Source organism: Sediminibacterium sp. KACHI17 (assembly GCF_040362915.1).
Taxonomy (GTDB): Bacteria; Bacteroidota; Bacteroidia; order Chitinophagales; family Chitinophagaceae; genus Sediminibacterium.
This window is the reverse complement of sequence record NZ_AP029612.1, coordinates 461,371-519,041: the sequence shown is the minus strand read 5'-3', so window position 1 is coordinate 519,041 and position 57,671 is coordinate 461,371. Positions and strand designations below refer to the sequence as shown.

At 40.3% G+C, this 57,671-nt stretch carries 44 protein-coding genes and 3 tRNA genes (2 of these 47 only partly in view); 26 read left to right on the top strand and 21 right to left on the bottom strand.

Annotation, left to right across the window (positions count from 1 at the left end):
- Window positions 1-743 carry the 5' portion of a putative sugar nucleotidyl transferase gene (locus ABXG83_RS02150; protein WP_353549852.1) on the bottom strand. It extends 415 nt beyond the left edge of the window, so 743 of the gene's 1,158 nt are visible here — the first part of the coding sequence; its start codon is at window positions 741-743; the stop codon falls past the left edge of the window.
- A 125-nt stretch (window positions 744-868) separates the two neighbouring features.
- Here ABXG83_RS02150 and ABXG83_RS02145 point away from each other — a divergent pair, with 125 nt between their 5' ends.
- Window positions 869-1,300 carry an acetyltransferase gene (locus ABXG83_RS02145; protein WP_353549851.1) on the top strand — a complete coding sequence of 144 codons (432 nt, stop codon included), beginning with the start codon at window positions 869-871 and terminating at the stop codon, window positions 1,298-1,300.
- A gap of 1 nt (window position 1,301) precedes the next feature.
- Here ABXG83_RS02145 and ABXG83_RS02140 read toward each other — a convergent pair whose 3' ends face one another.
- The 6 genes from ABXG83_RS02140 to ABXG83_RS02115 form a co-directional block, all read right to left on the bottom strand.
- The gene (locus ABXG83_RS02140; RefSeq protein WP_353549850.1) at window positions 1,302-1,889 is read right to left on the bottom strand and encodes a DUF1287 domain-containing protein; all 588 of its coding nucleotides are present in this window, start codon (window positions 1,887-1,889) and stop codon (window positions 1,302-1,304) included.
- 111 nt (window positions 1,890-2,000) lie between these two features.
- Window positions 2,001-2,087: transfer RNA gene (locus ABXG83_RS02135), tRNA-Leu, on the bottom strand.
- Between the two features lie 45 nt (window positions 2,088-2,132).
- Window positions 2,133-2,205 (bottom strand) — tRNA-Gly (locus tag ABXG83_RS02130).
- 74 nt (window positions 2,206-2,279) lie between these two features.
- On the bottom strand, window positions 2,280-2,483 hold the full coding sequence (locus tag ABXG83_RS02125; protein ID WP_178889509.1) for a hypothetical protein: 204 nt from the start codon (window positions 2,481-2,483) through the stop codon (window positions 2,280-2,282).
- Window positions 2,484-2,523: 40 nt separating this feature from the next.
- The gene (locus ABXG83_RS02120; protein ID WP_353549849.1) at window positions 2,524-3,555 is read right to left on the bottom strand and encodes a glycosyltransferase family 2 protein; all 1,032 of its coding nucleotides are present in this window, start codon (window positions 3,553-3,555) and stop codon (window positions 2,524-2,526) included.
- Window positions 3,556-3,741: 186 nt separating this feature from the next.
- Complete coding sequence (locus ABXG83_RS02115; RefSeq protein ID WP_353549848.1) at window positions 3,742-4,875, bottom strand: serine hydrolase; 1,134 nt, start codon at window positions 4,873-4,875, stop codon at window positions 3,742-3,744.
- A gap of 260 nt (window positions 4,876-5,135) precedes the next feature.
- Between ABXG83_RS02115 and rocD the strand changes: the two genes are divergently transcribed.
- On the top strand, window positions 5,136-6,368 hold the full coding sequence (gene rocD / locus ABXG83_RS02110; protein ID WP_353549847.1) for an ornithine--oxo-acid transaminase: 1,233 nt from the start codon (window positions 5,136-5,138) through the stop codon (window positions 6,366-6,368).
- Window positions 6,369-6,498: 130 nt separating this feature from the next.
- Here rocD and ABXG83_RS02105 read toward each other — a convergent pair whose 3' ends face one another.
- The 4 genes from ABXG83_RS02105 to ABXG83_RS02090 form a co-directional block, all read right to left on the bottom strand.
- Window positions 6,499-6,900 (bottom strand): hypothetical protein, encoded by a 402-nt coding sequence (locus ABXG83_RS02105; protein ID WP_353549846.1) that lies wholly within the window; start codon window positions 6,898-6,900, stop codon window positions 6,499-6,501.
- 87 nt (window positions 6,901-6,987) lie between these two features.
- On the bottom strand, window positions 6,988-9,552 hold the full coding sequence (locus ABXG83_RS02100) for an Ig-like domain-containing protein (protein WP_353549845.1): 2,565 nt from the start codon (window positions 9,550-9,552) through the stop codon (window positions 6,988-6,990).
- A gap of 401 nt (window positions 9,553-9,953) precedes the next feature.
- Window positions 9,954-17,423, bottom strand: a complete 7,470-nt coding sequence (locus ABXG83_RS02095) for a LamG-like jellyroll fold domain-containing protein (protein ID WP_353549844.1) — start codon at window positions 17,421-17,423, stop codon at window positions 9,954-9,956.
- 585 nt (window positions 17,424-18,008) lie between these two features.
- Window positions 18,009-18,079 (bottom strand) — tRNA-Cys (locus tag ABXG83_RS02090).
- Window positions 18,080-18,173: 94 nt separating this feature from the next.
- On the opposite strand from ABXG83_RS02090, the gene ABXG83_RS02085 reads away from it, so the two are divergent.
- From ABXG83_RS02085 to ABXG83_RS02070, 4 genes are read left to right on the top strand one after another with little or no spacing between them, the layout of a single operon-like run.
- Window positions 18,174-19,046: a nucleoside phosphorylase gene (locus tag ABXG83_RS02085; RefSeq protein WP_353549843.1), complete on the top strand. Its 873-nt coding sequence runs from the start codon at window positions 18,174-18,176 to the stop codon at window positions 19,044-19,046.
- The gene (gene dapF / locus ABXG83_RS02080) at window positions 19,043-19,831 is read left to right on the top strand and encodes a diaminopimelate epimerase (RefSeq protein ID WP_353549842.1); all 789 of its coding nucleotides are present in this window, start codon (window positions 19,043-19,045) and stop codon (window positions 19,829-19,831) included. Before ABXG83_RS02085 ends, dapF begins: the two co-directional genes overlap by 4 nt.
- Before the next feature lie 57 nt (window positions 19,832-19,888).
- On the top strand, window positions 19,889-20,830 hold the full coding sequence (locus ABXG83_RS02075; RefSeq protein WP_178889500.1) for a magnesium transporter CorA family protein: 942 nt from the start codon (window positions 19,889-19,891) through the stop codon (window positions 20,828-20,830).
- A gap of 1 nt (window position 20,831) precedes the next feature.
- The gene (locus tag ABXG83_RS02070; protein ID WP_353549841.1) at window positions 20,832-21,287 is read left to right on the top strand and encodes an NUDIX domain-containing protein; all 456 of its coding nucleotides are present in this window, start codon (window positions 20,832-20,834) and stop codon (window positions 21,285-21,287) included.
- Between the two features lie 92 nt (window positions 21,288-21,379).
- Here the strand turns inward: ABXG83_RS02070 and ABXG83_RS02065 are convergent, their stop codons facing one another.
- Complete coding sequence (locus ABXG83_RS02065; protein WP_353549840.1) at window positions 21,380-22,162, bottom strand: queuosine precursor transporter; 783 nt, start codon at window positions 22,160-22,162, stop codon at window positions 21,380-21,382.
- Between the two features lie 5 nt (window positions 22,163-22,167).
- Window positions 22,168-22,455 (bottom strand): hypothetical protein, encoded by a 288-nt coding sequence (locus ABXG83_RS02060; RefSeq protein WP_353549839.1) that lies wholly within the window; start codon window positions 22,453-22,455, stop codon window positions 22,168-22,170.
- A 129-nt stretch (window positions 22,456-22,584) separates the two neighbouring features.
- Here ABXG83_RS02060 and ABXG83_RS02055 point away from each other — a divergent pair, with 129 nt between their 5' ends.
- The 6 genes from ABXG83_RS02055 (at window position 22,585) to ABXG83_RS02030 (ending at window position 29,617) form a co-directional block, all read left to right on the top strand.
- Complete coding sequence (locus tag ABXG83_RS02055) at window positions 22,585-25,062, top strand: YfhO family protein (protein ID WP_353549838.1); 2,478 nt, start codon at window positions 22,585-22,587, stop codon at window positions 25,060-25,062.
- The gene (locus ABXG83_RS02050) at window positions 25,062-26,186 is read left to right on the top strand and encodes a glycosyltransferase (protein ID WP_353549837.1); all 1,125 of its coding nucleotides are present in this window, start codon (window positions 25,062-25,064) and stop codon (window positions 26,184-26,186) included. Before ABXG83_RS02055 ends, ABXG83_RS02050 begins: the two co-directional genes overlap by 1 nt.
- A complete protein-coding gene (locus ABXG83_RS02045; protein WP_353549836.1) occupies window positions 26,183-27,103 on the top strand; it encodes a glycosyltransferase in 921 nt (306 codons plus the stop codon). The genes ABXG83_RS02050 and ABXG83_RS02045 overlap by 4 nt, the downstream gene beginning before the upstream one ends.
- A gap of 73 nt (window positions 27,104-27,176) precedes the next feature.
- A complete protein-coding gene (locus ABXG83_RS02040; RefSeq protein ID WP_353549835.1) occupies window positions 27,177-27,767 on the top strand; it encodes a methyltransferase domain-containing protein in 591 nt (196 codons plus the stop codon).
- 8 nt (window positions 27,768-27,775) lie between these two features.
- On the top strand, window positions 27,776-28,669 hold the full coding sequence (locus ABXG83_RS02035; RefSeq protein ID WP_353549834.1) for a hypothetical protein: 894 nt from the start codon (window positions 27,776-27,778) through the stop codon (window positions 28,667-28,669).
- A 39-nt stretch (window positions 28,670-28,708) separates the two neighbouring features.
- Window positions 28,709-29,617 (top strand): FkbM family methyltransferase, encoded by a 909-nt coding sequence (locus ABXG83_RS02030; protein WP_353549833.1) that lies wholly within the window; start codon window positions 28,709-28,711, stop codon window positions 29,615-29,617.
- Here ABXG83_RS02030 and ABXG83_RS02025 read toward each other — a convergent pair.
- Window positions 29,614-30,474 carry a hypothetical protein gene (locus tag ABXG83_RS02025; protein WP_353549832.1) on the bottom strand — a complete coding sequence of 287 codons (861 nt, stop codon included), beginning with the start codon at window positions 30,472-30,474 and terminating at the stop codon, window positions 29,614-29,616. The genes ABXG83_RS02030 and ABXG83_RS02025 overlap by 4 nt on opposite strands.
- Window positions 30,475-30,614: 140 nt before the next feature.
- Here ABXG83_RS02025 and ABXG83_RS02020 point away from each other — a divergent pair, with 140 nt between their 5' ends.
- Window positions 30,615-31,754, top strand: coding sequence for a glycosyltransferase family 9 protein (locus ABXG83_RS02020; RefSeq protein WP_353549831.1), 1,140 nt, complete (start codon window positions 30,615-30,617; stop codon window positions 31,752-31,754).
- Window positions 31,755-31,758: 4 nt separating this feature from the next.
- On the opposite strand, the gene ABXG83_RS02015 is transcribed toward ABXG83_RS02020, so the two are convergent.
- The gene (locus ABXG83_RS02015) at window positions 31,759-32,541 is read right to left on the bottom strand and encodes a glycosyltransferase (RefSeq protein WP_353549830.1); all 783 of its coding nucleotides are present in this window, start codon (window positions 32,539-32,541) and stop codon (window positions 31,759-31,761) included.
- Between the two features lie 10 nt (window positions 32,542-32,551).
- The gene (locus ABXG83_RS02010) at window positions 32,552-33,307 is read right to left on the bottom strand and encodes a menaquinone biosynthesis protein (protein WP_353549829.1); all 756 of its coding nucleotides are present in this window, start codon (window positions 33,305-33,307) and stop codon (window positions 32,552-32,554) included.
- 59 nt (window positions 33,308-33,366) lie between these two features.
- Between ABXG83_RS02010 and purB the strand changes: the two genes are divergently transcribed.
- Complete coding sequence (purB, locus tag ABXG83_RS02005; protein ID WP_353549828.1) at window positions 33,367-34,713, top strand: adenylosuccinate lyase; 1,347 nt, start codon at window positions 33,367-33,369, stop codon at window positions 34,711-34,713.
- A 112-nt stretch (window positions 34,714-34,825) separates the two neighbouring features.
- Complete coding sequence (locus tag ABXG83_RS02000; RefSeq protein ID WP_353549827.1) at window positions 34,826-36,100, top strand: TlpA family protein disulfide reductase; 1,275 nt, start codon at window positions 34,826-34,828, stop codon at window positions 36,098-36,100.
- Window positions 36,101-36,189: 89 nt separating this feature from the next.
- Here ABXG83_RS02000 and ABXG83_RS01995 read toward each other — a convergent pair whose 3' ends face one another.
- Window positions 36,190-39,795 (bottom strand): amidohydrolase family protein, encoded by a 3,606-nt coding sequence (locus ABXG83_RS01995; RefSeq protein WP_353549826.1) that lies wholly within the window; start codon window positions 39,793-39,795, stop codon window positions 36,190-36,192.
- Window positions 39,796-39,918: 123 nt separating this feature from the next.
- Between ABXG83_RS01995 and ABXG83_RS01990 the strand changes: the two genes are divergently transcribed.
- A complete protein-coding gene (locus tag ABXG83_RS01990) occupies window positions 39,919-40,815 on the top strand; it encodes a transglutaminase-like domain-containing protein (RefSeq protein WP_353549825.1) in 897 nt (298 codons plus the stop codon).
- Here the strand turns inward: ABXG83_RS01990 and ABXG83_RS01985 are convergent.
- The 3 genes from ABXG83_RS01985 to ABXG83_RS01975 all read right to left on the bottom strand — a co-directional run bounded on the left by ABXG83_RS01985 (window position 40,786) and on the right by ABXG83_RS01975 (window position 45,109).
- Entirely contained in the window at window positions 40,786-41,319 is a 534-nt protein-coding gene (locus ABXG83_RS01985; RefSeq protein ID WP_353549824.1) for a DsrE family protein, read from the bottom strand. The two genes, ABXG83_RS01990 and ABXG83_RS01985, sit on opposite strands and share 30 nt — an antisense overlap.
- An 83-nt stretch (window positions 41,320-41,402) precedes the next feature.
- The gene (locus ABXG83_RS01980; protein ID WP_353549823.1) at window positions 41,403-43,643 is read right to left on the bottom strand and encodes a Tex family protein; all 2,241 of its coding nucleotides are present in this window, start codon (window positions 43,641-43,643) and stop codon (window positions 41,403-41,405) included.
- A 152-nt stretch (window positions 43,644-43,795) separates the two neighbouring features.
- Window positions 43,796-45,109, bottom strand: coding sequence for an exonuclease domain-containing protein (locus ABXG83_RS01975; RefSeq protein ID WP_353549822.1), 1,314 nt, complete (start codon window positions 45,107-45,109; stop codon window positions 43,796-43,798).
- 509 nt (window positions 45,110-45,618) lie between these two features.
- Here ABXG83_RS01975 and ABXG83_RS01970 point away from each other — a divergent pair.
- The 4 genes from ABXG83_RS01970 (at window position 45,619) to ABXG83_RS01955 (ending at window position 49,799) form a co-directional block, all read left to right on the top strand.
- Complete coding sequence (locus tag ABXG83_RS01970) at window positions 45,619-45,858, top strand: hypothetical protein (RefSeq protein ID WP_353549821.1); 240 nt, start codon at window positions 45,619-45,621, stop codon at window positions 45,856-45,858.
- Window positions 45,859-45,943: 85 nt separating this feature from the next.
- Entirely contained in the window at window positions 45,944-48,631 is a 2,688-nt protein-coding gene (locus tag ABXG83_RS01965) for a valine--tRNA ligase (protein WP_353549820.1), read from the top strand.
- A gap of 6 nt (window positions 48,632-48,637) precedes the next feature.
- Window positions 48,638-49,294: a phosphatase PAP2 family protein gene (locus ABXG83_RS01960; RefSeq protein WP_353549819.1), complete on the top strand. Its 657-nt coding sequence runs from the start codon at window positions 48,638-48,640 to the stop codon at window positions 49,292-49,294.
- 1 nt (window position 49,295) lies between these two features.
- Entirely contained in the window at window positions 49,296-49,799 is a 504-nt protein-coding gene (locus ABXG83_RS01955; RefSeq protein ID WP_353549818.1) for a GNAT family N-acetyltransferase, read from the top strand.
- Window positions 49,800-49,928: 129 nt separating this feature from the next.
- Here the strand turns inward: ABXG83_RS01955 and ABXG83_RS01950 are convergent, their stop codons facing one another.
- A complete protein-coding gene (locus ABXG83_RS01950) occupies window positions 49,929-50,429 on the bottom strand; it encodes an Lrp/AsnC family transcriptional regulator (RefSeq protein WP_353549817.1) in 501 nt (166 codons plus the stop codon).
- A 117-nt stretch (window positions 50,430-50,546) separates the two neighbouring features.
- On the opposite strand from ABXG83_RS01950, the gene ahcY reads away from it, so the two are divergent.
- The 6 genes from ahcY to ABXG83_RS01920 form a co-directional block, all read left to right on the top strand.
- The gene (gene ahcY / locus ABXG83_RS01945; protein ID WP_353549816.1) at window positions 50,547-51,872 is read left to right on the top strand and encodes an adenosylhomocysteinase; all 1,326 of its coding nucleotides are present in this window, start codon (window positions 50,547-50,549) and stop codon (window positions 51,870-51,872) included.
- Window positions 51,873-52,039: 167 nt separating this feature from the next.
- A complete protein-coding gene (locus tag ABXG83_RS01940; protein ID WP_353549815.1) occupies window positions 52,040-53,944 on the top strand; it encodes a beta-N-acetylhexosaminidase in 1,905 nt (634 codons plus the stop codon).
- A gap of 384 nt (window positions 53,945-54,328) precedes the next feature.
- Window positions 54,329-54,778, top strand: coding sequence for a hypothetical protein (locus ABXG83_RS01935; protein ID WP_353549814.1), 450 nt, complete (start codon window positions 54,329-54,331; stop codon window positions 54,776-54,778).
- 285 nt (window positions 54,779-55,063) lie between these two features.
- Window positions 55,064-56,791 carry a hypothetical protein gene (locus ABXG83_RS01930; protein ID WP_353549813.1) on the top strand — a complete coding sequence of 576 codons (1,728 nt, stop codon included), beginning with the start codon at window positions 55,064-55,066 and terminating at the stop codon, window positions 56,789-56,791.
- Window positions 56,792-56,878: 87 nt separating this feature from the next.
- On the top strand, window positions 56,879-57,397 hold the full coding sequence (locus tag ABXG83_RS01925; RefSeq protein ID WP_353549812.1) for a DUF2911 domain-containing protein: 519 nt from the start codon (window positions 56,879-56,881) through the stop codon (window positions 57,395-57,397).
- A 107-nt stretch (window positions 57,398-57,504) separates the two neighbouring features.
- On the top strand, window positions 57,505-57,671 hold the beginning of the coding sequence (locus ABXG83_RS01920) for a DUF2452 domain-containing protein (protein WP_353549811.1). 625 nt of this gene lie beyond the right edge of the window; the window shows 167 of its 792 coding nt (coding positions 1-167); it begins with the start codon at window positions 57,505-57,507; the stop codon falls past the right edge of the window.

Here is a 57,671-nt window from a genome sequence, read left to right as displayed (position 1 = left end):
TAGCCGCTCATGATACTATTCTTGATCTCTCCTCCCCCCATACAATAGGGTCCAAGCGTTGTAGCACCATAAATGCGACTGTTCATTTTCAATACGGAATGATTACCCAAAGCAAAAGGTCCGCGTATTGAAGTTCCTTCCATGATGGTGGCATGTTTACCAATATAGATCGGGCCTGTTGATGCATTCAAGATAGCATATTCCACTACTGCACCCGATTCTATAAAAATATGTTCAGGATGTATACATCGATTGGTTGATGAAATAGCAGCGGATGTTTTACCATGCGTCAATACATCAAAATCAAAACGTAACATCCGATCATTCCAATGGATCATCTCCCATGGATAACGTATACGATCTGCAGTTGCATGATCATGTATGTTCTCAAAATATTGTAATGATTGGGCTGCATCAAACTCTTCAAAAGAAAGAGCTGTTTTACCAATGATCAATCCGTTTTCATCTGCCCAACAATCGTTCCGATCTAAGCTTTTTACTACATCTACCAATGCCCTATCGGGAATTACTGATGCATCTATCCAGATATGTTCACCTGCATCCGGATAACCATACAGATTTTGTAAATAATCTTCAGTATGCACAAAGACCTGCATACCCGTCAATAGTTCCCATCTCTCCACCATGGTCAGAATACCCATACGCAAAGCAGCCACAGCCTTGGTTTGCGTCAATGGCCATAAACGGTTTCTTTGGATATTATCAAATAGAATAATCGACATGTTACAAACTTAAAGCATTTGGAGGGAAAGAAGGTTGATAGATAACAGTTGATAGTTGACAGAAAGGCATAGACCTTTTTCACTAGCGCCTTGTTTAAAAGTTACCCATTACTTAATTTCATTGCATGATAATTGTTCCTGCTAAACCGTCGGACTATAAAGAGGTCACAGATGTATGGCAAGCATCAGTAAAAGCAACCCATCATTTTTTGCCTTCTGATTTTACAGAAAACTTAAGAGAACAAGTAGAGACTGTTTACCTCCCCATGGTGCAACTGTATTGCGCCAAAAATGAGGAAGACAAAATTCTTGGATTTCTGGGTGTTGCTGATCAAAAGATAGAAATGTTATTCTTAGATCCCAATATTCGTGGCAAAGGTCTTGGAAAACAATTAACTGAATTTGCTATTCAAACACTAAAAGTCAATGCAGTGGATGTCAACGAACAAAATGAGCAGGCGGTTGGATTTTATCTGAAAATGGGTTTCAAGCAAATAGGTAGAAGTGAGAAAGATGGACAAGGAAATGATTATCCGATCCTTCATTTGTCCTTATGATCTATCGTGCATATCGATAATGTCCGATCACCGGAAAATTGAATAATGCATCTTCAATCACTTGTCCATCTCCGATATTATGAATCACCAATGGTCTTTGTTGATCTTTTGATTTCTGATGTACTACCATCCCAATATGTTTTAATCCTCTTGGCAATTGCCAGCAGACAATATCTCCTGCATGGTAATCAGCCGCATTTCTTGAAATCGGCAATACAATTCCTTTACGTGAAAAGAAATACATAAGATTGGGCACTCTTCTGTGATCGATGTTACGATCTGTTGTTTTCAATCCCCAGTATTTTGGATAAAGATGAAAATTTCGACGCATGTCTTCATGTACCTCTTGCTGAAGATCGATACCCAATTTACGATAGGCCCGAATGATCACATCTGTGCAAACACCTTTATGGGAAGGTATATCTCCCATAGGATAAGGGATTTTGTAATAAGTCAGATCATATTGAACAAGGTATCCGGACAAAGTACTTGCAGAATCTGCCAACTTTTTGAAAAAGGGTATCTGCGTTTTTGCAGATGAACCAATCAAGAAAAAAATTAACAACAAAAGAATGGTTATTGCCCTCATGTTGTGTAGTTTCTCTTGAAATGCAGATCACTGAATTTTACATACCAGAGAATTGTTAAAAGTTGGGATATAGAGCGGAAATAAAAAAGCCACTCAAGTTGAGTGGCTTTGTGCCCCAGGCGGGAATCGAACCCGCACTCGCTTTTTCGGCGAACAGGATTTTAAGTCCTGCGTGTCTACCAGTTCCACCACCAGGGCAGGTGGTAAAAAAAATCCCGTCACGCATGACGGACGGGATTGCTGAGCGGAAGACCGGGCTCGAACCGGCCACCCCGACCTTGGCAAGGTCGTGCTCTACCAAATGAGCTACTTCCGCAATCGATATAAGAACTAAATCGGGAGTGCAAAAATAGGATTCTACAACTCCTGACAAAATTTTTTGTTGATTTTTTATTTGTATTCAGGCGTATACTTACTGCTGCTCTGTACTTCAACATCAGGTTTCCCTTTATAGCGTTGATTGTACAGACGATAACATCCACCCAATACAAAAGCAAGGATACAAAACACTTGCAGATAGAAAAGAAAACGTGATGAATTTACCCAGTTTCTGGTAAAGTCTTTTTCTTGTGCGGCTTGTTGTTCGTTCGACATAATTTTGAATTGCTGTGCAAAAATAAGGCAGTACAACTTATTATAAAATCTTTCTGCGAATAATTTCCTGAAAACGGGTGCGTTTGTTGATAAAATACTCCCAAACGATCGTTCCGGAATACACACCCTGTAAGCTTTTCATCGGTTTTTTGACATGTGTATTTTTTTCTGCTTTCCCCGTTAACCAGATCTTTATCACAGCCATATGTGCTTTCATGATCGCGGTAAAAAAAGACCGATCGCCCGTTAGGAGCCCCTTCCATGCCGAGATCGCATCCAATCCAAATCGTACCGGCAATTTCCAGAGTTTCTCACCAACAGGAAGATTCTTATTCAGCATCAGCAGGTTATTCCTGAAATTCAGAAAAACTTTTCTTCCCCCTCTCGGTAAAGTTCCCCCACCTACATGGTATACGACAGATTCGGGACAGCTCATAATGGTATACCCTGCCAGCTGCATTCGCCAGCACAGATCGATCTCTTCCTGATGGGCAAAAAAGCTACCGTCTAACCCTCCCATTTCATGATATACAGAAGCTCTAACAAACATAGCTGCTCCGGAAGCCCAAAACACAGGTTCGGGCTGGTTGTATTGCCCCTGATCGGGTTCGCAAACGTCAAATATCCTGCCTCTGGAAAAAGGATACCCTAAACTATCGATCCATCCACCTGATGCACCGGCATACTCAAAGAGATTGGGTTGATGGTAAGAAAGCAATTTTGGCTGACAAGCCGCGATCTTGACATCTGTTTCCATCAGTGCAATGATGGGTTCGATCCAACCCGGCGTGACGGCCACATCGGAATTAAGCAGTACATAGTAATCGGCTTTTACATGCTTCAAAGCCCAATTATAACCTCCCGCAAAACCTTCATTGGTAAGATTATATAAGCATTCGACTGAAGGAAATAAGTTTTTGACTAAATCCATCGATCCATCTGTAGAAGCATTGTCTGCGACGACCACGGATCGATTGGTATAGGTAGATGCGATCACCGTCGGAAGAAAAGTTTCTAAATGCTTTTTTCCATTGTAATTCAAAATAACGATCGCAACGTGAGGAAGTGCCAAGTATTGATGTTTGGATGCGAAAATAGAGTGAAATGGTGAATCGTCAATTGTCAATTGTCAATGGGTATATTCGAGTGAGGAGTCAGTAGTGAATGGTGAGTACAAATTATAAGGGTGCTAAAAACCATGCTGATAGCTGACTAAGTACCATTCTCAATTGACAATTGACAATTCACAATTGACGATTCACCCCTTCCCCCAATCAATCAACCCTCTCACCTCTTTCGGTACCGTTCTTTCGCGGATCTTAGAGGTCTTTTCGCCTAGGCGTACGATGATGGTTTGTTTGGATGGGATCACAATGATGTATTGTCCGAGAATACCTCTGGCATAGAATATTTCAGGATTTACCGGATCGATCCACCATTGGTATCCATAATAATCACATGCTGCGCCTTTCAGGTCTGTGATGCCACAGGGTTTAATGGAATTGGCCCAATAAGTACTATCGATCACTGTCGTTCCATTCCATTTTCCACTATCCAACATAAGCTTACCAATACGGGCAAAATCACGTGTATTGGAATTAAAACAGCAATAGGCTTTTATGTGTCCGTTTTCTTGATCCGTACTCCACAATGCCGGGTGCTCCGCTCCCAGGGGTTTCCATAATTTTTCAGCTGCATAATCACTTAGACTTTGACCGGTGGCTTTTTCCAATATCAATCCCAACAATTGCGTATCTCCACTTTTATAGGAATGAAGTGTACCTGGTTTGTCTTTCATTTTCACACCTGTTGCTGTTGCATATACATCGGTTCCGTAATAAGCTTCAGAAGTGACCGAAAATAAATTCCAGTATGATTCATTCCAATCCGTTCCACTGCTCATGGTCAACAGATCAATGATACGTACTGCGGATTTTTCGCCTTCTTTGAATTCGGGAAGATAAGTGCCCACTGTTTCTTCCAATGATTTGATCTTTCCTTCTTTCAGGGCTACGCCGATCAATAGACTAGTGATACTTTTTGCCATGGAGAATGATCCCGATCTGGAACTATCATTATATCCTTTCCAATACTTTTCAAAGACCACTTCATTGTTTCGGATCATGAGCAATCCTACAGTACTCAATTCTTCCAATAAAGTATTCAGTGAATCAGGGTATGGGATCTGATTGTAATTAGCGGCATTTTTCCAGGGCTGAGGCGTAGAAACGGCTACCGTATTATTGGTAAACTTCTCGTAATCATCAATATTGGCAAAATTGTAGCGAACGGCGGTAAAGAGATAGGTCTTACCGGAAATGAACGCATAAGCACTGAAACTCAGGATGATCAATACTATCGTCCAGAGTAAGCCGCGGAAGAATTTTTTCATAGCGAATTAGTTATCCCATGAAATTAAGTTTTTTGCCACAGAGGACACTGATAGGCACTGAAATATTTTGACCTACTATGAAAGAAGGGAGCTTGACAGAATCGCAGAAATAACTGTATCTTGCACCTAGAAAACAATTTATGCACTTCCTGCACCTTAATTTAGACTTCCTCGATCATCCTTGTTGCTAAGGATTTTTCTGCTTTGTTTTCATGCCTTCCATTGAAGGTGGTCTATTTATTTTATTTCAAATAATCGTCATGCTTACACAATCAGTATCAGCGAATACAGCTGCGTATTTGCAGTTGGAAGAACAATATGGTGCACATAATTATCATCCTTTACCCGTAGTACTTGAAAAGGGCGCCGGAGTTTTTTTATGGGATGTTGATGGAAAGAGATATTATGATTTTCTAAGTGGCTACTCGGCCGTGAACCAGGGTCATTGTCATCCAAAGATCATTGCCAGTCTTATTGAACAGGCGCAAAAACTTACCCTCACTTCCCGTGCTTTTCATAACAATCTGTTAGGTGAATATGCAAAGTTCATCACAGCATATTTTGGATATGAGAAAGTACTTCCTATGAATACCGGTGTAGAAGGTGGAGAAACTGCTATCAAACTCGCACGCAGATGGGCCTATACAAAAAAAGGCGTCGCTGAAAATAAAGCGAAGATCATTTTTGCAGAAGGCAATTTCTGGGGAAGAACATTGGCTGCTATTTCGTCTTCAAACGACCCTAGTAGTTACAAAGGTTTTGGTCCGTATATGCCCGGATTTGAATTAGTACCTTACAATAACATCATTGCACTTGAACAGGCATTCCAAGATAAAAATGTGGCAGCCTTTATGGTAGAGCCCATTCAGGGGGAAGCTGGTGTGGTAGTACCAGATGAAGGTTACCTTACAAAAGTTAGAGAGCTTTGTACTGCCTATAATGTATTATTTATAGCAGATGAAATTCAAACCGGATTAGCCCGTACCGGTAAAATGCTTGCGTGTGATCATGAAAATGTAAAGCCTGATATTCTGATATTAGGAAAAGCACTTAGTGGTGGTGTATTACCTGTTTCTGCCGTGCTAGCGAATGATGATGTGATGATGAATATCAAACCAGGAGAACATGGATCGACCTATGGAGGAAATCCACTGGCTTGTGCAGTTGCCACTACTGCACTAACAGTACTCAAGGACGAGCGAATGGCCGAAAATGCAGCAGATATGGGTGCATTATTGAGAACAGAACTTGCAGCGCTTCAATCGCCATTTATTGAAACCATTCGTGGTAAAGGATTATTGAATGCGATTGTGATCAAACATAGCAATCCGGAAGCGGCCTGGGATCTTTGTATCGAGCTAAAAGAAAACGGACTCTTAGCCAAACCAACCCATGGCGATAAAATTCGTTTCGCCCCACCCCTGCTGATCACGAAAGATCAGATCATAGAATGTGTAGACATCATTGACAGATCATTGAGAAAACTAGGATGATAACATAAAGAAATAAGAAACAAGAAACAAGAAATAAGAAACTGATCTTCATTACTTCCTTATTTCTTGTTTCTTGTTTCTTATTTCTTATTTCTTATTTCTTATTTCTTATTTCTTATTTCTCAATTTCTTATTCCCCTTCTTCTCTCTTCACCACCGGCATCTTTGGGAACAGTACCATGATTTGAATGATAATGGCACAAGCAAGTATACCATACAATGCCGGTTGTTTTACCGGACATTCTCCGAACATACAACTTGAAACCAGTACATAGTTACGAATAGCCCAGGCCAGATTAATAGCTCCTATAAAAACATTGGTTCGTTTGGTCCAGATACGCGGTATCGCAAAGAACAAGATGGCGGCTGTACAAAAGAAAACATGAAATAGTCCGGGTCTTCCAAAGCTTGTACCCTCTGCGGCAAATCCGGAAATCGTCAACCCCTTACTTTCAATGATTGTCCAGGGTAAAAAACAAAGTCCCAACAATACTAATGCCGCTGCAATGCCTATCTGCTGTGAATATTTCATGATCAATGATTATGCTGCGAAGCTAAAGAATTTTGAGAACCTGTAGAGAAAGAAGACATAACTCCCAAAAACACCTGTTTGTTGAAATCAATACACTGCAGCGGTATGAGAATTTGTGCGGACAGGTACACCTAATTTCAGCAGTGATACCACCATTCTTTGAGCACCCTGTGTATATTCAACGAAGTATTGTCCTGCGGTATAGGTTTGCCCGAATTGAATAGTGCTATTCGCTTGTAGTTGATTTTTCTGCTCGATCAATCTGCCCTGCACATCTACCACTTTCATGGTAATAGGTAATTGTGAGGTTTTGCTGTTCAGTTGAACAGTAAAAAATTGTGTAGCAGGATTTCCGATCACTTTGATATTGAACTGCTGATCATTGGTAATTACTGAAGTAGTGTTAAGAATCATTACTTTGAAAGGAACACGTTGACTGGCAACCCCGTTTACAACCTGCGCCACCCAAATAGTTTGAGTACCGATTTTATTGAGCACTGCAGGCTGAATAGGCAATTGATTTGCTTCTGCAGAAGCATAAAATTGAAGAGCAGCACCCGGTAAGGCTGTCACTTGCTGTTCAACATTGATAGTGTTTCCATATTTTCTCAGATCATATGATGCATCTTTCACAATAGGTACTTGCGGTTGAACCAAGATGGCCGCAGTACCTTTAGCTACACAACCCGAAGCTTGCATCTTCTGATACTGTACTTCCGCAACGCCTGGTTGCAACCCTTTGATATATCCTGCTGCATCAATATCCAGATAATTATTCTGTTCTGATCTCCATACTCCACCTACTGTCTCTGGAATTAAACGGATCGTTTGTCCTGTCACCACTTTTTTATACCCATGAATCTCAATAGGCGCAGGTGCTGCCGCTACTTCGAACTGTGTTTGTGCAGTTGCTATACATCCATTTTCCTGTAACGTATATTGAACTGTTACGACACCGGCATTTTTTCCATACAGTGTATGTTGACGAATGGTCGCGATTGAGCTATCATTTACCGACCAAAAACCATTTCCCATCATCGGTCTGAGATCAATGCTACTGCCTTCACAAAGTTGTGAACTTTGTGCAAACGCCGCAGAAGACTGTTGTACCAATAATGGGGCCATTTCAATTTTAGGCAACTGAGGTATTGGCGTAATCTGTATGTCAGTATGAACTATTGCTTCACAGCCTTCATTAGATTTTACCTGATACGCAACCGTAAGTTTTCCGGCAGCCAATGTTTTCAATGTTCCTTGTTGATCAATCGTTGCAATTGTCGGATCACTTACAGACCAGTGACCTCCTGAATAGCTGTTTTTTAATTGATATTCACTACCGCTACAAAAATTTGAAGCAGTTTCAATAGGGGCTACAACAGGACTTTCATGGATATTCAGTTCATTCAGTTTTTCTGAATGTCCGTCTCTGTAAAACAATTCAACTTCATAAATACCGGGGCGTGTAGCTTTAAAGGAAAACTGATAACTGATCGGTGCTTCAGGATTACGAAAAAGTTGAACGCGATGATTGTATTGATCTGCTACATAGATATTTTCATCTCTGTCAATAAATAATCCATAAGGATATGAGAACTGATTCATCCCCTTTCCTAATCCATTACCTCCTGCAACTGTTACTCCTTGTTTCGCACCTTTATTCCAACGTTGGATGCGCTGATTGGTTTCATCAGCTATAAAAAGGTCACCATTTTCATTGATGGCAATATCGGTTGGAAAGTATAACTGATCAGCTGCTGATCCTCGCTTGCCTCCTGCTACAGTGATCCCTTCCACTGCACCTTTCATCCATAGTTGAATACGATCATTTGCTGCATCAGCGATATACAGATTACCTGCTACATCTGCTTTCACACTGCTTGGATACCTGAGTTGATCAGCCTTGCTACCTGCTTGCTTTCCACCTGCAACAGTAATCCCCTCAGCAGCTCCGGGCGCCCATTTTTGTATACGATGATTATAATTATCGGCTACATAGATATTACCATCAGCATCTAAACAAATACCGAAAGGCATATTGAATTGATTGGCTTTATTACCTCTGCCATTACCCCCGGCAACAGTAATACCATAGGCATTAGAAGGTGTAAACTTCTGGATACGCTGATTCGCAGCATCAGAGACATATAGATTCCCTTCTTTATCAACTGCTACTCCCATTGGATAATCCAATTGATCAGGAGCATCCCCTTGTCCACGACCACCCGCAACAGTAATTCCCTGTTTCGCACCGGGCATCCATTTTTGAACACGATGATTGAACTGATCAGCGATATAAATATTTCCGGCAGCATCTACAGCAATGCCGCTTGGATAACGAAATTCATCATCATTGGTTCCTTCTACGGCAGTTCCTGCAACAGTTTGTATCAACGAAGGGGTGTAACTGTTTTTAAGTGATTGACCATTATACTTCCATAATAGTTTCTCTACTTTAGGAGAAACGCCACTGATTTCAATATCTGCATTTTGACAAAAAGAAGAAGCGGTAAAACTGAGACTTTTTTTTGCGTTGATAATGGTCAGTGTAGAGTCAGCAGAAGCGCCATTCGAAATCAGCAACAACAGCAAAATGAACAGGCTTTTGCTGACCTGAGTTGCGATTTGATAGATGATTTGGCGCTGCAGTTGCATGGAGTGAAATCACTTTGATTTGATGGTACAAAGTGACTCCAATGCAGCCCCGTGGCAAATAACGGTAATGATGAAAATAAGGTAGTGTCGGTTGTCTGAATGGTAGCAACGCAACTACAAACGCAGATATATAATCTGTTATATGAACCTCTTCATTTATATCAACAAAAAAAAGGCGGATGGACTTTGTAGAAACCTACCTAATAAAATAAGGGGTTTGAGCAATCACTACAAAGGGCTTGTACAGATTTCACTACAAAGCTCAACCGATTCCCCGGATTCACTTGTAGTACCAATGCTACTGTCTGAAAAAGAAAAAGAGCCATTCCATTGGAACTGCTCTTCTCTTTTGGGTTTTCCCGGATAAGGGGTTTTCTATAGGTTGGGGTTACGAAAACGTTTTATCTGACCTTGATCAACTGAATTACTTTTCTTCTGGTGCCTTGCTGGAATTCTGCATAGTAAGTACCTGATCCCAAATTATGTCCGATCTGAATGGTACTATTAGGCAACTGATTTGCCTTTGACTCTAATGGACGACCATTGATATCAAATACACGAACCTGAACAGGCAACTCATACTTGCTTTCCATTTTGATGGTAAAGAAGGTACGACTTGGATTACCCATTACTTTAATCTCTAGGTCTGATTCACTACTGATCTGTGGTACCAGTTTTTTCACAACAGGACTTGCTGATTCTTCAGTAGTAGCAGTTGCAGTAGATACATTTGGATTTGTGCTTACCACAATGGTTTCTGTACAACCTTGTTGATCACATGATCCTAGCTTATCACCCGGATGGTTTCTCAAATGAGACTCAACCGCATTGATACTGATTCTGAGCGTTTGAGGATTATTTGAATTTCCAGGAGGCACATGACAGAGATACACTTTTGGACTATCATCATCTTCATCATCATCGTCGTCATCATGATCATGCTTGTAAGATTTGTTCTTACAATCCTTGCTGTTATGCGACTTATGATCGCAGTCAGCATGATACTTATGATCTTTATGCTTACAGTCTTTGCTGCTATGTGATTTATGATCACAATCATCATCGTCATCGTCGTCATCATATTTATCATATTTATCACGACTGTATTTGGAAGATTTGTTTTTACAATCTTTACTGCTATGCGACTTATGATCACAGTCAGAATGATACTTATGATCCTTATGTTTACAATCTTTGCTACTATGTGATTTGTGATCACAGTCATCATCATCATCGTCATCATCACCACCTTTCACTCTGATATCTTTCACACAAATGGTCACTCTGCTGATAGATACACAACCTGCCTGAGTTCTGACACGAACTTCAAACGTGTAAGTACCGGCTTGGGTTGGAGCAAATACAGGCTGACTGCTTGTTGTGCTGCTTAAAGAACCATTACCTGAAACAACTGTCCAGTTATAAGTATATGAAGTACCACCTGTAGCATTCACTCGCAGTGTTACTCTTTGTGGTCCATAACCCAGATAGATATTCGTTGGTATACCACCGGTATATGTATTATTCTCAGGGATCGCGGTGATACTGCTTGAGCAATTTGTCAAGGCAACAACAGTTACAGTTTGAGTTGCAGTATTTCTATTTCCGGCAGCGTCTACAGCTGTCCAGGTAACTATCGTTACACCTAATGGGAATGTTGTTGGCGCGTTATTGGTTACCGTTGGAACACCACAATTATCAGAAGCGATTGGTGTACCTAAGTTAACAGCCGTTCCAAATGTTACACTGATATTGGCAGGTGCAGTAATAGATGGAATTTGGTTATCAGTTACTGTTACAGTGAAGCTGCGTGATGAACTGTTTCCACTCGCATCCGTTGCAGTAACGGTAACAGTGGTTATTCCTACTGAGAATACAGTTCCGGAAGCTTTACTATATGTGTATGTGATCGGGCTACCACAGTTATCAGTTGCTGTCACAGTGTAGTTAACAATAGCTCCACAAGTTCCCGCTGCACTGTTGGTTGCAATGTTTATAGGTTGAGTTATTTGCGGTGCCTGTGTATCTACTACAGTAATAGCTTGGCTAGCTGATACCTGATTACCCGAAGCATCTCTTGCAGACCATGTTCTGGTAATTACATAATTATAGAAAGAAGCCTGTGCAGGATTGCTTCCTTTGGTTGATGTTTCAGTGAAAATCACTGTAACAGATGGATCATAATTGTCGGATGCTGTTACGTTGGCAACTGCAGGAATAGATCCGCAACTTACTGTCACGTTTGCAGGAACACCACTGAGTACAGGAGCAATGCCATCACGAACTGTTACAGACTGATTCACTTTATTTGTGTTTCCTGCCGCATCTGTTGCAGTCCAGGTAACCACTGTGATACCAATTGGGAAGCTAGATGGTGCATTGTTGGTAATACTGATCACCCCGCAATTATCAGTTGCTGTTGCATTGCCCAAATTAATGGCTGCTCCAAATACAACATCAATATTAGCTGGTGCGGTGATCACCGGCGCTTGGTTATCACGAACTGTTACAGTAAAGCTTGAAGAAGAACTATTACCACTTGCATCTGTTGCAGTTACTTCCACAGTGGTCACACCAACAGGGAATACAGTACCAGATGCTTTACTGTATGTATATGTGATCGGACTACCACAAAGATCAGAAGCAGTAACCGTGAAGTTGACAGTAGCTCCACAAATTCCTGAAGCACTGTTCGCCTCTATATTTACCGGCTGATTGATCACCGGTCCTTGGTTATCTACTACAGTGATCACCTGAGATGCAGATACTTGGTTCAGACCTGCATCAGTTGCTGTCCAGGTTCTAGTTATGGTATAGTTATAGAATGAAGCTTGTGTTGGATCAGTGCCTTTAGTTGATGATTCAGTAAATGACACTGAGATATTCTGATCGTAGTTATCTGAAGCGGTCACTGTTGCAACAGCTGGAATTGAACCACAGGTTACGGTTGTATTTGCCGGAACCTCACTTAATACAGGAGCTGTTTTATCACGAACGATAACAAGCTGTACAGTGGTATTCTCATTTCCAGCAGCATCAATAGCTGTCCAAACAATTGTTGTAGTACCGATCGGATAAATAGTGCTACTTGAGTTATTAGTCAAAGAAACTACCTGAACATTGTCTGTTGCACTTGGTGTACCTAAAGAAGATACAATAGCTGTATTAGAACCACTTGGAGCATCTACTACGATATTAGCCACTCCTGAGATCAAAGGCTTCTCAGTATCTTTTACAGTAATGATCTGAATTGCACTAGCAGTATTTCCAAAAGCATCTGTGATGGTCCAAAGAACCTGGTTCTGACCTAATTGATATACTGACGGAGCATTGTTCGTTATTTGTACCGCCATTCCACTGTTATCGGATCCACTTGCATTACCAAGATCTACTCCGGTAGCAAAGTTTGCACCTGTATTGGTACTTACAATTTTATTGCTTGGCGCGATCAGGACTGGCGCTTCTTTATCTTGTACAATAACCTGTTGTGTTGCCGTTGTTTTATTTCCTGCAGCATCAATAGCTGTCCATGTAACCGTTGTAGAACCGATCGGGAATTGACCAGGTGCATCATTAGAGATGTTTGCGAAACCGCTGTTATCGGTTGCACTAGCATTTCCTAAAGCAACATTTGTAGCATAAGCCTGACTATTATTTGTAACGGTAGTTACAGATGACGGAACAACCAACACCGGCGGTTCAACATCTTTTACAGTCACAACTTGTGTAGCAGTAGTAGCGTTACCGGCTGCATCAGTTGCTGTCCAGGTAACCGTTGTATTACCGATCGGGAATTGAGCTGGTGCATTATTGGTAATCGAAACACCTGATGCAGAATTATCACTCACAGTTGCGTTACCCAAATTCACGTTTGTAGCGAATGCGCTACCCGCATCTGTATTTACAGTAATATTTGCCGGAGCAGTGATAGCAGGCGCCTGATTATCAAATACGCTAACAGTAAAGCTGGTATTCGCCGTATTACCGATCACATCTCTTGCTGTCACCTGTACAGTCGTTACACCGATCTGGAAGAATGAACCCGATAAGATATTATAGGTATATGTAACCGGACTTCCACATGCATCGATCGCAGACACATTATAAGTTACATTGGCGCCAGCTGCATTATTAGCTGCTGCAATATTGATATTATTGATAGTTCCGAATACCGGAGCCTGATTATCTACTACGGTAATCGTTCTTGAAACAGTAGATGTATTGTTTGAACCATCTGTCGCAGACCAAGTTCTTGTAATGGTATAATTGTAATAGGCTGCATTATAAATATCAGCGCTACGTGTACTGCTTTCTGTAAATGTTACAGAACCAGTTCCATCTACATCATCTGTTGCTGTAACAACTGGTACCGCAGGAACTGCAGAACAATTAACGGTAACATTAGAAGGTAAATTATTTAAAACCGGTGGAGTTACATCATTTCTAACGACAACAACTTGCTGTGTTTGAGTAGCAGTATTGCCATTACCATCATTGTACGTCCATACGATCGTATAAGTACCACTTTGCGTGAAGGTAAGCGGACTATTTGTGGTAGCCGTAACCGTACCTCTACAGTTATCCGAAGCAGTTGGATAATTAGTGATAGTAACCGGTGCCGACAAATTCAATGTTGGTAATGAAACAACATTTGGAGATGGAGGCACATTATCAACAACAGTTACAGAAATAGGCGCTGAAATTTGAACATTACCATCAACAGTTACACCCACTGAATATGCACCAGTAGCACCAGCCTGATAAGTAGATGAATTCGCACCTGTGATAGGCTCATCATTCAAATACCACTGATATGCTGTTCCTACAGAGGCAATCGATAATGTAACTTTTGAAGAAGGACAAATCGTTGTATTACCACTGGCTTGAATAGCAGGCAATGGTGTAACAGTTAATCTAACACTCTTATAGATCTTACAATTCACAAATGGAACACCTACAGTATAGATACCGGTATTTACAGATTGTGCATTATAAACAATCGGACTTGGAGAATTGGATTCAAATGAACTTGGACCGGTCCACTCGTAAGCTGTACCGCCATTCGCAAATAAACGAATCGTGCTACCGATTCCGAAAACACTACCGTTTGCCTGAGCAGTTACCGGTGGTTCCGCATAAGTGCTGCAAGTACCGTTCACTTTAAAATCACTCCAGTTGGATGCAGTTCCATCTTGTGCAACATTCACCAGTGATAAATGACGATTATTACCACCCGCATCGATCACAGATGTTTCAGCGTTAGCAACATTAGCCCAACCCTGATTGAATTTGTAGTAAGCAACCAATCCGCTTTGTGAAGGTTGTAACTCACAGTTCATATTATTAATGATCTCACACTGATTCAATGCTCTGTTCCAAACTTTAGCTTCTTCTAATTTACCACGATAGAACTCAGTAAATCCAGGCTGGTTTCCGATCACAAATAAATTAGGATTGATGGTTGTGTTTAAGTCGGCCGGAGGAATTGTGGTAATGGTACCTGTAGCTTCCTGAGTAGCTTTCAATACTCCATCCACATAAATACGCATATTAAACCCATCATAGGTTGCAGCTACATGGTGCCATTGGTTTAGACCATTGAACTCAGGAGCTGTCAATTTCTTCCACTCACCATTGATATGCAGATAGAAGATCACTGATTTCCAACCATCATCAGTTCTTGGGAAAATATATCCGTAGTTATGAGCACGAGAAGAATTACCCATTACACTTTGGATATTTCTTTGACCATCGGTTGGATATACCCAACTTTCAAGTGTGATCTGATTCTGTATTTTAAATGCATCATTGCTTGGATGCGTAAGCATATCATCCACCCCATCTAATGTAATGGATCCTCCTTTATTAGCTATGACAACTTTAACGCTAGCAAGTGGATTACATCCATTGACTTCTGCAGTAACAACATAAGTTCCTCCATTAACAATCTGAGCATTGGTCAATGTAGGATTTTGTTGATTCGAAGTAAAATTATTTGGACCAGTCCATGAGTATGAAGAAGCACCATCTGTGTTTGCTGTCAGCTGTATTGTACTGCCTACTTCTAAAACAGATCCATTAGCAGCGGCTGTGATCGTAGGCGCTGTGAATGGCGCACAGGTATTATCATTGGTTAATTTACCTGCTGTGAAATTTGAAGTATTGCTAAGCAGCGTGAAATTAGTCAATGATCCATTGTTATTGTTACCACTCGCATCAGTAACCTGAGTAATAGCGGTATTATTAACAGACTCAAGTCCTTGGTCGAACTGATAATACACCTGAAGCCCTGTTTGTGGCATCGGTAATTCACAGTTCATATTATTGGTGATCTCACAAAGATCAAGCGCACGGTTCCAGATACGAACCTCATCCAAATTACCCTGATAAAATTCTGTATAACCAGATTGGTTACCAATAGAGATCGGATTTGTATTGCGAGACAACTGACCAACAAATTCTTCTGTTGCAGACAATACACCATTCACATAAATACGCAACTTGAATCCATCATATGTTGCTGCCACATGATGCCATGTATTGATCTGAGGTTGTCCATTCACTAATGGATAAGGAGCTCTTGCGATCTTCCACCCTTGCCCCTCTAAGTGAACATAAAAAGAGATCGATCTCCATCCATCATCTGTACGAGGGAATACATAACCCTGTGTAGCAAAAGATGATTTATTAACAACGGTTTGAATCGGCGTGTTACGGTCAGTTGGACGAATCCATGCTTCAATGGTTAATCCTGTACCAGTATTCAGTGAAGGATTATCCGCAATTGTGACAACATCATTGATACCATCAAAATGTAATCCACGTCCGGTTCTTGTACTTACTTGAATCGTTACATTTTGTTTCACCACACAACCGTTCGCTGTTGTAATCGCAACTGTATAAGTACCGGCATTACCACTCGCAGATCTAGTCGGTGAAGCCAAGGTAGAAGTGAATCCATTTGGTCCGGTCCAGCTGTAGGAAACACCACCCGTTGCATTGAATTGGATGGTCTCAGTATTCAGATAAGACAATTTATCACTGCTGGCTGATGTTACCGGAGGTGTAAATACAGAACAGGTACCTGTTGCGATACCTTCAATCCAGTTGGAAGTCAATCCTAATAATCCAAAATTATTTAAAGTAGCATTCGCTCTTCCTGCAATTGAGTTGGTTACGCTTGTAAGCAGAGAATTCAATAACCCTGCTGAACCCTGGTTCAGCTTAAAATAAGAAACCAGCCCAGTTTGTCCACCGGCTGCTACTTCACAAGTCAAGTTATTTTGAATCTCACACTGAACCAGTGCTCTTCTCCAGATTCTGATCTCATCGATACTTCCTGCGAAGTATTCAGATGAAGTGCCTTCAAATCCATTGTGGTATCCTACTGTTAATGGATTGGTGTTAACCGTAATCGTTCCTGTAACTGCCAACTCCCCTGCCGGACTTCCATTAATATAGATTCTCATGAATGCACCATCATAGGTTGCAGCTACATGTGTCCATGAACTTTTATAAGCTGTATAAGGAACTTCTAATTTTCTCCAACCTAGCGCATTGAAGTTGATGTAAAAAACAAGCTTATTCCAATTGTCATCGGTTCTTGGAAAAATATACCCTGTATTCTGACTGATAGAAGATTTTGAGATAACCGATTGAACGTTTCGAGTATTGGTAAGATCAGGCTTGATCCAAGATTCAATAGTGATCTGGGTGTTTAGATTCAATGCTGTATCAGTGCCTACGACCATCTGATCATTGACGCCATCAAAACTTAAAGCATTGGTTTGCGCTTTAGTTGCTGAAATAATAAACAGCAAAAGCACACTCAGTACTGAAGACAATAACAATTTTCTCGTAGAAAAAGCCATGATTCTAGTTGTTGCAATGATGCTAATCCAAACATTTGTTTGGGGCACATAGGAAAGGATTCAAATAGGATGCAGTACTACTGCGTGGATATGAACTTTAAAAAGTTTCGATAGGATGTTGAAGGTTTTGCGCTTAACAGATCGCCTGGGGGAAACAAAATAATCTGTTAATGATTCATCAAAACTAAATGATGAATGCTAAACATCAAAGGAAAAATGCGGATTTTATTATACACAAATGCTTTTTTTATTATATAAGTGATCCGATATGATAGATCACTACCGCATAGAGATAAACATATATATAATAAACACATTCGTAATAATATGATATAAAGCTTTTTATTAAAAATAAAACGAAATCATCAGCATGACGATTTACTATCATTTTTGAGAGATTATAAAACGATTAAAATTTAAATTTGATGCAAAAAGAGATCTCGAAGGAGTTAAAAATTTATTCTGACTCACGTGTTTTTCACGGACGCCAACGGGAAAAAAAACGAAAGCAAAGTGGAAGATCACTACAATTGATTATCAATAACTTATAAAAAAAGGGATCAGGTGACACCTGATCCCTTCCAGAGGTCCCGAGCGGATTCGAACCGCTGTAGAAGCTTTTGCAGAGCTCTGCCTAGCCACTCGGCCACAGGACCTTTTCCGTAGCAGGGTGCGAAAATAAAGCAATCGAAGGAATTTCAAAATTCTAAATGCGAAAACCCGAAATTTGTCGGCGATAACCCATTCAGTATGAACCGTATTGCAGAAAGTGAATTTATCCTTAATCAACGTGGTGCCGTATACCACCTGAATCTGAGACCCGAAGAACTCGCTCCAACCATCATAACCGTGGGCGACCCCGATCGTGTTGGTGAAGTGAGTAAACATTTCGATCAGGTCGAAGGTAAATTCCAGCACCGCGAATTTGTAACACATACAGGTCGCATCGGTCAAAAAAGAATAAGTGTGGTATCTACAGGAATCGGTACCGATAATATCGACATCGTCTTAAATGAATTGGACGCATTGGTCAATATTGATTTTGATACTAGAACCGTGAAGTCTACCCATACTCCCCTCACCATTGTTAGAGTTGGCACATCCGGATCTCTTCAAGCCGATATTCCTGCAGATAGTTTTGTGGCCAGTACCCATGGATTAGGCATCGATAACCTGCTGAATTTTTATCAACAAAAAAACAATCCGGAAGAAAGTGAAATTGTTGGTGCTTTTATCAATCACACCAAATTGGGTAACAATATCGCTTCTCCTTATATAGCATCTGCTGGTCCTTCTGTATTAAAGCATTTTGTTGAAGGATTTCATCACGGCATTACAGTTACATGTCCCGGATTTTATGGTCCGCAAGGAAGAGTACTTCGACTTGGCCTATTTAATACAGACTGGGTTGATCAGCTCACCAGCTTTCAATATGGCAATCATCGCATTACCAACTTCGAAATGGAAACAAGTGGTATTTATGGTTTGGGAAAATTATTAGGACATCATTGTTTGAGCTTAAGCGCGATCGTGGCTAATCGTGTCAATAAACAATTCAGCAAAGATGGAGCTGCCGCTGTTGAAAAACTAATCATTAAAACTTTGGAAATATTATCTGCATGATCACTGGTATGACACTCACATTTTATAAATATCAAGGTACCGGAAATGATTTTGTGATCATGGATAATCGCAATGGTCATATCCATTTATCCACTGCACAAATCCATCATTTATGTGACAGAAGATTTGGCATTGGTGCTGATGGACTCATGCTACTCAATACTTTATCTGGGTATGATTTTGAAATGAAATACTACAACGCAGATGGTAATGAAAGCAGCATGTGTGGCAATGGTGGCAGGTGTTTGACGAAATTTGCTTATGACATGGGAATTCATAAAACCACTTATCGTTTTCTTGCGTCAGATGGAGAACATGAAGCTGAACTGGATGAAAAAAATTGGATCCGCCTAAAAATGAAAGATGTTGATACCATCACTCAACATAATGGAGATGCTATACTGGATACAGGTTCACCACACTATATCAAAACGGTTCAGGATATCATGAAACTGGATGTATTCAATGAAGGGAGAAGTATCCGCAACAGTAAAGACTTCGCAGAAAAAGGTATCAATGTAAACTTTGTGGAACAGGAATCTAAAAATATTGTGGTAAGAACATATGAGAGAGGTGTGGAAGATGAAACATTCAGTTGTGGAACCGGTGTAACCGCCGCCGCGCTTGTGTTTGCACATAATGACAAAGGCTTCAACCGTGTAGACATCAAAACAAAAGGTGGAAAACTCGCTGTTGAATTCGACAAGATCAATGACCAACAGTTCAGAAATATTTGGCTTTGCGGACCTGCAGATTTTGTATTTAAAGGAGAAATAACAATTTGACCCTGTCAGATATCTGATCTTTAATACATCTGATATCTGACATCTAACAATCGCCCTATGATTCAGTACTTCAAAAATATAAACGGACAAACAGTTGAGATCGATAAAGGTGATAGAGATGTTTGGGTAAATCTTGTCCCCCCTTTTAAAGAAGAAGAATTCATTGAACTTTCGGAAGGTCTGGATATTCCGATTGAATTCCTGCGCGACTCATTGGATATTGACGAACGTCCGCGCTATGAAATAGAAGACAATGTCAGATTTGTTGTTATTAAAACCCCCACAGAAAATAACTCTTTCAACGACAGTGATGCTTTTTATATCACAATACCGATTTGCATTATCCTCACGCATACGCAAATTGTAACTGTAAACTCTTTTGATAACGGAGCTATCAAGAAATTCCTGAACTCTTTTCAGAAAAGACATCCGGATAAAAAGAACATGATGATTTTAAAGGTCTTTGAAAAAGTAGTACAGAATTTCATGGAATTCCTGAAGGAGATCAATCATCGAAGAAATCAGTATGAAACCAGTTTATATGAAAGCAATAGTAATGTAGACCTTTTGAATCTGATGCGTATACAAAAAAGTCTGGTCTATTTCGTGACAGCCTTACGCAGTAATGAAATGCTGATGATGAAACTGGAACGAACAAATTTCTTAGGACTCAATGAAGAAGAGAGAGAATTTCTGAATGACTTGATCGTTGATACCAGCCAGGCGCTGGAGATGGCGAATATCTATACGAATATCCTCACCAGTACATTGGATGCATTCGCGAGTATCATCAGTAACAACCTGAACAATGTGATGAAACGTCTGACGTCAATTACCATCATTCTTTCTTTACCGGTGATGGTTGCCAGCTTGTATGGCATGAACGTTGACAATATCCCATGGGCACATTCACCGTATGCATTCTATGTCCCGATTGGTTTATCGATTGCAATAGCTGTAGTCATCAGCTGGTACTTCATGAAAAAGAAATGGTTCTGATATGCCTTTATTCAATATTCGTGTGTATGGAATTTTGTTAGACAGTCAACAACGGCTTCTGGTTAGTGATGAATTTATTCGCGGTGCTTATATCACAAAACTTCCAGGCGGCGGATTAGAATTTGGCGAAGGCACAAGAGACTGTTTAAAAAGAGAATTCAAAGAAGAGACCGGATTAGATGTCACGATCGGGGAACATTTTTATACTACTGATTTTTTTCAGATCTCTGCATTCAATCAAAAAGACCAGATCATTTCTATTTATTACAGAGTTCATGCAGAAGAACCCATCCCACTCGAAACCAAAACAAAAGCTTTTGACCTAAGCCCGGAACAAACCAGCAACCCAAATGGTGAAAGTGAAGTCTTCCGATGGGTCCACTGGAATGAACTCAATGCAGATGCTGTTACACTACCAATTGATAAAGTTGTGATCGAGCTGTTGAAGAAAAGATAATCAGGTTATTGGGTATTGAGTACTTGTGTTTAAAATACCATGCAACATAAAACCATACTCACTAATCACTATTGACTACTCACTATTCACACTCACTCCTCCTCCTTTCCCATCGCCGCCAATTTCATTTTACGTGCGGTTTCCGGACCAAGGTATTGATCAATTCTATTTTCGGCGAAATAGATCAATGGTGTTAGAATGATCGCCATGGTGAATTTATAGAGATAGTTCACGAGACAAATTGCCAGCACCAATTTCCAGCTCCATCCATTCCCGATCTTAAAGGCGATGAATAAAACAATAAAACTATCCACCAATTGCGATACCAATGTAGACCCTGTTGCACGCAACCAAACCCATTTTTGTCCGGTTCTTTTTTTGATCTTATGGAATACGGTCACATCTACAATTTGACTCACCAGAAATGCGATCAGACTTCCTGCTATGATCCACATCCCTTGTCCAAATATGCCCCCAAATGCATCCTGCATATTGGCAATACCTTCTGTTTGTTTGGACGTGATCCAGAAATCAGCTGGAGGAATATTCATAGCTGCATAAAACATGATAAACGCATAGGTGATCAAAACCACAGCCGTATAGCTGATCCTTCTCACTGCACGTGGACCATAATACTCATTCACAATATCAGTGATCACAAATTCAAGAGGCCAAAGCAACACACCACAAGTAAGATTAAATGACAATCCGGTTTGTCCGAATAAAGTAAGGTTAACAGGATCAACTCCAAATACTTTCTCCAGTGAAAAGATCTTCCCTCCTATACATTCAGCGATCAATGCATTGGCTACAAAAAAAGCAGCGATACTGATGAATAATTTTGTAGGCTTGTCACGTAAAATATGTGTGATCATAAATATTAATTCAGAAAATAAATGATTTGAATTACCAGGATCAAGAAGTTAAAAGCCGTCAACCATTTAGCCACTGTGATCTGTTTTTTACCAAGCAACAAAAGGATGAACCATAAGTTCACTCCCATATTCAAAACAGGAGACAATACCATTCCCATGGCAATGGCGGTATCTGCCAGAAAGCCTAGTTTTTCGGCCTGCTCTACGACCACAAATAGATTCACCAATAAACAAATCAGAAAAAAGATATTACAGATAAATGCGAATCTGGAAAAGAAAGAAAATCCTGCCATAACTGTTTCGTTGAAATTCGGGTATCAGATTTTACACAAAATACTATCAAACTGTTTGTAAATGGCTGCCTTCGCACGAAAAAATCAAACATTTTTCCTGTAGGTTTGCTGATAGCTCAAAAAAGTATCATGAAGCAGTTTCAATGGAAATCTTTGTTACCGCATGTAATAGCGGCGGGTATTTTTCTTCTGGTAGCCATTATCTTTTGCAAACCTGCACTAGAAGGCAAAGTCATCGACCAATCAGACGTATCTCATTGGAAAGGTATGGCCCAAGATCTGTTCAAGTACAAAGAGACCCACGGGCACTATCCGCTTTGGAATAATAATCTTTTTGGTGGTATGCCGGCTTACCAGATCGCAATGGAAGCTGCCAATCCCATCACCCCTATTTACTTTCACCAATTGTTCATGCTCTTTATGGGCAAACCAATTGGCTTCTTTTTCCTGCTGTGTATCAGCTTTTATTTTTTGTCACAGGTCATAGGTGCAAAACCATGGATCGGTATCCTTGGCGGTATCGCGTATGCTTATGCCACATACGATCCCGTGATCATTGCGGTTGGACATGATACCAAAATGCAAGCCATGGGATACATGCCTGCATTGTTGGGTGCTCTTTGGTTGATATATAAAAAAGAATATTGGTGGGGTGCTGCATTAACGGCCCTCTTCAGTTTTCTATTGATCGCTATGAACCACTTACAAGTAACCTATTACTTTTTATTTGTAGGAGGAGGTATGACCATCGGATTCATCATTCAATGGATCAAACAGAAAGATTATAAACATTTAGGTATTTCATTGGCACTGGCATTATCAATGGGCGCTTTGGGTGTGGGTCCTAATATTGTTACACTTGCTACCACCAGCGATTATGCGAAAGCTACGATGCGTGGAGGTTCTGTAAAATTGGACTCTACCGGACAAGCAAAGAAGAGTAAAGGACTGGATATTGATTATGCTTTTTATTATGGCAGTTATGGCATTGCTGAGACTTATACGTTTTTAGTACCCGGAATTTATGGCGGTAGTACCAATGGTGAACTTGACAAAAATTCCAACCTTGCTAAAAAAGCCATAGAAAAAGGAATTCCGGAAGATCAGGCCGCTCAGTTTGCCGGTTCTATGCCAACCTATTGGGGACCTCAACCCATGACATCAGGACCTGTTTACCTGGGTGCGATCATTTGCTTTTTATTTATCCTAGGATTGGTATACCTAAAAACATGGCACCGCTGGTGGATACTCGCGGTATGTATAATTGCTGTTATCATGAGTTGGGGTAGTAATTTCATGGCATTGAATAGTTTCTTATTCAATAATCTTCCTCTCTATAATAAATTCCGTGCCCCCAGCATTATTCTGATTCTTCCACAATTACTATTCCCTTTACTGGCCATCATGGCATTGCAGCAATTTCTGTTTGAAGAGAAAAACAAAGCAACTGCTTTGGCTGCTCTTAAAAAATCAGTGTATGTAACAGGAGGACTTTTACTGGGCGCTGTTTTGCTCTATTTGACTTTTGATTATATAGGTAAAGACGATCAGATCAAAAATTATCTGACCCAATCACTCGGTGGCAATCAAGAGGAAGCGAATGCTTTTTATAATGCACTAAAAGAAGACAGACGATCGCTTTTCGGATCAGACCTTATCAGATCCATTTTATTCATTGCTGCTGCAGCCGGATTGTTATGGCTCGCTATAAAAGACAAACTCAAAACAGCGTATGTATTGATCGCTATCGTAGCACTGAGCTCAATCGATCTATTTACAATTGGAAAAAGATACCTGAGTGATAGAAATTTCCAAGATGCAGAAGTGGTGAATGAAAATCAGTTTGCGCCCACTCCTATTGATCAGGAAATATTGAAAGATACTACTCGTCCACGTGTGCTCAACTTGACCGTTGATCCATACACAGATGCATTTACTGCTTATCATCACCGTTCTGTTGGTGGCTATCATCCGGCTAAACTTAGCATATACAATGACCTGATCAGTTTTCAGCTCAATAAACAGCCAATGAATATGTCTGTGCTCAATATGCTGAACACTAAATATTTTATCGTACCCAATCAACAAACAGGACAACCCGGATTACAGGTAAATCCGCAAGCATTGGGACATGCATGGTTTGTGAAAGGAATCCGTTATGAAAATGACGCAGCTGCCGTGATGAAAGCCATGAATCAATTTTCACCTGCAGACACTGCAATTGTAGAAAACAGTGCCAAAAAAGATATTCCATTTGAACCGGTTGCTGACTCAACAGCAAGTATCGTTCAAGTATTGAATGATAACGATCTTGTACGATATCGCTCAAACAGCAGCAGTAATCAGTTTGCAGTATTCAGCGAAATATTTTATGATCGTGGCTGGACAGCTACCATCGACGGAAAAGAAGCACCGATCGTGAAAGTCAATTATGCTTTACGCGGATTGGCTATTCCTGCGGGTAATCATGAAATTGTGTTTGAATTCAAACCTGCTTCGTATTACAACAGTGCAAAAATTGCGGTCATAACATCTGCGCCGATCTGGATACTACTGATCCTTGCCAGTTTCTTTTCCTTTAGAAGAAAAAGAGAAGAAAAAGCCTGATGAATAACCCCGTTGTTTTAGGTATTGTCTCCTATGCTGTATTTCCTGCAAGGATGGGTGGACAAAAATGTGTGCAAGGATTTTATGAGCATTTGGCGAAAGAAACCAAGCTCATATTGGCTGTTGCTAAAAAAAATCAAACAGACACTGTACCCGGTGCTCAGGTAGAGAATTTTCTTTTCGATCACTGGAAAGGACCATTCAACATCTTTTACACCTTTCATTTAACAAAGCTCATCCGCAGGCACAAAGTGAATGTGATCATCATAGAGCATTCTTATTTCGGATGGCTGGGATTATTACTCAGATGGCTTACAGGCGTACCCTTTGTGATTCGCTCACACAATATTGAAGCACATCGCTTCAGGGATATGCAACGCCTGTTTTGGAAAAGCTATCACAACTATGAAAAATTTGTGCACCGAAAGGCAAACCACAATTTTTTTATAACGGAAGAAGATCAGCACTATGCGATCGATAGCTGGCAACTCGATCCGAAAAATTGCACCGTGATCACCTATGGGGTAAAACCTGAATCAGGTTTAGATACCAGTAAACCTGTTTTACGTAGGCGAATTATGGAGTATTTTAAGATCTCTAATAACAGCTTATTGTTTTTATTCAATGGCACACTCAATTATACGCCCAATACAGATGCACTTCATATCATAGTGTATGAATTGCTTCCAAGATTGAGAGAAAAGAAATTATCCTTTAAAATTTTTATCTGTGGAAGCGATCTTTCCGAACAATGGGAGATCGTTTTGAAAGAACAACCAGAGATCATTCATTGTGGATTCGTGGATGATATCAATGTTTTTATGATCGGTACCGATTGCTCCATCAATCCGGTGACACTGGGTGGAGGAATCAAAACAAAACTGGTGGAAGCATTGGCCTGTCACCAAACAGTGATCACAACTGCTACAGGCGTGAAGGGGCTTCTTCCTTCATTGACAGGCGACAAAGTAAAAGTTGTTCCGGATTATGAATGGACCTTATTTGCCAATGCCATGAGTAATTTGAACCCCTATCATCAATCGATGACACCCGATGCTTTTCTTGAACACCACAACTGGGGAAATATAATAGCAAAAGCACTTGTATCTTTGCGCAGTTTATGAAAACGCCCTTACAAATATCAGTGGTCATCTGTACCTATAATAGGGCTGCCTATATCCCCGACGCTTTGAAGAGCTTATCAGTTCAATCACTTCACAAAGAGGCATTTGAAGTGATCATCGTTAATAACAACTCAACAGATGATACAGAAGAGGTCTGTAAAAACTGTATTGAACGGTATGCTGAGACGAATATTATTTATACCGTTGAACACAACCAAGGAGCTTCTTTTGCGAGAAATACAGGCGCTAAGCTTGCTCAATCACCTCTGTTATGCTTTATGGATGATGATGCCATTGCAGAGCCGGATTATCTGTTCCGAATCACTGAATTCTTTCGGCTTCACCCAGATGCAGGTGGATTGGGTGGACGAATCATCCCAAAATATATCCCTGCAGAACCCAAGTGGATGAGTCATTTTGTTTCATCTATGGTAGGCAACTTTGATTATGCACCCTCTGTAAGCGTTTTCAAACCCGGTAAATATCCGCTCGAATCGAATATGATTGTTCCTAAAGTATTGTTTGATGAGATCGGAGGCTTCAACACGGCATTACCCGGTGTTAAAGGAACGCTGAGGATCGGTGGCGAAGGAAAAGAATTTTTTCTAAGACTGCAGTCGCGGAATGCTATCATTTATTATGATCCGCAGATCATCGTTCATCACATTGTTGAAACCGCAAAACTGACACCAGCATATCTGTATCGTGTGGCTAGCGGATATGGCAGAGGCGAAAAGGTAAGGACTTTGCAGATCAGTAAGATGTCCTATTGCCTGAAAATACTCGAGTATCTTTTTAAACTCGGAGCATCGTTGGTATTAGGCTTGGGATATACCTTCAAAGGACAACCTGCTAAATCCTGGCCGGTGATACGATTCAGGATCGATGCATTAAAAGGATTATTGGATTTCAGCTAGCTCAGACCAAAGCCCCGAGCCGGCTAAAATGATTTGTGACCGATAAATTGTGACATTATTTATACATTTAGACATGAGCCTTGCAACCATACTCGAAAGAAAAATAAAAGGAACCCTTAGTCGTTGGTTCGGAATACAATTCATCTCCCCTTCTGAAACATCCAAAGTAAGACATTGGGTACTTCCTTATTGCAACGGTAAAGGCTGTGATATTGGATTTGGAGGCGATAAGATCATGAAGACAAATTGTGATGGAATTGATTTCCCACAACCTTATACGCATACAGGAAAAGATAAAGTAGATATTGGTGTAGATGTTATCAATAATGAGATACCGGTTCCGGATAATACTTATGATTATGTATACACCAGTCATCTGATCGAGGATTTTACCGATACGGGTGACGCATTGAGAAAATTTATCCGCATTCTGAAATCTGGAGGTAATCTCATTTTGGTGTTCCCTGATCAGCCTAAATATGAAGTCTACTGTAAAGAAATGGGGATACCGATGAACCCTTATCATATCCACGCAAATATGGGCTATGATCTGATGCTGGAAAGAATGAATGAAATTTCCGGGATCAGTTATGAGATCCTTTTCAGCAGTAATTGCGAGATCGATTATAATGTTGTGATCGTTTTGAAAGTGACCAAACTTTAATAGAACTGATGTCATTCTTAAAGAAAATATGGACAGACTGGAAGCTCAGTTTTAACCATCGCCAAAAAGAAAAGAGCTTTAGAAATGGATTGGCAGCAGTTCCACAGGTATTGCATCCGTTGATCCCTATAACAGGTGATACGGTTCACTTTAAACATACGGGACATGCAGGTGATGTGATCTATTCTATACCTGCCATGAAAGCGCTTGCCGGGAATAAAAAGATCCGTTTATTCTTTGAACTGCATCAACCCAATCGTGATTTTACCAAACAAATGCGTCATCCGAATGGCAATGTAATGTTGACAGAAAAGAGCGTTGAATTATTTGCTCCGCTGATGCAACAACAACCGGAGATCGTTCATTTTGCAGCCTGGAATGGCGAGCCCATACATTATGATCTCACTGCATTTAGATCCTTTCCATTTGATTACAGGATGTATAGCATAACCAGATGGTATTTCCTGACATTCGCTGTAACAGCAGATCTTGGGAAACCCTGGTTGCATGTGACTCCTGATACTCGTTTCTCAGATAAAATAGTGATCGCCAGAAGCAGCCGGTACCACTCACCGGATATCTCTTATTCATTTCTTTCAAAGTATACCAATCTCTTTTTCGTAGGGGTTCAGGAAGAATATGAAACGATGAAAAAAGAAATTCCGCAACTGCAATATCAGCAGGTATCAGATTTTGCCGAGCTTGCTTCGATCATTGCAGGATGTAAATTATTCATCGGTAATCAATCTTTCCCTTTTGCTCTGGCAGAAGCCGTGAAAGCACCCAGAATTCTGGAAGTGTATCATCAATGTCCGAACGTGGTACCCGAAGGTTCAAATGCCTATGATTTCTGTTACCAACCCCAATTTGAAAAGATTGTATCAGATCTCCTTAACAGATAGTAATATTGCCGGAGGCAAAGTCATTATAAAGTACCAGCTATGCGTAAACTGATCAGATCGATATTGAATGTTTTCGGATACGATGTTATCAAAGTAAATGTCCACAGCGAGAAGAAAAAGAAAAAGATCAAAAAGGTTCTCGTAGGTAATTATATTTTGGAAATGCCCGGCAACAACCCTCAGATCAGTACTTATAAATATGATCCGGGAGCCAACAGACAATTGGGGCGATTATCCGCCTGTATTGCCAATAAATATCCCTCTCTCTCTGTATTAGACATAGGTGCCAATGTGGGTGATACGATAGCCATTATTAAATCTGCCATTGAACTTCCTGTGATTGGTATTGAAGGCGATGATTTTGCTTTTGAGTTCCTGAAGAAAAATACCATGTCACTCAAAAATGTCACCCTGATCAAAACATTTTTAGGTGAAAAAATCGAAAGTAAGCGTGTTGCAATGGAGAAAACAGGTTGGAACACCACACTGATCCCTAATGAAGACCAGGGAGAGGTTGTACATTTTAAAACTCTGGATGAAGTTTTAGGCGAAGAACACCTGTTGAACCGTACCCTGAAATTATTGAAGATCGACTGTGAAGGATTTGATACCATCATTATCAGAGGTTCTGCAAAATTGATCCGGGAAAAAAGACCTGTGATCTATTTTGAATACAATACCACCAACATGCAGGCCATTGGAGAAGAAGGATTATCTACTTTATTGACATTGGGTGAAGTGGGATACAAAAATGTGATCCTGTTTGATAATAAAGGCCGCTATCTCCTAACTGTTCCTATTGACCAAGTGAATATATTGGAAGACCTTCATCGTTATGCAAAAGAGGGCGATAGCTGTATTGCCTACTATGATGTTTGTTTGTTCCATGAAGACGATAAAGATTTGGCTAATCAGTTTATCGAATCAGAAAATCAACTGCGTTCTTAGAGACTTAATTTTCTTGGATGTCCGGTCTTGTGGTATAGATTGTAACGAGGAGGTTCATAAAAATTGGCTGCTGTGAAAGGCCCAACAAAATGATCACCGATCACATCTTCTCGCACAAAATAGGCATTTACGCCTGCGAAACAGCATGCAACAAGTTTATATCCTTTTTCATTCGCCAGCTTACAGAATGATTCCAAACTTGCACCGGTATTGCCTGAACCGTCCCACATAGCACTTGCATCATAATCAATCACAAATTCACAACCGGGTCTGAAAATGGCGTTGTATTCAACGATCACCACCCGGGGTCTGTACTTATGGATCGCTTTCCAAACATGATAATCGTTCCTATCAATATCGATCGATAAAAGATCCGGTTCTGTTGGCACACCTGCTTTATCGAAAAGTGTTTCAATGTTTTCCGCTGTAATGAATGCTTGTATGGCTTTCAGATCGCCACGTGCTATGGCTTTAGGACAATTATCATGGATAGCTGCAATATGTGAAGCACTGCCATCCATCCATAATCCTTTCCATCCCTTATAGAGTAAATAAGTTGTATTGGTTTCAGTCCCGTCTTCTACACCAAATTCAATGAAATATTGATTGGTAGTGCCAATACGTCGAAATATCTCTTCGATTATACCATCATCACCCATCTGAGAGAATGCCTGAAACTCAAAACGATTCAATTTGTCCGGTTGCTGGTAACGGGGATTACGATAGAGGTTCTCTTCAAGAAACTGCTCGATTTGGATACTGTGCATCCTTGCTTGACGGGCATCTAGCTGCTCCAGATTCAATGTTCTGCGAAGTTTGGTGTACAAACGATTCTTGAGATCCCCTAAGAAGCCCATATAACACTATTTTATTGCGGTAAAAATAGGTAAATGCAACTGCTTAATCTGTGAATCTGTGGCAAAAAATTGCTTGGAGTGAGTCTATATCAAATCATCCTTTCAAAGTGTACATTTGTAAGAATCATTCAACTCATTCATTGAACCGTATTAAAGGAATCATATACGACATTATCGGACTTCTCGCCAGGATTGGCTTTCGGCAGAAGTCTGCGCAAAAGAAACTACTTATTATACGGGTAGACGAGATCGGCGATTATATGCTATGGCGTAATTTTTTGAATGAGATCACAGCTGCCGGATTGTATCGTGATCATGAAATCCATTTTTGTGGCAACAAAAGCTGGAAGCAGTTATTTGAAAGATTTGATGCTGACACGGTCCAAAAATCATTCTGGATCGATAAAACAAAATTCAAAAAAGAATTAGGCTACAGATTTCGTTTTCTGAGGATGATCTATCGACAGGGGTATGATACTGTCATCAATCCGACCTTTTCAAGGGATAAAAGATATGATGACAGTATTGTAAAAGCTGCTGCTGCAAAGCAACGTATCGGAATGGTGGCTAATACGGAAAGTATACGATCGTATGAAAAGGGATATGACAAACATTTATATACTCGTCTTTTTGACTATCCGGAAAGACCGGTATTTGAGTTTTTTAGAAACAAACTGTTTACTTCATTCGTAACAGGTATCCCTTCAGCAGTAGAAGATACCCGTATACCACCAGCGTTACTCGAAACATTTGAAGGATTACCACAAAAATATGTGGTCGTTTTCCCCGGCTCAAGAAGTGCAAGTCGGATATGGCCAACAGCCAATTTTATAGCTGTGGCATCACATCTTTTCAAAACGCAAGGATTTACGATGGTGATTTGCGGTGCAGCCGGCGATAAAAAATATACCGATGCTTTTTGTGAGGCCTACACATATCCATTTGTGGATCTGACAGGCAAAACCTCATTGACAGCAATGTTGTCGGTATTACATCAGGCATCTTTATTACTCTCTGTGGACACCGGATCTGTGCATCTGGCAGCGGCTGTGGGATGTCCTGTAATTGGGATCTTCAATGGGTCGCAGTATAAAAGATTCGCTCCTTATCCGTCAACAATGGCTGCGCATTTCTACCCCTGTTATCCTGATGCAATAGAAAAAGATTTAGCAGATGAGCATCTTGTTAAAAGTAAGTATGAGTTCGTGATAGCAGAACCTTATGCAAACGTTCCAGTGTCAAAAGTGATCAAAGCGGCAGATCTTTTTTTCGGAAGATGAGGTTCTACCAATTCTCTAATCCAAGTTTCTTTTTTAAGCGGAATAACCATAGCCCAAAATTGCTTTGCAGCAACTGATGCAATAATCTCAAACGCCATTGCCAAACTGTCAACTTCAGCGATGGACCAAAATGTTTGGTATATACTTTTTTATTCTCCTCCAATGATTTTATATACTGCGAGGAGCTGATCCCCGTATCATCGAAGATAGCAATGGTCTTAGGTAAATACAGATAAGGTTCATGTGCCAGTCGGCACATCATATCATAGTCCATTGCGATCTTATAATCACCGCTGTATCCACCTGTACGATGATATACTTCTTTTTTGACAAACCAAGTAGGATGCGATACACTGCGCATACCACGATATAGTTTGTCTTTTTCAAAAGGCTTCCCTACAATTACTTTCTCTCCTCCCCTTGTCAGTTGTATGTTTCCGCTGATCCATTGAACAGATAAATGTTTCTGGAAGAATGCATGAACCACTTCTACAACATCATTTGCTGCATAAGTATCACCTGAATTAAGCAAATGAGTGATGGGACACGTTGCTTTATCGATCCCTTTATTGAAGGCATCCGCAATTCCTTTGTCTCGTTCGTTGATCCATTTCCTGTAGACAGGTTGAGGTGTCTGCTCCAGCCATTGAGCGATATCTTCTGTTGTAGAACCATTGATGATCCAATGCTCTTCCGGTGGACGAGTTTGGGCATCTACTGACTGGCAGGTCTTTTGCAGATCTGACAGGTTATTGAAACAGATGGTAATGACAGAGATCTCGTTCATATAAGATCACTTAAGATAGTGCTGGAAGTTCAGCTAATTTTTGCAGAAATAATTCCAATCCGGCTCTTTTTTGTGCGTCTAACTGATAACTGATATTGGTAGCATAATATTTCTTAAGGTCATAATGGGGAAATTCAATATCCTTTACTACCTCATCTAAGTGCGACACACCATACGCGTTTGCACGATTGAATGCGTCAATAAAATCCTCATCCAACACCTTATTAGAGACCCAGGCTGCAAATACAAAAGGTAATCCCGTATGCTGCTGCCATGCCAAACTCAGGTCGTAATAATATTTTGAATGTTGATGTTGGGCCAATGCACGATCTCCAATAACAACAGCAGCGGTAGTTCCCTGAATGCGATGCTGGTAATCTGCAGTTGCTTTCTCAATTTTGACCTCTTTTTTCCAATACGCCTGTAACAGGATGCGGGCGAGATTTACGGATGTTCTGCTCTGGTAATCTAGGATGAGTATTTCGATCTCCTCCATAGGCACTTGACTAAAAATGCCAACAGATGCAACTTCCCCAACAGCACCAATACAATAATCGGTAATAATATGCGCTTCTTGTAAACGAGGAATAATGGCTACCGGAACCAATCCAACATCGATCTGATCATTCAGCAGCATAGCTGCAATATTCGCCGGAAAATCTTCGGTAACCGCTACTTTGTCCATTAACCCCGATCTACGCACGCCCAACATAAGTGGACGGGTATTTAAATAACTAACGGCTCCAATCCTTATTCTCTTGTCCAATTCAGCTAAATTTGCATGCAAAGAAAACCAATAATCAATAAATAACCTCAATTTCCCCAATGGAACTCAACCACCTTACCGCTGTTACCCCTATTGATGGCCGTTATCGTAAACAAGTACAGCACCTAGACAATTATTTTTCTGAATTCGGGCTGATCAAATACAGGGTTTTGGTGGAGATCGAATATTTCTTCTTTCTGGCAGATAAACGCTTTTTTAAGCTGCCTGCCAAAGCTAAAGCGCACCTGAAAAAAGTAGCCGATCAGTTCAGCTTTGATGATGCACAACAGATCAAGCAAATTGAAGCAGTTACCAATCATGATGTGAAAGCTGTTGAATATTTTCTCAAAGAGCAATTAGATAAAGCCGGTATTTCTCATCTGAAAGAATGGATTCATTTTGGATTGACTTCACAAGATATCAATAATACTTCTATTCCCCTGAGCTGGAAACATGCCATGGAACATGAATATTTACCTGCACTGGTGAATCTTCAAAATCATTTGTACCAACTGGCGGTAAAATGGAAAGAGGTACCGATGTTGGCTCGTACGCATGGTCAGCCGGCTTCTCCAACTCGTTTAGGGAAAGAGATCATGGTGTTTGTGGAGCGTATCAATCATCAGATTGAAATGTTTGCAAGCATCCCGTATGCTGCCAAATTTGGTGGTGCAACCGGTAATTTTAATGCACACCATATTGCATTTCCCAAAAAGAATTGGGTAGCACTGGGTAATGAGTTTGTTGAAAATACACTAGGCCTACAAAGAATGCAATTCACTACTCAAATCGAACATTATGATTGCTTGGCCGCTCATTTTGATGCCATCAAACGCATCAATAATATCTTGATCGATCTGTGCCGTGATATCTGGACTTATATCAGCATGGATTATTTTAAGCAACAGACAAAGAAAGGTGAAGTAGGTTCTTCTGCCATGCCACATAAAGTGAACCCTATTGACTTTGAAAATGCAGAAGGCAATTTAGGTATGGCCAATGCATTGTTAGAACACCTTTCAGCAAAATTGCCCATCAGTCGTTTACAAAGGGACCTTACCGATTCCACTGTACTAAGAAATATTGGATCTCCGGTAGCGCATGTAGCCATTGCATTTAAATCGATCGAAAAAGGATTGGGTAAGTTATTACTGAATGAACCCAAGATCAAAGAAGATCTGGAAAATAATTGGGCAGTTGTTGCAGAAGCCATTCAAACCATTCTCAGACGAGAAAACTATCCTAACCCTTATGAAGCATTAAAAGACCTGACACGTGGCAATCATAAAATCGATAAAAAAGCAATACACCAATTCATACAATCATTAAAAGTGAGTGCTGCTGTGAAAAAAGAATTGAAATCAATAACCCCTGCGAATTATACAGGTGTTCATCCTTCATTCTAATACATACATTGAAACCCCAGAGTCTGCTTTTGATGCTTAGGAAATAAGCTTTTATAGACTATTAACATTCGTTAACAGTGCAACTGTCTTCATTTGATTAAAAATTAATCAAATGAAGACAGTTTTTTTTATTTTATTACTCTTGTTATCAATCGCAGGCAGTACACAACAAGCCATCAGACTAGGCAGCAATAGTGAGTCAACCCCCATTCAACAAGGAATTTCCAATAAAATGTCGGTTCCTTTTTTTCGGTTTGAAGGATTGATGAATGCTCCTCACCCTGTAGCTTCAATGAACGATTTGAAAAATAAAATTGTGATTCTTGAGTTCTGGGCAACTTGGTGTGGGGCATGCATTCCTGCAATGAGCCATTTGGACGCTCTTCAGAAAAAATATCCTGATCAACTACAAGTAATTGCAGTAAGTGATGAAGCACCGGAAAGACTAGAGCGTTTTATAAAAAATAAGCCAAGCAACTTATGGTTTCTTTCTGATCCCAATCAGAGTTTCCAGACCTATTTCCCGCATTATTCAATTCCACATTCAGTACTGATCGATCAAAAAGGAAAATTGGTAGCCAATACCTCTCCTTCCGAAATAACAGAGAATATTATAGAGCAATTATTAAAGGAACAAACAGTTACTGTTAAAGAAAAAAAAGACGCATATAGTTCATTTGACTTTCTGAAAGATTATTTTCCGAAGCCTGAAGGGTTCAACGATTTTAGTTTTGACATCCAACCTAAGATACCCGGCGGATTTCCTATCACCAAACGTTACACTCCTACCAATCCCTGGTATGGACGTAGATTAACAATGATCAATAATTCGTTAGACCTTATTTATCGAAACGTATACAACAAAGCCATACCAAGAATGATTTATGAGGGTGTTGATAAGGATATGTTTGCGATCAATACCAGCGAGCAATTTTGCTTAGATGTGATCGTACCGAAAGGAAAGGAAAACGAAATGAGCCATTATATTCAGGAACAACTAAAGAAACTGAACCTACCATATCTGGCAAGAGTAGAAAAAAGACAAGTAGAATGTTTGGTTTTCACAACTACAGATTCCTCATTAATGGAACCTTTTAGAAGTAAAACACAAGGGCAAGCAAATGCAAGTGCTGGTCAACCTAATGTTATCCGCGCAACTACATACCACAAAAAAAATGTACCCATTGATGATTTACTAAATCACTTCGAACAATTTGGCATCATCAAAATGCCGGTTGTCAACGAAACGATGATCAAAGGAGAATTTGATCTTGATTTCGAATTTGATGCTGAAGATGCCAATAGTTTTAAACAAGCCATTGCTAAATTGGGATTAAAGGCCGAGAAAAAAATGAGAGAAGTAGAAATGCTGATCATTTACAAATAATATGCAGGTCGATTTTAAAAAAGAGTGGCGAACAAAATCAATTGTTCGCCACTCTTTTTATGTATATCAGATAGCTGAAACCATGAGACCTACTCTTTCACTGCTGTAGTTACTTTCGGTGCCTCTTTGGTCCAAGAACTAATATCCAGCTTTCTGGTAGTTGGATAAACTTCATCCAATGTATTGCCATCGTACATACGTCCGTTTTTAATGACGTAGCGAATAGATTTGGTATTTCTGATATTTTGTAATGGATTCGCATCCATAATTATCAGATCCGCCAATTTACCCGATTCAATACTTCCTAAATCCTTATCCAATCCTAAAGCAGTTGCGCCTAGAATAGTTGCAGTTTTTAAAGCGTTCAGCGGACTCATACCACCACTCGCTACACTCCATAACTCCCAATGATAACCGAGCCCTTGTAACTGACCATGGCTACCTACGCCAACCAAGCCACCTTGTTGAACTAAACTATTGCTGCCCTGTGCATGTTTCTGGAATACATGGTCTTCTGGTGTAAACCATCCACCATTACCACCGGTTCTTCTTCTCGCTTTTGTATTGAGTTCCTCATACGGAGTAAAGCGATTCAGCTTAGGATCCTTTAATGGACTTTCATTGGTATAATAATAATTCTCAGCCCAAGGACCACCGTATGCTACCAGCAATGTTGGCGTGTGAGCCATTTTACTTTCTGCAATAGTCTTGGTCACATCTTTATAAAGTGGAAATATAGGAATCGCATGCTCTACACCAGGATAGCCATCCAACAAGTGTGTCATATTGAGTTTGTAATCCAATCCACCTTCAGTAGTAGGCATCAATTTTTGCTCTTTAGCAGCCATGATGATCCACTGACGAGCCTGGCGAACACCTGTGAGGTACATTTTGATGTATTGTGTTTTGTAGTATTTGCTATACTGCTCCAATACTTTTTTCGTTTGATCCAAATCACGGAGGTTATACATCCAATAACCAACTCCCGGACCAGTACTATAAATTCTCGGACCCGGAATCGTTCCTGCTTCTACCATATCACCATAAGTCAACACATCCGTGGTTGCTGTTTGTGGATCTCTTGTGGTAGTAACACCATAAGCGAGGTTTGCTGCATAGATCCACACTGTATTTTTATGCAGCCCCCAGAATGGCCACATGTGAGAATGCGTATCAATAAACCCTGGCGTGATCGTCTTTCCAGAACAATCAACCACTTTCGCACCAGCAGGTGCTGATAAACCTTTACCCACTTGCTTGATCCTGTTATTCACGATCAGGATATCTCCACGCTCTATCACTTCATCACCTTTCATGGTCACAATCCTCGCATTACGCAACAAAATAGTTCCTGCAGGCATGTCCTTCTCATAATATACTTTCACCTGAACTTCTGCTGGACTATACTTCTCTTTCTTCTTGAGTTCAGCTTTGTCTAAGCTATCCTGTTTTGCTTTTGCGGGATCTGCTTTTAATGCAGCAGCCAGATCGGTTGCTTTTTTCTTTGCCAGAGAATCTGCTAACTTCTTTGCTTCTGGTCCGGCAGCTGTCAATGCTTTAATACTATCAGCAGCTCTTTTCGCTTCTGCTTTCTTTGCATCTTTCACTGAATCTTCCACTGCTTTTGCACGCTCTGTATCATATACCCAATGTCCATTACCCAAACTCCAGTGTACTTTCTTTCCATCACCTTCCCATGCAGGGAATTCTCCACCGATCTCTGTCAATTGTCTGGCCGGGAAAATACTAGCAGCTGGTTCTGCCACATTGATATTTGGTGTTTTACCTGTTTCAGGAATGGTCACCACGTACACATTATTGTTCACCTGTGCCAATGCCTGATTACCAACAGGAGCCATAAGAATGATTCCTGCAGCAGAAGGCATATTCTGCGGTTCTCTGGAATCAGAAGATTCCGGTAGCATACAATGATTCAAAGGATTGGATACAGACATATATCTACCCATCACATATTCTTTACCATTTGATACCGGCTCTTTATGTGCATCTCCATGTCCATCAAGCACTGATCCGAAAGTAGTGATACCGGTGATCCGTACATGCGTTTTAGGATCTGTACCATCCCAACGAATAGAGATCAAGGAACCACCTCCTGCATTCAGGAATATTCTTTCTGTATCTTTTGTAAAATGGATATTACCTCTGTTTCTCGCTAAATCCACCACTTTGATATCACCACCGTTTTCATTCATCCAAACGATCTCTCCTTCTGCGCCATCAAAGAATGGATCTTCCGCGTCTTTGAATAATCGTTTAGGACCACGGAAAAACGCAATGCGTTGATTGTAACTCCATGCAGGTTGCATATAAAATGCTGCTTCTGAAGTTAATTTAGTCACCTGATTAGAGCCCACAGTTACTTTATACAAATGTCCACCCTCTTTTTCTTCCCATGTAGCAAAGACGATTTGTCTGCCATCTGGACTCCAGGCCGGCATTGCTTCTGTGAAATTGTGATTGGTAACGCGCACGGGAGTTCCATTCGGGTAATCCATCACATACAATCGATTCAATACAGTGAATGCTAATTTTTTTCCATCAGGACTTGGTACTGCATCACGAATTTGGGATGCCAATGCATGTGTAGTGTCCTTGATATCGTAATTGAAATATAAACGAGGTCCTAATTCCAGTTTAACATCTACATCCATTGGGATTTCGGTTGCAGGATCTCCATTCACAGGTATTTTCCAAATCTTACCACCATAGCTGGCGATCAGTTGTTTACTATCCGGTGTGAACGCCATACCTGGCAATACCCCTTGAGGCGCAATACTTTCTTGTTCATCACGCTGTACAGGATACGCTAACCATCTTTCATCACCATTTTTCAGGTTACGGATCACCAACCCTGTTTTATCATTATAGCGTGAACCATACACCATCCATTGTCCATCTTTACTTACTGTAGGTGTAAAAGCAGAACCATAACGAGTGGTTATGGTATTTGTTAGTCCCTTATCACGATCATATGTTCCGATTTGATATTGCGGCAATAACGCATTGTAATTCCATGATCCGTTACGCTGACTATAATAAACGGTCTTCCCATCAGGACTAACAAATGGATCGATGGTCTTCAGTCCACCTGGAACATCATTCAACTGAATTCCACCACCTCCGTCTGCATGAAACATCCATAAACGTGGCAAGCGTCTGCCCCTGCTGGCAATCACATAATTACCATCAGGCGTCCATACAGCATTCACATAATCATCTACTCGGGTTTTGGTGAGTTGTATGGTATCCTGCTTTTGCATATCCAGGATCCAAATATTATCGCTACCACTTCTATCACTTGTAAACAATAATTTTTTACCATCCGGACTAAAACGCGGATGAGTTTCATAAGCAAAGCCTTTGGTTACAGGTGTTGCTTTACCCCCAGTGATCGGCATGGTATAGATATCTCCCATGAGATCAAAGGCGATCGTGTTACCATCCGGACTTACATCCACACTGATCCAAGTGCCTTCTTTAGTATTAAAGCTGATTTCTCTGGATGGCTTTAATGGCAAGTCTTTAAAAGTTGTATACACTGGTGTATCTTTTTTAGTAGAATCTCCTAAAAAAGAAGAGAAGGACCAAAGACTGTTATCTTCATTCGAAGATACCCATGTGGTCATCAGGGCCGCAGAAGCGATAGCGATCCCTGAGAAGAATAGTTTTCTCATTCGGTACGGTTTTATAGTTAAAAGATACGACTGATACCGATACCATAAACTCCATTTATCAAAAAAGCCTGATTTTGTTGTGTAACCTTTAGACTAAAAAAACGTTCTACTCAAAAAAAATGAATGAAAAACATCTGCCTGCTCTTCATCTTTTTTTGTGCAAGCACCTCTTTATTTGCGCAAACAGGTCGTACACATTTAAGTGAAACCATTGATACCACTGAATTACAACTTTCCGTATTAACACAAGACATTGTAAAAGATCAAAATAGTTCATATGGTAAAGCTCGTGCAGTACTGAACTGGCTTTCGAATCGATTAGATTGGAAAGCCACAGATTATCAAACAAGAACTGTGAATCAGATCTTGGCACGTGGCGGTGGTAATTGCTTTGAATTGGCTAAAGTGTATATGGCCATGATCAAATCCATTCACTTGCCATACAGAGCCATAGCAGAAATCAATCTACATGTATATAGTGATGAACGACAGAAAACAGCGGAAGAAAAAGTGGTTCAAGTAGGTAATCGGATGTCTGTATTCGGAAGACAACACAATGATCATCGATGGCTTGAAGTATTAGACGAAGAAACTGGGAAATGGGAACCCGTTGACCCTTCGATGAATGTAATTGGAACAGAACAATGGCTTAAAGCAAGGGTTTGGTTTGGTCCCAGAATGACCATCGATACTTCCATTACAAATGATATGATTGTTCCAGTGGCTGTGTTTGTAGTAGATCAGCAACAGCAGTTATCCACAGACAGAAGCCGTCATTATCTGATCGAAGCCTTTAATCAATTGTACCAGGGAAAATTAACAGATCTCCCATCATGGAAAAGTTGGACCGCTCAAATTAAACAATTATCGCCACATGTAAAAGCCGCTTTTGAGGGAAAAGAGAACCTTCATCTGCGCGAAAAAGACATTGCTAAATTGGTCAAAACTTATCAGGATCTTAAGAGAGAATTCATCCAAAAAAATAAGCTGTTACCATTTAATGAGGGCATATCCCTTTAATTGGTAAGTAGTAATGGTGGTCAATGCTGAAGTCGCAACACCAATACCCGGCGCTAATGTTGAAGGGTCAATCCCTCTTTTTTTAAGTGTCTGTCCACATACTACGATCTTGACACCTGCATCCAATAAAGCTTTGATCATGGGTAAATTGGGATTGTCTACTTTATATCTTGCTTTGTAAGCTTCATTATTCAAAATGGTATACCCTGCAGCATTATGTACTGCCATTACCATGTTGATCTTTTCTTTAGGAACCCCTCCCACACCATGTAAGTTGAGTAAAGTGCAAGCTGCTTCTATCCCCAAATTGATGGTATCCGGTTTGATGCTGGCCATAACAAGATCCACCAACAGTTTGTAATTCATTTTTGGATCCGGCTTTTCTACCGCATCTGGTATTTCATATACCGGGCCAAAATCTTTAATGATTGGATTCACCTTATCCTGAGCAAAAGAAACAGTGACGAACACAACTGCTGCAACCAGCGCAATAATCTTTTTCATGATCATGATTTAGAGATGACAAGATAACGCATGTTCAGGAATCAAAATCACCGTTTATCAACTCTTATTTCACTTTCAATTCCTTATTTCCCAAACTTCTTCTTCAATGCATTCAATGCATCATTGACACTCAATGAAGAAAGATCTTCTTCTTTTTGCTTAAAGTTTTCTTGTCGTCTCGTTCTTCTGTCTCCCTGTACCCTTTCCTCAGCACTAGCCTGCTTAATCGATAACCCGATACGCTTTCGTTGTACATCCACTTCCATTACTTTCACCTGTACTTTTTGTCCGAGTTTCAATGCCTCGCCCGGATCACTGATATATCGGTTGGCAATTTCACTCACATGTACCAATCCATCCTGCTTTACTCCAATATCCACGAAAGCACCAAATCTGGTAAGATTGGTCACGACTCCGGGAACGATCATTCCGGTTTGTACATCTTCCAACTTATAGATCTGTGCAAATTCAAACTGTTCTAATTCATTACGAGGATCCAGTCCGGGCTTCTTCAACTCATTGAGGATATCTCTCAGTGTCAATTCACCGAACTGTTCTGTTACATATTTTTTAGGATCGATCTTAGCTACCAATGTTTCATTTCCGATCAATGCTTTTACGTCTACTTGTAAATCACCCGCCATCTTTTCCACGATAGCATAAGCTTCCGGATGAACAGCACTCGCATCCAGTGGATTACTTCCTTCTTTGATCCTTAAAAATCCGGCACACTGTTCAAATGCTTTGGCACCCAAACGAGGTACTTTCAAAAGTTGATTTCTTTCCTTAAACCCACCGATCTCAGATCGATAACGAACAATATTATCAGCCATGCTGCCACCAATACCACTGACATATGCCAGGAGATGTTTACTTGCAGTATTCAAATTAACACCAACTGCATTCACACAGCTTACTACTGTTTGGTCTAATCGTTCTTTCAAACGGAACTGATTTACGTCGTGTTGATACTGCCCAACCCCAATACTTTTCGGATCGATCTTTACCAATTCCGCCAATGGATCCATTAAACGACGACCGATGCTTACAGAACCACGAACTGTTACATCCTGATCCGGAAATTCTTCACGTGCTGTTTCAGAAGCTGAATACACAGATGCCCCATCTTCATTCACTAAGAAAATAGGCAGCCCTAATTGCATTTTTTTGATAAACTGTTCTGTCTCTCTTCCTGCAGTACCGTCACCGATAGCGATGGCTTCTACTTTGAACTGCTCTACCAGCTTTCGAATCTTATGTTCACTTTCATAGATCCGATTGTTTTCATGAACATAGATCAGATCAGTTGTTTGGAGATCTCCTTTGTTATCCAAGCACACCACTTTACAGCCAGTTCGATAACCGGGATCGATGGCAAGAATATTTTTTCTGCCCAATGGCGCGCTCAATAACAACTGACGAAGGTTTTCAGCAAAAACGTTGATCGCTTCTTCATCCGCTTTTTGTTTCAATGATGTTCTGAATTCAGATTCCAAACTAGGCTGCATCAATCTTCTATAGGCATCGCGAAGCGCTTTTTTCAAATGCTCTGACCATGGACTCATCCCTTTGATAAATTGCTGCTCTAACAAATAGAGCGCATCTTCTTCCAATGGTGCGATACCCATTCTCAATACGCCCTCCAAAAATCCACGAAGGATGGCGAGAATACGATGAGAAGGGATCTTATGGATCGGTTCCGAAAAATCAAAATAATCTTTGTACTTGACGCCCTCTGTTTCTTTATCTGCCAACACCTTACTTTGCATCGTTGCAGTATCCTCAAACAGTTTACGCATTTTGGCACGTACTTCAGCATTCTCATTGACCATTTCTGCAATGATATCTCTGGCTCCTTGCAAAGCATCTTCTGCTGATGTGATCTTTTCGTTGATATATTTAGCAGCTTCCAATGCCACGTCATCTTGTTGCTGTGCAAGCATAATATCTGCCAAAGGCTCTAATCCATTTTCACGAGCCGTTTGTGCTTTTGTTTTTCTTTTGGGTTTATAGGGCAGATAAATATCTTCCAATGCAGCTATCGTAGTGGCGTTATTTATTTTTGTCTGCAACTCCTCCGTCATCTTTCCTTGTTCTGTAATGGCTTTTTCGATGAAAGTTTTACGTTCAGTAAACTCTTTGAGAAACTTAGCCTCATCCTGGATCTGTTGAATCTGTACCTCATCTAATCCACCCGTTTTATCTTTTCGATAACGTGCGATAAAAGGGATCGTAGCACCTTCTTCGAATAATGCTAATACTGCTTGTACTTGGGTTTGTTTGAGATTCAATTTAACGGCGATCAATGCAGCAAAACCAGACATAAACATTTTCCTTTTTGACGATTAAAAAATCAGGGGAGCGAATGTAGGAGGAAATGAGGGTGTAAAAAAAAGATGTGGATAATCTGAGCGCCTTGTTTAAATTTTACGGGGTGATGGGCTTTTTAGCTGTGAGCTATGAGCTATGAGAAAAATTAAGCAATGCGAATAACCTTAGATGGATAACGTTCTGTATAGTTACGGATCATTGAGCGGATGACCTCATTTTCCGGATACATGGTCAATTGACCTTTTAATTCTTCCAACTGATGAATAGCGGTATCAGCATCTGTGATACCCATCCCATAAAAGACACCGTTTTCAACAAGGATACAGGCTGACTGATCGCGTATCACAAATGTTTCTTTTTGTTCTGTGACCCAATGTAATGCAGTCATTACCCGTTGATTGTACTCATCTACTGCTGGCCACTCTTTTTGCGGTGTGAGATCAAGAAAACAGAGTGCGGGATGAAGATCATGCATCTTTACCAACTTCCATAACATCCTGTGTGCATCTGCTAACAAAGCAAAGGATGCAATCGGCTGTAAATATTTTCTTTTTTTATCGATACCCAATCTGATATAACCTCTGTTGTCTTCAAACTGATAGATACCCCAGACCTGCTCAAATCTTTTCTGACTTTTATTATGTATCGGCCACAGTCTTTTGATCTCTACACTCTCAAACAATGACGCTATAAATTCAGTCGGACATTCTACATAAGAGATCCTATGAACGGTTCTTAGAAGTTCTTGTCGTTTTTTACTGATATCTAAACCGGAAAAATGACTGAGTACCCTTTTCTTCAAATTTTTAGCCTTGCCCACATACAGCACTTTATCTTTTTGATCATGGAAGTAGTAGACGCCGGGTTTTTGGGGCAATCCCATGACCTGTTTTTCAGGCAAATGAGCCGGTAGCGTTTGACCATGATTTTCCTTCTTCAGCATCTCTTTGATCAGTCGCTGACCATTGTTTTGCAGTACCATATCTAATACCTGAGCAGTAGCCAAAGCATCCCCACCTGCACGATGTCGATTGGTAATCTGGATATCCAATTCCCTGCATAGATGACCTAATCCGTATTTGCGAAATCCGGGAAATACTTTTCGACTCAAACGAATTGTACAAAGTTTCGGCACATTCAATTGATAACCTGCTTTTTGTAAATGGTACTTAACAAAAGAGTAGTCGAAATTGACATTATGGGCCACAAATATTCTCCCGGATAAAAGATTGAAAATTTCCTGTGCTACTGTTTCAAATGAAGGCGCTTTTGCAACCATGGCATCCGAAATTCCGGTCATATTCGCGATATATGGAGGGATCTCCTGATGCGGATTGATGAGGGTCTCATACTTCCCCTCCACTTCAGTACCATTGTGTAATACGATGGCGATTTCGGTCATTCCATGTTGTTCCGGAAAACCGCCCGTTGTTTCGATATCCACAATAGCAAATTGCATACAATAAGGCTTGTAAATTCGGTAAATAAAGCATATCTTACAAACAAAGATTCAGTTCTCCCCCGACAGCCCCGGTTTTATTGACAGCTTGGATTTCTTCTGAACGATATAAAATATCCTCTGGAAGACCGTAAAACCTTTTTTACGTACCAAATCTACTTGCCATGTCAAACACAAAATCCCAATTTCACATCAGTGAGAATGCACGGAATGCCGCTATTGTGGCCATTATTTTGATCGCTGTTGTTGTATTGTCTTATCTGGAATGGAAAGGCCGCGCCTGAGCATTCACTACCCACTGATTTTTTACGCTAAACCCTGATTTCTCTTCTTTATTCTGCTCTTTTTGAGCAGACTGTAATGTTTTTGTTCTTGCAGAGACCTATGGATCAGAAAAAAAATGGTGCAAAACTGTAACCTAATTCATAAAGGATCGTTAGGTATAATTAACAGTGGTTAACCTGATCTTTTCAAAAGGCCGGTTAGCTTTGTACCAGAAAACAACTGACATGAAGAATATTGTTTTGATTTGTCTCTTGATCGCCTTCACTGCCTGCAGTGGCAGTCAGGTTCGTCAATTCTGCAAGAAAGCAGGAAACCAAGTGGCCAATTGTTGCACTTCCATGTCTTTGAAGCAGCGAAAAGCCTTACAACAAGGGAATATGATGCATGAAGAAGAAAAAAGCGTTCCTCAGCAACCCCAGGCTATTTCTATTCTGGAATGGAATGAAGCCATATTTATCTGGTAATCCGGATCCCCTTACTCTCAATATATAACCACGCCATGCGTGGTTTTTTTGTACCCCCTCTCACTCCCCCACTATTTTCGTAGTTTTGCCAGCCTTAAAAAAGAGATCAGGAATGGAATTGAGCAAGAACTATATCCCGGGTGACATAGAAGCCAGATGGTACCAACATTGGCTTGATAAAGGTTATTTCAACAGTACACCCGATGAACGGGAGTCTTTTACCGTTGTGATACCCCCTCCAAATGTTACGGGCGTGTTGCACATGGGCCATTGTCTGAATAACACCATTCAAGATATATTAGTACGTCGCGCTCGTATGCAGGGTAAAAATGCCTGCTGGGTTCCTGGTACCGACCATGCTTCTATTGCTACAGAAGCCAAAGTAGTAGCCATGCTGCGCGAAAAAGGGATCGCTAAATCTTCTATTGGAAGAGAAGAGTTCCTTCAGTATGCTTGGGAATGGAAAGAGAAATACGGCGGTATCATCTTGCAACAGCTGAAAAAAATGGGCTGTAGCCTTGATTGGAGCCGCACTTCTTTTACAATGGATGAAGATTACTATCAATCAGTGATCAAAGTTTTTGTTGACCTGCATGAAAAAGGTTGGATCTATCGTGGTAAACGAATGATCAACTGGGATGTAAAAGCAAAAACTGCTTTGAGTGATGAAGAAGTGATCTATAAAGAAGTACAGAGTAAGTTGTATTATGTTCGATATGAAATAGTTGACAGTTTAGAGTTGACAGATGACAGTAAGAAGAGAGAGAAAGAATTCATTACGATTGCTACGGTGAGACCAGAAACGATTTTAGGTGACACTGCAATATGTGTAAATCCGGATGATGAGCGTTATAAACACTTACATGGCAAATATGCCATCGTTCCGTTGATCGGCAGGAGAATTCCCATCATTGCAGATGATTATGTGACTACAGATTTTGGTACTGGTGCATTGAAAGTTACGCCTGCGCATGACATGAACGATTATCAACTCGGACAGAAATACAATCTGGAAGTAATCGATACCATGAATGATGACGGCACGATGAGTGAAGCTGCTCAGTTATTCATCGGTGAAGATCGTTTTGAAGTTCGCAAGAAAATAGTTCCTGAACTCGAAGCGAAAGGACATATCGTTAAAATTGAAGACTACACCAATCAAGTCGGATTCAGCGAAAGAACAGATGCAGTAGTTGAGCCGCGACTGAGTTTACAATGGTGGGTAGATATGAAAAAAATATCTGAGCCTGCATTAAAAGCGGTCATGGATGGTGATATTGAATTCCACCCGGCCAAATTTAAAAATCTCTATCGTCATTGGATGGAGAATATCAAAGACTGGTGTATCAGTCGTCAATTGTGGTGGGGACATCGCATTCCGGCATGGTATACGCCCGATGGAACTTATGCAGTAGCTGCTACAAAAGAAGAAGCGTATCAAAAACTCAGCTCTCAGCTCTCAGATCTGAAATTGGAAGATATACGTCAAGATGACGATTGCCTGGATACATGGTTCTCCAGTTGGTTATGGCCTTTTGAAGTTTTCAAAGGATTATCCAACCCGGGTAATGCGGAAGTAAAATACTACTACCCCACCAATACATTGGTGACCGCACCAGAGATCATCTTCTTTTGGGTGGCACGTATGATCATGGCAGGCGAAGAGTACATGAAAGAAATACCTTTCAAACATGTATACTTTACAGGTATCGTAAGAGATAAGCAAGGAAGGAAAATGAGTAAGAGTTTAGGAAATTCACCTGATCTGCTTGCACTGATTGATCAATATGGAGCAGACGCTGTTCGATTTGGCATCATGATCTCCTCACCTGCGGGTAATGATATTTTATTTGATGAAGCCGCGTTAGAACAAGGACGTAACTTCAACAATAAACTCTGGAACGCACTCAAGCTTATCAAAAGCTGGGAAACAAGAATAGAAAAAAGCGCGCAGCCGGCAACTCAAAGCACTCAGCTTTCGTCCTTTGCAACCGATTGGTTTGAATCTCGCTTACAACAAGCAAAAGCAGAAGTAGAAACACTCTTGCAACAATTCCGTTTGAGCGAAGGCCTGAAAGTATTGTATTCTCTGATATGGGATGATTTCTGTAGCTGGTATCTGGAATGGGCAAAACCCGGATTCGAGCAGCCGGTAGATCCTTTTGTGTATGAAAAAACATTGACCTATTTCGAGGAAATGATGCAGTTATTGCATCCATACATGCCATTCATTTCCGAAGAGATCTATCATCTATTAAGGGAACAGTCTGTTGATTTATGTGTAAAACAACAAACCACTGTAGGTCCTATAAATAAAGCCATTCTTGAATCCGGTGAATTATTGAAACAAGTGATTTCTGCTTTGAGAGATGCCAGAAATAAAAATCAGATCAAACCAAAAGATCCGATCAAACTGCATATTGAGACCAATCAACAAAAGCAATATGAAAGCATCGCAGGCATTTTATCTAAACAAGTCAATGCTGCCACTATTGATTTTGAAACATCAGTCAACAATGCCATTGTTGTAGCAGTTGAAAAAGATAAATTCTTTATCGAGACAGAGCGTCAATTAGATACCACTGCATTGAAAGCAGAGTTATTGAAAGATCTCGATTATCAGAAGAACTTCCGTGACAGTGTCATGAAAAAACTAGGAAATGAACGTTTTGTTCAAAACGCCAAACCTGAAGTAGTAGACCTGGAGCGAAAGAAATTAGCAGATGCGGAAGCAAGGATCAAGAACATTGAAGAAAGTCTGAAGAATCTTTAAATAAATATGTATCCAAGAATTCTGAAGTATAAAAACAATACAACAAAAGCCATGTTCAAAATATGGCTTTTGTTGTGTTTGGCCGGCTTTACATCCAACCCAACCTGTAACGCACAAGCAGCTCCATGGGAAGTACGGATGGTCAGAAATATCAATCCCGTGAATCCTTCCGGCAGTTTCTGGGATGGTGTTTCCACGACAGCAAAACCCATCAGCGTAATGATACCTGTTGGTATGATGACGGCAGCATTGATCAACAAAGACCGGCTCACACAACAGAAAGCCATTGAAATAGGTGGCAGTATTTTTATTGCGGCTGCTACAACTGCTATGATGAAGCAATTGATTCGCAGAGAACGACCGGCAAACGTTTATACAGACATTTATCCCGATCAACCGGATCAAGGATTTTCATTTCCATCAGGACATGTATCGGCAAGTTTTGCAAGTGCTGCTTCATTATCTATCCAATATAAAAAATGGTATATAACAGTACCCGCCTATCTCTGGGGTACGGGCGTTGCTTATTCGAGAATATATATGGGGCAGCATTACCCAACAGATGTTGTTATGGGTGCAGCAACAGGTATCGGCAGCGCTTATCTTGCACACTGGTTGAACAAGAAACTATTCTTGAAAAAGCAAAACACAAAAACAAAATAAAATGTCGGCTGCTTTACATATTCGCGAGGCAAATGCTAATGACAGATCTGTTATCAGATCCTTAGCAGAAAATACCTGGCCTGAAGCGTATGGAAAGATCATCTCTCAGGAACAGATTCGTTACATGTTAGATATGATCTATAATGACGACGCTTTGTTAGAACAAATGCAAAAAGGACATCAATTTTATCTCGCTGAACTGAATGATCAACCGATCGGATTTGCTTCCGTTTCTGAAGAAGGTGCGCAAGGATGCAAACTCAATAAACTATACATTCTCCCCAGCATTCAAAAATCAGGTGCAGGAAAAGCGCTCTTACAACAAGTGATTGCTTACACAACTGAAAAAAATCATACCCGTCTTTTCCTACAAGTCAATAAGCAAAACCCTGCCAAAGACTTTTATACCCGCATGGGATTTACGATCGCAGAAGAAGTGAAATTGGATATTGGTAATGGTTTTTTTATGGATGATTACATTATGGAGTTGGGGTGCTGGGATTAGGTACTGGGTACTAGGTACTGGGTGATCGGGTGATCGGGTATCGGGATATTGTTTTTTTAGATCATTGGGTTGGCAATACTAGATAGTAAGATGATTTACGATTTGCTATGAACCATACGCTACTTGCAGCTAATACACCAATACATGTGTTTGCTTGATCACTCCCATCACAAATACACTTTGCACATGTCCTAAATTCTCTGCCTGACTCAGTTTATTGACGTGGAAATTGTAGTAGTCATCCATGTTTTCTGCTACTACTTTGAGCATGAAATCGAATTCTCCTGAAATATTGTAACACTCGATCACTTCATGCATCTCTAAAATGCTTTTGATAAAGCGTTCACCTGCGTTTCGATTGTGTTGCTTGAGAGATACATAACAGATCACCATCAATCCCTTCTTTACTTTCGAATGATCCAATAAAGTAGCATACTGTCTGATGACTCCCTGCTCTTCCATTCTTTTAATTCGCTCATGAACAGGTGTTGTACTCAACAATACTTTATCAGATATTTCTTTCACTGTAGCACGAGCATTCTGCTGAAGAATGCGAAGTATGGCGAGGTCCTTATCATCTAGTGTCAGATTACTGCTAGTGGATTCGGCTATTTGTTTCGTTTTGGGCATACGATTTAATCATTTTATTCCTTCAAAGATACATTTTTAGCTATTTTATTCTATTTTTTTTAAATAAAGTAGAATATTCATCTATAAATATAGATTTGCACTTCATAAAAACACTATATGTCTACATTAACTTCTTCTATCGACTTCAACCTGAAGTATAAAGTGGCCGATATCAGTCTGGCAGACTGGGGCCGTAAGGAAATTCGTTTGGCTGAGGCTGAGATGCCCGGTCTGATGGCATTGCGTGCTGAGTATGGCGCTTCACAGCCCCTGAAAGGTGCTCGTATCGCAGGATGTCTGCACATGACCATCCAAACTGCTGTATTGATCGAAACATTGGTTGCATTGGGCGCTGAAGTAAAGTGGAGCTCTTGTAATATCTTCTCTACACAGGATCAGGCTGCTGCTGCAATTGCTGCTGCAGGTGTAGGTGTATTTGCATGGAAAGGTCAAACACTCGAGGAAGCTGATTGGTGTATTGAACAAACTTTATTCTTCGGTGGTGCTGATCGTCCATTGAACATGATCCTGGATGATGGTGGTGACCTGACCAATATGGTATTCGATAAATATCCTGAGCTGGTTCAGCATATCAAGGGTTTATCTGAAGAAACCACTACCGGTGTTCACCGTTTGTATGAGCGTATGGCAAAAGGCACTTTACCTATTCCTGCGATCAATGTGAATGACTCTGTTACCAAATCTAAATTCGATAACAAATACGGTTGTCAGGAATCACTCGTTGATGCGATCCGTCGTGCTACCGATGTGATGATGGCAGGTAAAGTGGCTGTTGTAGGTGGTTATGGTGATGTGGGTAAAGGTTCTGCATTATCTCTGCGTGGTGCAGGTTGCCGCGTGATCGTTACAGAGATCGATCCGATCTGTGCTTTACAAGCTGCAATGGATGGTTTTGAAGTAAAGAAAATGATCGATGCGGTTAAAGAAGCTGATATCGTTGTAACTGCTTCTGGTTGTCGCGATCTGTTGACTGAAAAACATTTCCGTTTGATGAAAGACAAAGCGATCGTTTGTAACATCGGTCACTTTGATATTGAGATCGATATCGCTTGGTTGAACAACAACTACGGTCATACCAAAGATACTATCAAGCCTCAGGTTGACTTGTACAATATTGATGGTAAAGACATCATCATTTTGGCTGAAGGTCGCTTGGTGAATTTAGGTTGTGCAACAGGACACCCTTCATTCGTAATGAGTAACTCTTTCTCTAACCAAACACTGGCTCAGATTGAATTGTGGAATAACCACAAGAACTATGAGAACAAAGTGTATGTGTTACCTAAGCACTTAGATGAGAAAGTAGCTCGTTTACACCTTGCAAAAGTGGGTGCTGAACTGGATGAATTAACAGATGAGCAAGCTGCTTACCTCGGTATCTCTAAAGTAGGTCCGTTCAAAGCAGAACATTATCGCTATTAATTTTTTGAGTGATATTCTATATCAGCAACCCGACAAGCAATTGTCGGGTTGTTTTTTTCTGTGCATCTCAGTGCATTCAGTGGCATTCAATTGCCACTAAAGACACAGAATAGCAGCGAAGTAATAAGCCAGATTATTTCTTATTTTTCAGTTTCAAATTTGCCATCATGAAAAAGTTATTTGCTTTTACTCTTTTATCGATATCAGTTTTGTTTTTGACTGCCCAGGATGCTGAACCTATACACATTATTCCCAACCCCTCATCCATAACTGTAGGTAAAGGATACTTATCATTAAAACCTCAGATCACTATTCGTGTTGATGGTGAAGGGGTACAGCATATCATTGATCAATTCAAAGACAGACTCTTAAAAGCAACCGATACCCGCGCTACTATTGTACAAAATAGTGCGGATATTGAATTTCAGTTGTCAAAAAATGAAGACCCGGCATTGGGATCAGAAGGATATCGTCTGATCGTTACACCAACCAACATCATGATACTCGCCAATAAACCTGCCGGATTATTTTACGGAGTTCAGTCTTTTTTTCAACTACTACCTAAAGAAACAGAATCGAATACTGCATTGCGTAAAAAAAGATCTGAACCATGGAAAATTCCGGTTGTATCCATCATTGATAAACCCCGTTTTGGTTGGCGTGGATTGATGTTCGATGTGAGTCGTCATTTCTTCACCAAACAAGAAGTTAAACAGTTCATTGATGAAATGGTGCGTTATAAATTCAATCTGCTGCATCTGCATTTAACTGATGACCAAGGCTGGAGGATTCAAATCAAATCTCTACCACAACTGACAGACGTGGGTGCATGGAGACCTAAACGCGAAGGAAAATGGGCCAACACTCCCGATCCCTCTCCCGATGAGCCAAAAAATTATGGCGGCTTTTATACACATGAAGACATTAAAGAATTGGTACAATACGCCAAAGAGCGATTTGTAAATATTTTACCGGAGATCGATATCCCCGGACATAGCATGGCCATGCTTGCCGCGTTCCCAGACCTGTCTGCAACACCTGGAACAAAATATTGGGTAAATGCAGGTGAGAAATTCATGGAATGGCCCGCAGGTGCTCATTTCTATGCTTTAAAAGACAATAACCTCTCTCCAGCCAATGAAAAAGTATACCAGGTGTTGGATAAGGTCTTTACAGAAGTAGCACAACTTTTCCCTTTTGAATACATTCACATGGGTGGAGATGAAACAGCAAAAAATTTCTGGGAGAAAAGTGATGAGATCAAAGCACTCATGCAAAAAGAGAACTTGAAAGATATGGACGCGGTTCAAAGCTATTTTGTGAAGCGTATTGAAAAGATCATTCGTTCTAAAGGCAAAAAAATGATGGGTTGGGATGAGATACTGGAAGGAGGCTTAGCAGAAGGCGCTTCTGTTATGAGCTGGAGAGGCATGAAAGGGGGCATTGCTGCGGCAAAAGCCAATCATACAGTTGTAATGTCACCAACAGACTTTGCCTATTTAGACTACTATCAAGGAGAGAAAACAGTTGAGCCGCCGGTATACGCCGGATTACGCTTGCAGAAAGCCTATCAATTCGATCCATTACCCGACAGTATAGATCCGAAGTTCATTTTAGGTGGACAGGGCAATCTTTGGACCGAACAGATCCAGAACTTTAAAACCGTGCAATACATGCTTTGGCCACGCGCACTGGCACTTGCAGAATCTGTTTGGACGCCTAAAGAGCGTAAAAATTGGGATGATTTTGTTGGTCGTGTTGAGCACCAATTCGAAAGAATGAATCATGCCAAGATCAGATACAGCACTGCCATGTATGACCCTATCATAACTGCCAGATATGATGCTCAGAAAAATCTGGTATTAGTGGTAGATAAAGAGGTCTCCAATATGGATGTACATTTTTCTATTGATGAAAGTAATCCTGATCACACTTATCGTAAATATGTATCTCCTTACACTTTACCGAAAGATGTTGCAACCGTGAAGTTTGTTTGCTACAAAAATGGCAAGCAAGTAGGTAGGCAAATCAATATTTCAATAGAGGAATTGAAAAAGAGGATAAAGCAATAAGTTGCATGCTTCAAGCTACAAGCTGCAAGTAGAATTTAAATGAGTACTACTTGTGGCTTGTAGCTTGCAGCTTGAAGCTCAAAACTTACCGACACTCCCGCCGTTCATCCCAAACACCCTTCTCCACTCCTGTAACTCGTCACAGGAAACAGCCCTTTAGTATTTCATTAAGAAATCGGCTACAATCCTTTTCCATACTGCATTACAGACCAATGTTAACATTGCTTAACATTGGCATTAACACCACTCATAATAACGTGTCTGTAACGCTTGTAACTAATCACAATCTACTTCGTCTATCTATCATCACGTTCTACTTTTGACTTGTCAATCAAACAAAAGAAAACGACAAACTATTTATAACAATATTAATAAAGCAAGAAAATGAAAAAGTTATTCATCCTGACCTTAGCGGTCATCGCCCTTGGAACCAGCGCTTTTGCTGACACCAACAAAAAAACAAAATACAATGGTGCTAGCCATTTCAGCTCAACTTTTACAGGTGTGAAAGAAGTAAGCTGGAGTGCTGACGAGAAATTCGAAAAAGCCAGCTTTCTGGAGAATGGTATTAAGAAAGAAGTGTTCTACACCCATGATGGAGAGTTGATCGGTTTAACTAAAACCTATGCTTTCGATAAATTACCGAAAGCTGCTTTACAGACCATTACTACCAAATACACTTACCCTGAGTTTCAGTTGGAAGATTGTATTGAATTCACCAATTCAGTTGGAGAAACTAGCTACTTTATCTCTATGGAAAAAGTAAACCAGAAATTGGTTTTACAAATCTCTGAATCAGGTGATGTGAGTATTTTCTCAAAAGAGAATAAGTAAGATCGCAATTTTCTCAGTCTATATATATCTACCCGGCCCGTAAGCCGGGTTTTTTCTTTTAACATTCATCCAATTAACATTTTGCCTAATACTTAGCCCTATTCCTTAACTTCCGTTCGGATTATTTCTCAACTGTAACAGCGGATCCTTTTTGGAATGAATTGCCATGCTTCTATATATCGATTCATATTGTTGATCTTAACTTGTATAGGTATCACACCTTGCTTTGCGCAAGAACCTAAACTTAAAGAAGACACCGTTTTTTTTCTGGCAAATAAAAAAGGTTTGTTAGGTAAACTAGGAAGAGCTGTGTCTGTTAGCGGAAGAGAAGATATTATCACCGAAAATAAAGGTGCCATTAAAAACGAAGAGGTCTTTAAACCTTTCCGGGGAAAGATCATCCGACAAATACGTGTTGAAAAATTGTCCTTTGATAATTCGGTAAATGATACGGTTAAAGTTCAGCGTCGGTTCATCAATGATATTAGCGACGCCTTATATACCGGAACTACAAATAAGACCATCCTTCGCAATCTTTTTTTTATCACAGGAGATACACTTTATCCCTATCTCATTGCAGATAATGAACGATTTCTTCGAGAACTTTCTTATCTGCAAGATGCCAGAATCATAGCTTCGGATGTGCCGAATGATCCTGATGCAGTAGATATTACCATTCGGTGGAAAGATCTATTCCCAATTGGAGGAAGTGCGGAAATAGGCTCACTCAAAACCATTAGCCTGGAAGTAAACAATGACAACCTGTTTGGTTCCGGCGACAGAATTCAATTTCGGGGATTGTATGATCTGGATAGAAGACCAGATTTTGGATCCGGATTTGAATACACCAAAAGAAATATCGGAGGCAGTTTTTTAAATCTAATGTTTGGATATCAAACCCATGCTCCTGCTTTTAACAGTGGGCGCAGAGAAGAGAAAGCCCTCTACCTGCGTGGTGAATTGCCATTGGTTAGCCCGTACCACTCTTGGACAGGTGGATTTGAACTTTCCGAAAGGCATACAGAAAATGGGTATATCAATGATTCATTGTATAAAATAGATTTCAAGTACCAATATCAGAATCTAGATGGATGGCTGGCACATAATGTAGGCGCCAGAAGACAACTGAAAAGGAACTTCAATTCCAGATTGAAGAAATTCATTGGGATACGTGGTGTGCAACGTTTATTCAACGATATACCGGATCAGTTCAAAACCACTTATAACTACTATTATTCTAATCTGGAAGCCGTCTTAAGTGCTTTCACGATCTTTCAACAAGACTATTACCACACCAATTTCCTATATGGTTTCGGTCGAAATGAAGACGTGCCGGAAGGTTTTAGCATGACATTACTCGGAGGATGGGTAAAAAGAAATACAGTAGAAAGACCTTATGTTGGTTTCGATTATCAGCGAAACTATTTTTCGGATAATAAAAACTATGTGAATTATATCATTCGCTTTGGTACTTATTTCAATCGAAATAGATTTGAAGACATCAGTGGATTGACAAGTCTTGAATATTTTACCCGGCTTCGTAAGATCAGTGGATCGAATTGGTATACGCGTCATTTTTTGAGTGGAAGTATTACGCAGCAGGTAAAAACGGTTTTGAATGAACCACTAAGACTTACCAGTATTTTTGGTATCCCGGAGTTTAGAAATGAGCTGACAAGGGCTTCTACAAGAATAAGTGCGAGTTGCGAATCCGTTTTTTACAATACCCAAAAAAAATATGGATTCAGTTTTGCTCCTTTTGTGTTCAGCAATATCACTTATCTTAAAAGTATCGGTGAAGGTTTTGATCAGGGTGATATTTTTACTTCATTGGGAACAGGTGTAAGAACCAGAAATGAAAACCTTGTTTTTGGTACAATGGAACTAAAAGTATTTTATTATCCGAGAACGACAGATCGCATGACTCCCTGGAACCTGACCTTTAATACAGGCCTGCGTTTCAAATACAATAGCCAGTTATTGAAAAAGCCGGATTTCGTTCAGGTCAACTGACATTTTTAACATTCCGGTCATCATAAAAAAAGCCATCACGTCAACCTTTTCCTCTAATTTTCGTTTATAATCATAAACAAAAAGACCATGAAGAAATTTTTCGCTATGATGGCCATGACCGGCCTTTTGCTTTCATCGATCTCCGCATGTGCACAACAGGATAAGTCAAAAAGACCAAGTCCACCTGCAACTGTATCCGAGACTGTTGGTGGTACAAAAATTACCATTGATTATAGTCAACCTGCCTTGAAAGGTCGTGAAATAGGAAAAGACATTGAACCTAAAGACGGTAAAGTGTGGCGTGCTGGTGCCAATGAAAAAACATGGATCGAATTCAGTAAAGATGTTACCATTGAAGGAAAGCCACTGGCTGCCGGTAAATATGGATTCTTTACTATCAAAAATGGCAATGACTGGACACTTATTTTCAGCAAAAAATGGGAAGGCTGGGGAACTCAATACAGTGAATCAGATGACGCATTGAGAGTGAATGTTAAGCAAGGCGCTGCCGGTGCTGCCGAAGAAAAACTAACTTATGCTATTTCTAAGGCTGGCGTTGTTACACTGGCTTGGGGAACAACGCGAGTAGGTTTTAAAGTAAAATAAATCTATCCAATTCTATTCTGGCCACAGATTCGCAGATTATTTGCAGAATCTGTGGCTTTTTCATGTAAATACAGAACCTTTGCAGTCGTCATATGTAGTTTACAGGTATGGTACAGGCATATAATTTTTTAGCAAGTTGGCAGCTCTTTCCCGAAAAATGTGATTTTCAATCGGGCATCCCTCCTAAAAGTGGTAATTATAAGATCGAATCGGTCGAGAATGGTCATGCATTGAGTATTAGTATCAACTGGGTTTCCATGGAAAATGAAGCCTA

Excerpts from the sequence above, each read along its gene's own strand:
- ABXG83_RS01925 (WP_353549812.1), top strand. The coding sequence starts at position 56,879 with ATGAAGAAATTTTTCGCTATGATGGCCATGACCGGCCTTTTGCTTTCA.
- ABXG83_RS01960 (WP_353549819.1), top strand. The coding sequence starts at position 48,638 with ATGTATCCAAGAATTCTGAAGTATAAAAACAATACAACAAAAGCCATG.
- ABXG83_RS01970 (WP_353549821.1), top strand. The coding sequence starts at position 45,619 with ATGAAGAATATTGTTTTGATTTGTCTCTTGATCGCCTTCACTGCCTGC.
- ABXG83_RS02075 (WP_178889500.1), top strand. The coding sequence starts at position 19,889 with ATGATTCAGTACTTCAAAAATATAAACGGACAAACAGTTGAGATCGAT.
- ABXG83_RS02145 (WP_353549851.1), top strand. The coding sequence starts at position 869 with ATGATAATTGTTCCTGCTAAACCGTCGGACTATAAAGAGGTCACAGAT.
- ABXG83_RS02065 (WP_353549840.1), bottom strand. The coding sequence starts at position 22,162 with ATGATCACACATATTTTACGTGACAAGCCTACAAAATTATTCATCAGT.
- ABXG83_RS01950 (WP_353549817.1), bottom strand. The coding sequence starts at position 50,429 with ATGCCCAAAACGAAACAAATAGCCGAATCCACTAGCAGTAATCTGACA.
- ABXG83_RS02030 (WP_353549833.1), top strand. The coding sequence starts at position 28,709 with ATGCGTAAACTGATCAGATCGATATTGAATGTTTTCGGATACGATGTT.
- ABXG83_RS02040 (WP_353549835.1), top strand. The coding sequence starts at position 27,177 with ATGAGCCTTGCAACCATACTCGAAAGAAAAATAAAAGGAACCCTTAGT.
- ABXG83_RS01935 (WP_353549814.1), top strand. The coding sequence starts at position 54,329 with ATGAAAAAGTTATTCATCCTGACCTTAGCGGTCATCGCCCTTGGAACC.
- ahcY (WP_353549816.1), top strand. The coding sequence starts at position 50,547 with ATGTCTACATTAACTTCTTCTATCGACTTCAACCTGAAGTATAAAGTG.
- ABXG83_RS02035 (WP_353549834.1), top strand. The coding sequence starts at position 27,776 with ATGTCATTCTTAAAGAAAATATGGACAGACTGGAAGCTCAGTTTTAAC.
- ABXG83_RS02085 (WP_353549843.1), top strand. The coding sequence starts at position 18,174 with ATGAACCGTATTGCAGAAAGTGAATTTATCCTTAATCAACGTGGTGCC.
- ABXG83_RS01940 (WP_353549815.1), top strand. The coding sequence starts at position 52,040 with ATGAAAAAGTTATTTGCTTTTACTCTTTTATCGATATCAGTTTTGTTT.
- ABXG83_RS02025 (WP_353549832.1), bottom strand. The coding sequence starts at position 30,474 with ATGGGCTTCTTAGGGGATCTCAAGAATCGTTTGTACACCAAACTTCGC.
- ABXG83_RS01990 (WP_353549825.1), top strand. The coding sequence starts at position 39,919 with ATGAAAAACATCTGCCTGCTCTTCATCTTTTTTTGTGCAAGCACCTCT.
- ABXG83_RS02125 (WP_178889509.1), bottom strand. The coding sequence starts at position 2,483 with ATGTCGAACGAACAACAAGCCGCACAAGAAAAAGACTTTACCAGAAAC.
- ABXG83_RS01975 (WP_353549822.1), bottom strand. The coding sequence starts at position 45,109 with ATGCAATTTGCTATTGTGGATATCGAAACAACGGGCGGTTTTCCGGAA.
- ABXG83_RS01955 (WP_353549818.1), top strand. The coding sequence starts at position 49,296 with ATGTCGGCTGCTTTACATATTCGCGAGGCAAATGCTAATGACAGATCT.
- ABXG83_RS02045 (WP_353549836.1), top strand. The coding sequence starts at position 26,183 with ATGAAAACGCCCTTACAAATATCAGTGGTCATCTGTACCTATAATAGG.
- ABXG83_RS02095 (WP_353549844.1), bottom strand. The coding sequence starts at position 17,423 with ATGGCTTTTTCTACGAGAAAATTGTTATTGTCTTCAGTACTGAGTGTG.
- ABXG83_RS02100 (WP_353549845.1), bottom strand. The coding sequence starts at position 9,552 with ATGCAACTGCAGCGCCAAATCATCTATCAAATCGCAACTCAGGTCAGC.
- ABXG83_RS02000 (WP_353549827.1), top strand. The coding sequence starts at position 34,826 with ATGAAGACAGTTTTTTTTATTTTATTACTCTTGTTATCAATCGCAGGC.
- ABXG83_RS01985 (WP_353549824.1), bottom strand. The coding sequence starts at position 41,319 with ATGAAAAAGATTATTGCGCTGGTTGCAGCAGTTGTGTTCGTCACTGTT.
- ABXG83_RS02055 (WP_353549838.1), top strand. The coding sequence starts at position 22,585 with ATGAAGCAGTTTCAATGGAAATCTTTGTTACCGCATGTAATAGCGGCG.
- dapF (WP_353549842.1), top strand. The coding sequence starts at position 19,043 with ATGATCACTGGTATGACACTCACATTTTATAAATATCAAGGTACCGGA.
- ABXG83_RS01995 (WP_353549826.1), bottom strand. The coding sequence starts at position 39,795 with ATGAGAAAACTATTCTTCTCAGGGATCGCTATCGCTTCTGCGGCCCTG.
- ABXG83_RS02060 (WP_353549839.1), bottom strand. The coding sequence starts at position 22,455 with ATGGCAGGATTTTCTTTCTTTTCCAGATTCGCATTTATCTGTAATATC.
- ABXG83_RS02015 (WP_353549830.1), bottom strand. The coding sequence starts at position 32,541 with ATGAACGAGATCTCTGTCATTACCATCTGTTTCAATAACCTGTCAGAT.
- purB (WP_353549828.1), top strand. The coding sequence starts at position 33,367 with ATGGAACTCAACCACCTTACCGCTGTTACCCCTATTGATGGCCGTTAT.
- ABXG83_RS02105 (WP_353549846.1), bottom strand. The coding sequence starts at position 6,900 with ATGAAATATTCACAGCAGATAGGCATTGCAGCGGCATTAGTATTGTTG.
- ABXG83_RS02115 (WP_353549848.1), bottom strand. The coding sequence starts at position 4,875 with ATGAAAAAATTCTTCCGCGGCTTACTCTGGACGATAGTATTGATCATC.
- rocD (WP_353549847.1), top strand. The coding sequence starts at position 5,136 with ATGCTTACACAATCAGTATCAGCGAATACAGCTGCGTATTTGCAGTTG.
- ABXG83_RS02070 (WP_353549841.1), top strand. The coding sequence starts at position 20,832 with ATGCCTTTATTCAATATTCGTGTGTATGGAATTTTGTTAGACAGTCAA.
- ABXG83_RS01980 (WP_353549823.1), bottom strand. The coding sequence starts at position 43,643 with ATGTCTGGTTTTGCTGCATTGATCGCCGTTAAATTGAATCTCAAACAA.
- ABXG83_RS02140 (WP_353549850.1), bottom strand. The coding sequence starts at position 1,889 with ATGAGGGCAATAACCATTCTTTTGTTGTTAATTTTTTTCTTGATTGGT.
- ABXG83_RS02050 (WP_353549837.1), top strand. The coding sequence starts at position 25,062 with ATGAATAACCCCGTTGTTTTAGGTATTGTCTCCTATGCTGTATTTCCT.